Origin of the sequence: Candidatus Mesenet endosymbiont of Phosphuga atrata (assembly GCF_964020175.1) — a bacterium.
Classification (GTDB): Bacteria; Pseudomonadota; Alphaproteobacteria; order Rickettsiales; family Anaplasmataceae; genus Mesenet.
In genome coordinates this window covers 403,701-461,371 of record NZ_OZ026541.1, presented here as the reverse complement: position 1 = coordinate 461,371, position 57,671 = coordinate 403,701, and the positions used below count along the sequence as shown (strand labels likewise).

The following is a 57,671-nucleotide window of genomic DNA, read 5'->3' as shown; positions in this document are numbered from 1 at the left end:
ACTCAACTTTGAAACTAAGTACAAAAATAAATTAATTTTTTAATTGGCAAAGTATTTTCAATTTTATATCATTAACAAATCTGAGTTAGCTAGGTAGTTTATGGGTATTGTAGAAATTAAAGATGATAATAATTTTAGTGAAGTTATAAAAAACAATGATTTCGTTTTAGTTGACTTTTGGGCTGAATGGTGCGGGCCTTGCAAGGCGTTAATGCCTCATATAGAAAAACTAGCTGAAAGCCATAAGGAAAAAATAACAGTATGCAAGCTTAATATAGACAAGACACAAGAAGCTGCTTTATCTTACAATGTTAGGTCTATACCTACGCTAATCATATTCAAAAATGGAAAAGAAGTGGCAAGAAAAATTGGAGGTTGTGATTTTGAGACTCTTGTTGAGTGGGTTGATGGCAAAATAGAAGATTAGACAAGCTTAACTATATATGTTAATTTAAATAAAAATACGGGACTGTAGCTCAGGTGGTTAGAGCTATTCGCTCATAACGAAGGGGTCGTAGGTTCAAGTCCTACCAGTCCCACTGTGATTTATAAATGTTCTATATACAATGTCTTCCATTCTAGGTAACTTATTTCTATTAATAGCCTGCGTTTTAACCTCAACTTATATTTTCACACCTTTTTTTTCAATTCCTTCTCGAGCATTAAATGCTATTACTTTTTTATGTGTGACGTTTGCTTTATCGATCTTACTTTACTGTCACATTACCGACGATTTTTCTCTATATAACGTCTATTATAATTCTCATACAACAAAGCCACTACTGTATAAAATTTCTGGCATTTGGGGCAATATGGAAGGATCAATGTTACTTTGGTGTTGGGTTTTAGCTTTATATTTATTATTGCTAGAATTCTTTTTAAATAATGATGAATTTAAAAAAAAATCCCTCATAGTACAGAATCTCATCTGTTTTGGCTTTTTGTCATTTACTTTATTTAGTTTAGACCCATTTGCACAAATTCAGCCCACAGCTAGTAATGGTCTAGGTTTTAACCCTATTTTACAAGATATAGGCCTTGTAATTCATCCACCAATATTGTACTTAGGATATTTGGGATTTAGTGCAGCTTTTTCACTATCAATAGCTGGGCTTATAGTTAAGATAGAAGGAAATAAATGGGCAAATACCGTTCGCCCTTGGATACTTGCATCTTGGTCTTTTTTAACACTAGGAATTGGTCTTGGTAGTTGGTGGGCATACCGCGAGCTTGGCTGGGGAGGTTTTTGGTTTTGGGATCCTGTAGAGAACGTATCTTTAATGCCATGGCTGATTGCAACTGCACTTTTGCATTTGATCTTGATAGTGAAAAAATTCAACTTACTTAGGAATTTTGCAATTTTACTGTCAATTATGACTTTTATATCAAGCACTATGGGAACGTTCTTAGTACGTTCTGGTATTTTAATTTCAGTACATGCGTTTGCAAATGATTCCAAACAGGGTCTATATATACTAGCTTTGTTTTGCCTCATTGTAGCCAGTAGTTTGATAACTTTTATCTTATTTGCAAATAAAGTAAAAGAAAGCAATCATCAATTTCCGTTTATATCGCGTTTCACTTCAATGCTTTTAAACAATTTGCTTTTTATCACTGCTTTTACCGTTGTTTGCATTGGTACTTTATACCCTATAATACTTGAGTACTTAACTGGTGAAGTAATCTCAGTTGGTGCACCTTATTATAACTCACTGTTTAACAGTATTGCCTTAGGAGTTCTAATACTCACTATTATAGGCCCTTACCTTAGCTGGAATGGTGGTAAATTGATCTCAATATTTAGTAGATATAAGTTTTCATTTTTTTTAGCACTTTTAACCATCCCTTTTATCTTTAAAAAAGGGTTTATGGCTACTGCTGCCATAACACTTGCTGTTGCTTTATTTGTTTCTATTTTAGAGAGTTATAGTAGAAGAATAAAGTTGTTTTCGTTACCCCTTGTAGAATCAATCGCTCTGGCAAAAGGTGTTTCAAAAACCTATTATGCAATGATGATATCTCATATAGGTGTAGCAATTTTAGTGTTAGGAATAACCATAGCAGCAAATTGGCAAGAGGAAAATGAAAGCTATATGAGAATTGGGGAAAGCATTAATATAAATAAATATAAAATAAATCTAATTAATGCTGAATTTATAAAAGACAAAAATTTTAATGCAGTAAAAGGAAGCTTCATTATCCAAAATTTGAGCAATAAATTGCTTATACCTGAAAACAGATTTTACTCAATTGAGAAGCAAAAAAAAATTAAAAGTGATATTTATCATCATCCTCTATTTGATATATATGTCACTATCGGTGATATAGATAAAGATAAGGGCATTGCAACACGTGTATACTACAGACCAGGAGCCATAGCTATTTGGCTTGGATGCATAGCCATAGCTCTTGGTGCTGTAATTTCAGTATTTAGTATTTTAACTAAGTCAAAAAACTAAAATAGTATAAGTAAATAAACTCCTCTTAAAAATTGAATAACAGCTATTATAAAACCCCTTAAGAGGGCTAACTCTCTTTTGTTCATCTAAAACTAAATTTTGACTCTTACATCATCAAGACTTCTCCTTTTCTCTGCCTTTACCTTCATTATCCCCTCCTCTACCTTCATTATACTTAAAACTTTTCCATATGGAGGAACACTTTCACCACGATGAAACCTCATACCTCTCCCACTTTTTACTTCACTAGATTTTGGTTCTAAATTGCTAAGGTCTGCTATATTAGCTACTGATCCTGCTCCACTATTTTTATTAATAACAGTAACATCAGAATGCGTAGGTGATACAGTATGAATTGACTGACTGCTTCTATCTTTTTTAGTAGGTGAATTTGATTTACTGTTCCAGCCAGAATCAAATGAAGTATTATGAGCATCTAGAGTATTATAAGAATCTGATTCAAAACTAGTATCTAAACAACCAGGATTAGCAGGAGATTCTCCAAATGCTGAATCATTACTTTTAGTTGAACCTTTACGACTTGAAGACGCACTACTTCTTGGAAAATCACTGAACTTGCCAGGTATTGGTAGAAAATTTTGTCTACTACTTGAAGGAACGGTCTCATTTACTACTCTAAGCATTCTACTGGAACCCATTACATGAATAGGGCGAACAGTACCGTTACGCTGCTCAATAGCAAACTCTTGAGCCTTCTTAATAGAAGAGACATCACAAGGCACTTTATTCACAATAACATTTATATTGTGAAGGTTAAAATTGAATGATACTGTAATATTACCTTGACCCCTTTTTGTAACATTTATAAAATTATGAAAAATTTCATTAATTTTCTTACCTTCATATAAATTATATATCTCCTTTACATGCTCTTTATCTCTCATTTCATCAGAATCTTCCCCATAATAATCAAAACTTACAATATTGCCCTGAGCTTTTGCTGTGTTTACGCATCCAGCCCACATTTTCCTTACAAATTGTTCACAGTATGGACTCATTCCTTCTTTAGCACTTAGATCATGATAAAAAACGTTAAATAATGTAAGTAATTTTGTTGGATATTGTCTTAATATTTGAGTGGGAAAGTCTTTTATTGCTCTTTGTACTGCTTCGTCGGCTCTATGTTTATGGATGTATGTGCAATCACATAGAGTATCATTTTCATCTAATATAAGCCCATTTTCTATAGAAAAACTATACCTATTCAAAAGATCCTCTACTTCTCTTTTTCGTTTAGATGTATTACCGTCACCTCTAGGAAAGGCCCAACCAACAATATATCCCTTCCTTTTATCATCTTCATCCAAATCAATATCATTTGGAAGATTTGTCACATCTAGCTCAAATGATAAAAGCTGAAAAACAAACATATAGTATAAATTATTTATTACTTCTTTATTTAAAGGAACTTTAAACTTTCTACTGCGAGTGCTAAATTGACCTGGGCTCATGCAAAAAGGAAAGCTCTTGGCATCAAAGTTACTTTTTTCAAATGAAGTCCTAGCGCCTTTATACTTTGCAGTTACTTGCTCTAAATATTTCTGATACTCTTCTTGTTCACCATTAGGAAATAGTATACAAATCTGACCTTTACCTCGACAATTTCTTGTTTCTCTAAACTGAAAATTAGTGTAACTACCTGTTGTTGTTAAAAATTCTATATTTAAAGCTTGAACAAAAGCTTCTTTGCTTTTTGAACTCCATTGCATACTACCCCCTTCAGTATAACCATGGCTAAATTATATATCAAATATGATATATCTCAATCATATTTATTTTTCCCAAATTTTACTCCGATTTTGCTCTAATTGTCGAACATTAACTTCTTCCATCAATGAATTTGGTTGCTCTTTTGGCATTTGTAAATCTGTATCTTGATTTTTACTACCAGAAGAAAATATTCGACCTTTTTTTACCTCATCTTGATTTACTGGAATTTGCTTTTGGGTTTGACCACTTGCTTTTACAGCAGTAGGTAATTTTTGAGTAGTTGTTTCTTTATCACCACCCATTCCTAGTTCCATATGCTTCGCTGCATAGACATTTGCAAGTGCAAGAAGCGTATATAGTAGTTTTAAAAAGCCACTGTTATCTTTGGCAATGTTTTGTGATAGAGGAATGAGATTTAAATTGTTATTTTGTTCTTGAACAGGCATGAAAGATTTACCTTTAACATTTTCTATACCCTTATTATTTTGAGCAACATTACTAACTTGCCTTATAAACCTATCTGAGTTTAATAGACTGTCAACTTTTTGCCATTGTCCTTTTGTTGTTACTATTTCTTTTGCTTTATTTGCCATTTCAGCAACAGTTTGCATTGCACCAATTGTCAAAAGCCATTCCGTAGTTCTATTTAAACTTTGCTCCAGCGAAAGTTCAAAAAGCTTAGCTTTAAGTTCCATCAGGAATTCCAATTGTTTTTTAATTTGATGAATAACCTCTGGATCATTTTCACTACTTAACTGCTCCTCTAACGCTTTTATTTGCAGCTTTAGTATTTCTTCTGAAGTTAATTCTCTTTTGAAAAGCTTTTTTAGAATGGCATCAAGGAATGAAAACAGTAAATTTTTCCTTTTTTGTTTTTCTTTTGTAAGAACTAGCTCATCTTCTAGCTTTAAATCCAAATTTAAATTAAGCACTTCATTGAAAAAGTTTAGTAGCTTTAAAACTTTCTTCCAAAATACTTCACTAATACCTAGCTCTTTACTAAATTCTTTGTCTAATTCATTCTCTACTACATCTATTGAATCTAAAAGTTCATTTAAACCTGCCTCGGGCTCTAATCCTTTGAGGAGATTTTGTTTTAACAGATCATCACACTTTTGCTCTAGCTGACGAGTCAGATCTTCACTCTGTAGGTCCTCTAGCCTTATTTTACCCAAAAAGATGCTGTCTCCATCCTCCTGAGGTTGCGATATAATATTTTTACTTAGATAAATTTCGCCCATTAATCCCTACTTAAGTAAGTCAATAGAAAATATTTTAGCATATAAGGTTTAAAAGTCATAAAATATATAAAATAAATTATATACATTACTTTACAATTATCATTTTAAACTACTTATAATATCTCTAATTTTCGCGGCTTTTTCAAATTCCAAATTTTCTGCATACTCCAACATCTGTTTCCTTAGTGCTTCCTTGCTTCTCTGTTTACAGTTTACTTCCTCATTTTCTGTTACTCTATTTTGCAGAGAATTTAAAACGGATTTTACTACACTTACTGGCTTTATATTATGTAACTTATTATAATCTTCTTGTATTTTTCTCCTCCTTCTAGTTTCGTTCAGCGCTCTTTCCAATGATTTTGTTATCTTATTTGCATAAAGAACCACCCTACCGTTTACATTACGTGCTGCACGTCCAATAGTTTGAATAAGTGAAGTCTCACAGCGTAAAAATCCTTCTTTATCAGCATCGAGGATCCCAACTAATGCACATTCGGGAATATCAAGTCCCTCTCGCAACAAATTCACTCCCACTAAAACATGTATCTCGCCCATACGCAACTTATTTATAACTTCAATTCTTTCTAAAGTATTAACATCAGAGTGCAAATAATTAGCTTTAATGCCAATTTCACACATATAGTCAGCTAAGCTCTCTGCCATTTTTTTTGTCAAAGTTGTGATTAAAACACAGCATTCTTCCTTTATTACAGTCTGTGATTCATAAATAATATCATCTACTTGGTTTTCTGTAGGTTTAACAATACAAATTGGATCTAAAAGGCCTGTTGGCCTTATGACTTGTTCGGTAAATAATCCCTTCGTTTTTTCTAGTTCGTACTTCCCAGGTGTAGCTGAAATGTAAATAGTTTGCGGGCGCATATTTTCCCATTCTTTAAATTGAAGAGGCCTATTATCTAAAGCAGATGGAAGCCTAAAACCATGATCAACTAGATTTGATTTACGTGCACGATCACCACTATACATAGCACCTATTTGTGGGACTGTTACGTGACTTTCATCAATAAATAGAATTGCATTTTGTGGTAGATATTCAAACAGTGTTGGTGGCGGTTCACCAGCTTTTTTACCAGAAAGGTAACGCGAGTAATTTTCAATTCCTTTGCAACTTCCTGCTTCTCTAATCATTTCTATATCAAAATTTGTCCTTTGCTCTAGACGTTTAGCTTCAACTATTTTGTTTTGCGCATAGTAACATTCTACACACTCATTCATTTCCTTTTTAATCAAATCAATCGCCTGCAAAAGCGTTAGTCTTGGAGTTACATAGTGATTATTTGCAAAAATAGTGATCTTATCTAAATTACTAACGACTTTATTTGTCAGCACATCAATTTCAAAAATTTCCTCTATTTCATTACCAAAAAAAGATAAGCGCCATGCTCTGTTTTCGAGATGAGAAGGAAATATATCAACTGTATCGCCACGCACCCTGACCGTACCACGACTAAACTCATATTCTAAGCGCTTATATTGAAGTTCTGTTAACTTGTTTAGCAACGCTGGAATCTTTATCACATCACCTACATTTAAAGACACTATCATATGTAAATATGCTTCTGGAGAGCCAAGACCATAAATACAAGAAACACTAGCTACAACTATAACATCAGGCCTCTCAAGCAAAGAACGCGTAGCAGAGTGCCTAAGTAAATCTATCCTTTCATTTATAACTGAATCCTTTTCAATATAAGTGTCAGTTTGTGGTAAATAAGCTTCCGGCTGATAATAATCATAATAAGAAACAAAATACTCTACAGCGTTGCCCGGAAAAAACGCTTTCATTTCTTCATATAACTGTGCTGCCAAAGTTTTATTATGAGCAACAATAAGAGCTGGCCTCTGTGTTCTCTCTATAATATTTGCAGCAGTGAAAGTTTTACCTGAACCAGTAATGCCCAAAAGCACCTGATCTTTTTTGCCATTTTCAAGCCCTAAAGTTAGCTCGTCAATAGCTTTAGGTTGATCACCTGTAGGCTTAAAATTTGCAGAGATCTTAAAAGCATTCATAAGCTTAAGGTCAATTCAGATCATTATTCTGTATTACACTAAGGTTAATAATTGCCACATTTTTTTCATCAGGTTTTATGTTATCTATAACCATATCATCAGTAGTTGTGAGAAGATCAGGAGGAGAAATTATTGTCCGCTTTCCACCTTCCTGCATTTTAAGAACTCCAAGTTCAATAGCTAGTGGTACCTTACCATCACCAACTTTAAAACGTGCAAATTGGTTGTCAGTAAATAATTCACCATTATGCTTGTGCACTGAATAATTTACCTCTACCTCATCACCACACATTACTGGTACACCACTTGTATAATTTGCATCATCAAAAATCATTAAATTATCAACCGAAGACGGAGACTCAGTTTTAACAGAGAGAAGTTTTACATAGTAGGATTTTTTATCACTGATTTCTGTATTATCTACAGTATGGTTAATCAATATAACACGTTCCCCACCTTCTTTCATACCAATTATTCCTAAATCCAATTCTTTTTCCTCTCCTATCTCACGCTCAAAGGTAGGATTGATATTAAGATTCATAAACTTTTGCAAATATTGCTCCTTATTTATGATATTATCATAGTTTAAGAGCTTATACACCTGTAATGAAACCTTGCTTCCACATAGAGCTTTTTTACCATTACCATAGCTTATGTCATAAAAAGTGACTAAATCTTTAAGTTCTTTTTGTTTTTTTATTTTCTTCAAGTAATCAAGTAGCCCATGCTTTTCTATATAATAGTCAATTCTAGCCTCAAGAATAGGCTTTAGCAAAGAAAAAGCTATTGTCTGTATAATCCCATCATTTAAATTATTGATCTCATACCCTTTATCTGGCTTTTCTTCTGTCCTTCTTATATCGTTTTTATTTGTAAAATAAGAAACAGACAAATTAAGAGCAGTAATAAATAAAGTAATTACAGCTATTATCCATAACAACTTGAACGCAAATTTTTTCACTACAAATTTCCTATTAACTCTATCACAGAGTATAAATAGTTAGTTCTATTTGAAAATAAATTAAGATAACTAGCTGCATCATCAAGTAATTTTTTTATGCGTTCTTTCGTATTTCCCAAGCCTATTGAGCATACAATGTTATTCGTTTCATTTTTTTGTAAATAATCATTAATGTCATCTTTTGCTTGAAATGCAAGACCGATCTTTGTCCCGTAACTTGATAAAGCCCTGCATTCCTCATCTGACGCATTACCCATTATCGCTCCAATTTCACACGCAGCAGAAAAAAGTTTAGCAGTTTTTAGCAAATGCACGTCATGTATTTTATCAAAGTTGCTAGCAACCAAATCCAAAACCTGCCCTCCTACCATACCATTATATCCAATAGCGGTAGATAAAGTCTTAATTACTCTAATACATTTACTATTATCCTCTATAGAAGTAGATAGTACTTCAAATGCTAAAGTAAGAAGCGCATCTCCAGCAAGTATTGCAGTTGCTTCGTCAAATTCTTTATGGCATGCTGGCTGACCTCGACGAAGGTCACTATTATCCATACAGGGCAAATCGTCATGTATTAAGGAATAGACATGAATAAATTCAACTGCAGCTGCAACTTTTAAAATTTCTTTTATTCCAAAAACCCAAGAAGAGGCAAAAACAAGAAATGGCCGAAAATGCTTAGCAGGAGCAAGAACGCTATAACGCATAGCTAAATGCAATCTATTAGAACTTTCCTTAGGTAATATACTATCCATCTCCTGAATAAGCATACTACTAAAACCACCAATTATAATGTAAGACAACTACTTAATCCTTTTTTGAACAATATAACTTATTATTTAGTAAAGTCCTGCAAGTATTTGGACTTAATGTACTGTTAAAAAATTCCAAATTTTCTATAAATTAAATTTTCACAAATATTCTACTATTACTAAAGTTTTGTTCTTTACAAGGAATTAGAATAAAAGAAGCTTTTTTATTCTTTATTATATTTTTCTTAAGTTCTTTCCTTATCAATTGAACCAACGCCCCAGTATAGAAACATACATATTTCTGATTTTACACATCTTTTGAATTTTTACCCTATCTTACTCTATTTCTTAGATCTAACTCATTCCTAATATAAATTACTTATTTTTTATATTTTTAGTATTTTCAATTTATATATTCAAGTTATTATTGAATATTTTTAATTTATGTTTTAAAATTATAAAATATATAAACTAAACAAAAAAGGGGGGGATATGTTTAGCTGCTTTACTAAATGCTGTGCTAAAAAAAACTCAATTACTAATCATCCCGTAAAGAAAGTAAGCGATAATACTGTGCGAGAGATTCTACTCGAGCTGGCACATTATCGTGACCCCGAAAGATATAAAGCTTTTCCAAAAATTCTTGAGGATCTCAAAAGATTAGAGCAACTTGAAAAGCCTATCAATAATGATTGTACCCTGTATGTAAGTTCAGTATAGAGACTTTGACAAATTCAAATAGTAAAATTCATAGGTCCTTTTGATATACACTTTAGCACTTGATATCAAGAAATAATATTATTATATTTCTTATTAAGGTTTAAGGAAAGTTAATAATGACAGAAGATGACTCAAAAAATAATAATAATCAAATGAATGAAAAAGACATTAAGCAACCAGAGATCAAAGGTTTAAATAAGAAGGATTCTCATAGTAATCAAGTTCAAAGAAAGGAAGAAAATCTGAGTCAGAGTTTATCAGTATTAAAGGAACGTGTAAGTCATCTTGAAAATCAATTACGTTTAGCTATTGCTGATAAAGAAAATTTAAAGCGCATCATGGAAAGGGATGTTGATGAGAAAAGTAGTTATGCAATAACAAGTTTTGCTCGTGATCTTATCAGCTCTTGCGATAACTTAGAAAGAGCTTTAGCAAGTTTAGATAAAAACGACCCTGCTCATAATGGTGTTAGCATGACATGGAAAGAAATCGCAAATACATTACAAAAACATGGTATAGAAAGACTTGATCCATTGAACTTAATTTTCAACCCTAATTTGCATCAAACTGTATCTAAAGTTGTAGATGATACAAAAGAACCTGGGACCATCACTACAGTTTTGCAATGTGGTTATACAATTAAGAAAAGATTGCTACGTCCCGCAATGGTTGTCATTTCTGAAAAATCATCTGATACTCAGCCAGTATCTCAATGATAAGAGATATAGTATTCTCTGGTGTCCAACCAAGTGGTACTTTACATTTAGGTAACTATCTTGGCGCTCTTTGTAATTGGGCTGAGCTTCAGGATAAATATAATTGTCTCTTTTGTGTGGTTGATTTGCATGCAGTTACTGCTAATAAATATTCACCAAATAAATTTAAAGATAATGTACTAAAAACAGTAGCTACTTATATTGCATGTGGTATAGATCCTGAAAAATCTGCTATATTTAATCAGTCTGCTGTGTCACATCATGCTGAACTGTGTTGGTTACTGAGTTGTTATACTCCACTGGGGTGGCTCAGCCGTATGACACAATTTAAAAGTAAAGCAGGTAATGATAAATCAAAAGCTTCTTTAGGCTTATATAGTTACCCAGTGCTTATGGCTGCTGATATTTTGTTATATAAGGCTAAATACATTCCAGTTGGGGATGATCAAAAGCAACATATAGAGCTAACAAGAGATATAGCAAATGTTTTTAACAGCCATTATCAAATAAGTTATTTTACTCCACCTGAAGCTTTAATTTTACAAGATTCCGCAAGAATTATGAGTTTAAAAGATGGACTAAAAAAAATGAGTAAATCAGATGCTTCTGATTATTCACGTATCAACCTTGATGATAATAGTGATGCAATTACAGAAAAAATAAAAAAGGCAAAAACAGACTCTATCATAGGCTTTGAATTTTCGCTGCTGCAAGGTCGCCCTGAGGTGTATAACTTAGTTAATATTTATTCAATTCTGAGCAATATAAATATAGAAAAAACATATAAAAAGATAATTAATTATAACATGAAAAGCTTTAAAAAAGAACTAGCCGACTTAATAATAACTAGACTAAACCCAATACGTAATAAGATAAATGATTTATTGCAAGATAAGTCTTACCTTTATAGTATAATAGAATCTGGAACTGAAAGAGCACAAGAAATTTCAAGTAAAAACATAAAAGATATTAAGAAAATAATAGGTTTTCCTCAAATTTAAAGCATGCTATAAAGTTAGCCGCATTTTTTGTAAAAAATAAAGTTTTTTCTATTTTAGAATTTAACTCTATATTTCAACCTAATATCTTAAATTTAAGAGCTACTTTAAATCAACAATAGACATACTGTAATAGCTATTGAAAAAAGGAGATAGAATATTTTAGAGAGAAGTAAGAAATTCGATAGAATTAGTTCTTCAAAAATAATTTAAACTTTTAAAGTAGGAGTAGTCTCATAAAATATTATATCGAGTTAGATGTCTCACTCAAAGAAACTTTTATAAGTATCGTTGATGAGAAAGGAAAAGTTGTTAAGGAAGAAGTTGTTGCAAGAAAAAGTAAAGCAATAGCAGAGAACTTGCTAAGTCAAGGCAAAAAATAAGAATCCATAGGGATAGAAAGTTGTCAATATCAATGTGTAAAGAGTTAAGGGATTTTGGATTACCAGTGATTTGTGTAGATGCAAGGGGTATAGCTCAAATGATGAGGATTGGGTTGTACAGAGAAGTATTAGTAAAATCAGATAAATCTTGCCAAATCAACTTGGAAGCAGAAGACAGTTAACATGTAGCAAACAGCAGATTATTGGAACAATAAATTGAAGATATACGGTTGGTCGAGGATTAAAATTTGAAAGCTTTTCTTTAAAAATAGAAGAAATGATCTAGATGAAGTTAGCAAAAACTCAATTGAAGCATTAGTACATAGCTTAGAAACAATAGAAGAATCAATTTGATAAATTACTTTCAGAAAAGTGCAAAAAAGATAAAAATTATTAGCCCAGGGGTTGGTATTATAGTAGCAATGACATACAAAGCTGCAATACACATAGGTTTGAAACATCTTATACAGTTGGAGCATATATGGGATTGAGCCCAAGACAGTATGCTTCTGGGGAGATTGATCGACATGGAAGTATATCAAACAATGGAGTGCAGAAGTATGCTATATGAGGCTGCGCAATCCTTGCTGACAAGATGTAAGAGAAAATTTAAGTTAAAAAGCTGGGGATTAGCAAAAAAGAAAGGTATGAAGAAAGCAATTGTTGCTGTAGCGCGGAAGTTGTCAGTAATTATGCATAGGATGCTAATTGATAGAAAAGAATTTTGTTATCAATAAACACTAAAGGAATATAGGTATAATTTTATTGAAAGTAAAGATAGTAATGCCGATGGAAGCGATAAGCAAGAACAGAGGATGAAGCTAAGACTTCGTATTAGTTGTATTAAATAAGATTTGAACTGACACTTAGAACAAAAAATAAGAGAAATGAGTACAATGCAAAAAAAAATACTAAAACTAGGATTTTAGCAAGACAACTAGGAAATGTGTCACAAGCGTATGGGATATTCAAATTTTATCGCTTCAAGGAGTTATACGAAAATGGAGATGAGATAAGTAAGAAAGTTTGCAAACAGAGTTTCGGAAGACATAGAAAGATCTGTATAGCAACAGAATTTCCAGCATATAAAAAATGAGCTGAGAAAAAAATAATATCTGAAGGTGGATAGTTGAAACTTTCAAAAAAAGGCTTAAAGCACTAGAAGCAAAAATCATGCAAGATGGCTAACAGAATTACAGCTTTAGAAAAAGTGAAAGAACAAAGATAGTGAAATTGATACTCAGGTTAGGGAGTGTTCAACAAACTGAATCAAACAAGAAAAATATTAATATAAAACATGGAATGAACGAAAAAACATCGAATAAAAACAGTGGATTAGTAGACTATAAAGAGTTAGAAAACAACATATTATCGTCCATCCGAGAAACTAACTGGAAAAGGAGGAACTGCTAATCAAAAAGTTACTAGAGGCTAGTTTAGAAGGTGAAATACCTATCAAATGAAGATGAAGAAAATAATCGTAGGAATGGCAAAAGTTCAAAGACTATATATACAGATGCAGACTCATTTGAGCTTTCGAGATAGAGATGGAAGTTTTGAGCCACAAAAAAAAGACAGACATCCTGAACTTGAAGCAAAAATTCTTAGTATGTTTGCAAGAGTTATAAAATCGCATATCGAAGAAATTATAAGATATCAGCAGCAGCAATATTACAATTACCAATGAGTGGCGCAGTCGGTCATATTTACCCAATAATTTGTATGGTTTTTCAAAGTAAGCAAATTCGGCATAGATCAAAAAAAGAGGCTTTTATTTGGCAGAAAGCGAGGGTTTTGGTTAGGAGTATTGAATGATCTCAAAGTGTAGAATAATTGCCAGCATAGATGGGCTCAAAAGCTTTCCATAAACAACGTATTTCCCAACGCAGAAGTGCAATTGTGTATAATGCATCAGATAAACTAAAATATGTATCCAGCAAAATGAATGATTTGAAGAAAAGCTTCAAATAGAGAAATCGCTAAAAATTTGAGCTGGAAGAAAAATGGGAATGTAGTGGCAAAATAATTGGGAAACTGGCTATTTTAAGTACTCAGATCCTGTTAGGCGGATAGTTTACACTACCAATCCCATAGAGGGACTGCACAGGCAAATCAGGAAAAAACCAATTTACCAGTACAAATGCCTTGTACAAGCAATTATACTGTGCTATAAAAAAGATAGAGCAAAATTGGACTATACCAAATTGGGCTTTAACCATCTCTCAACTTGATATTTTCTTTCCTAATAGATTAAAAATTCAGTTGAGTTTTTGACACAGTTTGTTGAATACTCCCGAAAAACATTAAATCAGGATTCTGATAGTATATTTAAATTCTTCTGTCAGTTAATTCGTCACTGTCAGATTAAGTGATGTCTAGTACACTTTTGGTGAGTTTACCTTACATCCTTCATAATCAGCGTCATTACATATAAGCAATAATGCTACATCACTTTGTTTTTGCTCTATTGCATACAACAACATTTCTTTTAAAATATTTTGTTCTTCTTCTATTAACAATTCTACAGTAAATTTTTTTACCATATATTTTTTTACTTCTTTCTAGTTTTTACAACTTGGTTTCTCCAAAGGAATCAGATGCAGAGTAATGTAAATTTAATTTTTATGTAGTTAGGTGCTCGCCTTGAGCTTTAGTATTAGATCTATTTTATAGATATTTACAGGTGAAATAGCAGTAGAGAAGAGAAACATAAATTACATAGATGTTGTAAGTGGTAATATTACACCTTACATATTCTATGTCACCCACTATCCAACAGTATATCAAAAACAAGAATTCGAACAATTAAAAAAAAGATATTGGATCTATGGGCAATTTGCTGTCACTGTTGGTAATGTAAATTCTTCAGATGTACAGAAATATATTGCAGAGCAAGAAGTTCATAATAAACATTTAACATCTCTGAGTTTTAAAACTTGCTTTATAAGTGTTACCACCAGCTAAAGCTGGTGGTAGTTGATAAACTTTTGCAATATGTAGAAATGTTTTATATTATTAATTCCTGTACAAATCGAAATTTAACCTAAAGTGGAGGGTAATTAGCATAAATCCCAGATTTTCACTATAACCTTAAATTAAGATTTATAGTTTTACCCAAGAATAGTTTTTGGGAATTAAAGCTGAAGAAAATCTTAATTAAAGACTATATAATTAATAATGCCTTCCAACAGTACTATTTGCTACTTTTCTATCTTGTAAAACTTTTTCCGTGTGGTTTCTAGGAGGCAAGTACGGTTTTTCATTAGATTGATCTTGGCTCATGTAGTTTGAATTTATATCTCTTTTTTGTGAATTACTTTGCGATAACTTTAATATTTCTTGCTTTAGTTCAACACCCTTATAATTATCACCAAGATTTTTAATTTTCTCTTTGTCTAATTTCTTTATTTGCATTAAAGAAGTGTCAATTACATCCGTTTTTATTTTCTCGGTATCTATTGGTTTGTTGCTATAAATGGTAATCCCACTCTTGTCTTCTTCACTATTGGCGCTATGACCTTGCTTTTTTATTTTTGCCATTACTATTTCTTTAAATGCACTACAAATAGCATTGATTATGCTTTGACCACAATCTGCGAAAAAAGATTTGATCGTTTTGAATCCTTCTGCTAAAGAGATGGTGCTTTTTTCAGTATATACATCTTCTTTTCCATTTTTACCACTGATCGCTATATCATCATAAGCAGCTACTGCATTTAAATTCTTAGGTTTAGGAGGTACTGATGGAGGAGATAATATTTCTTCAGTATTTTGATATATAGGCTCTTCAGATGTAGTTTTAATATCTTGAAGGTTTTGGTATATAGGCTCCACCTCTCTTAAATTCTCATTAATTGATTCTTGTTTTAATTCGTCATTTTTGAGATTTTTATTTTTTATGTCATTTAACACAGTATTACTTGCTGCAATTACCTGACCTAATACATCTGTTATTATTCCCTCAATATCTATTGATTTACTTCCTTTGACAATAATCTCAGACTTTTTTTCTTCGCTGTTTTTTACACTATAATTTTGTTCCTTGATTGCTTCCATTACTGTCTCTTTAAAGAAATTTTGAGTACCACGTATTGTTTTTTTATCGTCATAATCGTTCTCAACAAAAAATGACCTGATCTCTTTCATTGGCTTTGCTAAAGAAATAGTACTCTTCTCAACCGTAGCATATACTGGTTCTTTCAGATTTAAATTTTCATAAATGGGTTCGTGTACTAAATTGGTATTGATAAATTCTTGTACTTTTTCTAGATAATTAATATCTCCTGTTGTTTTTCCGTTTTTGTTTTTATGAAACGCCTGTACCCCTTCAAATTTAATATTTTTTATATCTTCAAAATTAAATCCATTCTTTTCAAGCCACTCTTTCTCTATTGATGATGTCAATACATTAACTTTCCTAATATTTCCTATACTATCATCAACCAGCATGACAGTCTTCGGTAAATTACCATGTTTATTCTTGTATTCTACAATTGCTTTACAAATATGTAAGTTCTTGCCAGCTTTACTTTGCTGTTCTTTTATGTCTTCTGGTAATTTAACATCATAATCTTTTGGAAAACCACCAAATATAGAGACTTGCTCTTTTGGTAATTCCAAATAATCCTCTACTACTTTTTTTACAGCATTTGGATATCCTGTATATGAAGCAACGCTGATTTCTATTCCACCTGAAAGCACGGACTGTAACGCAGTTTTTAACTCTTTCTCATTCTTGATTCCATCTGTGTTCTCAAGAAAGTTACTTATGTCATCATTAGTTACCACATATTTTCCTGCATTTTTCTGCTTCCATGGTTGTGAATGTATATGATATAAAGAGAATGCCAATCTGGAGAGATTGAGGCTGTAGAGGCGGCCTTTAAAGTGGCAGATGTATAGGAAAAAAAGATCTGAATATATTGAATAGGATCTTTGGCGACCTACTGAATAGTTTTAGCTATTTTAGGCTCTTTTGCCTAGAGTAAGGGTTGATATCCTTATAGTTATATGCCTTAAAACATATAACCATAGCGCTTCCAATTATCAATTGGTAGTCCTCTCATGGTGGGAATCCGTGAAAAGGGCTAAAAACGCTCCCTCTCTCTGATGTTGTACACGTGCTTTCTCTCCAGATTGGCACTAAATCAACAATAGGTCGATTAAAAAATCAACACAATATATCTAAAATAAACAATAACTCAGAGGATTCTATGAAACAAATTTTAAATTTGAATTTAAATCAGCAAAAATTAGCAATTTTTATGACGTATGTATACAAGTATACTTATTATTGCTGCAGGAGTAATACCAGATATATTTTTTGCAACTCCCAGTGTTGCTGGACGAACTGCTTGTAATTTTTCATATACCTCATTGGATAATCCTTTAACCTTTGAGTAATCAAAATCGTCTGGTATTTTTGTATTTTCTTCTTCTTTGAGAAATCTTAAATCCTCTTCTTGCCTTGCTAAGTATGGTTTATATTTTGCTTCAATTTCAATTTGTGCGCGCACTTCTCTTGAAAAGTGTTCCAATTCTGGCCATATTTTTTGTAATTTATCAAAATTCATATCCGTATAACCAAGCAGTTCAAGTGCTGTTTTTTTTGTTCCATCTTTAGCAGTGAATGGTAGAAGATCAAAATAATTTATTTTTAGATTTTCTAATGTGTCAGTAAGCCTATTTATTAGTGCAAGTTTATCTTGTAAAACTAAATATCTCTTTTGTGATACAGCAGAGATGTTATACCCTTTTGGCGTTAATCTTATGTCAGCATTGTCTGATCTGATTGTCAGCCTATACTCTGCGCGTGAAGTAAATAGTCTATACGGCTCTTCAGTTCCTAAAGTAACTAAATCATCAATCATAACACCTATGTATGCATCACGGCGGCTAAGAACAAAATTGTCTTTATTACCAGATGCAGAAAGTGCAGCATTGATTCCCGCTATAATGCCCTGCCCTGCTGCTTCTTCATAACCAGTTGTTCCATTGATCTGGCCAGCAAAGTATAATCCTTTTATTTTTTTTGTCTCAAGCGTGTGATATAGCTCTCTTGGATCAACATAATCATATTCAACAGCGTAACCTGGCCTGAGCATAACTACTTCTTCTAAGCCTTTTATACTTCTTAGCATTGCCTGCTGCACTTCAGCTGGTGCAGATGTAGAAATGCCATTTGGGTATATGGTGCTACTACATAACCCTTCTGGTTCAAGGAATATCTGATGGCTGTTGCGTTCAGCAAATCTTTTTACTTTCTCCTCAATGGAAGGGCAATACCTAGGAGCTTTAATTGCACCTAAATCAGAATGAGATGCAGATTTATGTAAATTCTCTCTAATGATCTTATGAGTATTTTCGTTCGTAGCAGTAATGTAACATGACACTTGCTTTTGCTTTATTTCTTTAGATAAGTAAGAAAAAGGCGTAGGAGGATTATCCCCCTTTTGCTCTTGCAGAACAGATAAGTCTATAGTATTACCATCCAGCCTTGGAGGCGTACCAGTACGCAGTCTTCCTAAGCTAAATCCATATTTTTTTAACGTATCTGCAAGTGCCACTTCTTGTTTCTCACCAACTCTGCCAGCTGGTGTTTTTTCTGCACCAATATGAATTATCCCACGAAGAAAAGTGCCAGTAGTAAGTATTACCCTACCTGCAAGTATATGCTGACCACTGCTTATGACAACACCATTTACTACTTTTTCAATATTGACTAAAATATCTTGAACTGACTCCTCTAAAACAGTCAAATTATCGTAATTTAAAATTACTTCCTGCATTGCTTTTTTGTAGAGCTGCCTATCTGCTTGTGCACGTGGTCCCCAAACTGCTGCACCTTTACTTCTATTTAAAATAGTTGAATGAATACTAGCTTTATCTATAACAGTTGCCATGACCCCATCTAAAGCATCTATTTCTCTAACAACTGTTCCCTTTGCAATCCCTCCTATTGCTGGGTTGCACGACATCTCCCCTATAGTTGATGTCTTGTGAGTTATAAGTAAAGTTTTAGCACCAATGCGTGCAGCTGCCGTTGCAGCTTCACATCCTGCATGTCCACCCCCAATTACTATGACATCATACTGATACATTTGCAGTAAAAGTTAAAATTTAGTTAACATGGTACGTAAAATATTATAATTTTGCAAATTATTGTATAAAAATCACAGTTGATTTATATATTTTTTATTAGAAAATAGCTTGCATTCTTTGCTCTTTTTGTTATAAGACATGTGGCGAATGGGCTTTTTATGTCTGTTGTACAAAATATTAATTATAGGTTAGATCTCATGAAAAAAATATTATCTATTACAACAGCTCTTACATCTTTAGTTGCATTTTATGGAATAAATGTTTTAGCTGATCCTTTAGTTGAAATTGAACAAAAAAATGTGAATAAAGAAGTTGAGCAAAGTAAGCAAAAAAAAATTTCTCGCTCTGATGAAGAATCTGATTCTGAAGTTTCAAGAGTGAACAAAGCAAAAACAAAACTTGAAGAAAGAGAGAAACGTGTTTGTGACAAAGGTTGTGGATGCAAGCATGACTCGTCCTTCAAAGAAGGACCTCGTATTACAATTGGCGGGGGATTTGATACTCAATTCCACAAAACATCTGATGTAAAGGATTATGATGTCATTCCTGGTGATGATAAGTTTGCAGACTCAAACGCTTTGTTTGGGGATTTCAGCCATGGTCTTGTTGGTGATTATAGTAAAACTTCTGGATCATCAGTAGATACTACGCTTAATATCAGAGCGGAAAACACAAATTATGATTTAGGTTTGATATATGGTGCTGATATAAAATTAAACGTACCAATAACAAAGTCTGGTAGTATGCGCAGCCGTGGTGCACATATTTTTGCCAATACTGAATTTGGTGATATGAACGTTGGTTTCATGGAAGGTGCAGAAAGCATAATGCGTGTTGATGCATCAAGAATTGCAGCTGGTGATGGTGGTGCAGATAGCGACTGGTTTAAAAAAGCTAATCTTGAAGGAAATAAAGGTAATTTTCCTTTTTATGTAACTCCACATCTTTACAGTGAATCACTTTTCAGTGAAAGCAACTGGCTTTCTTTCCGTGATTCGGTTAAGTACAATAAAAGTTTTATTGACACGCAACCATTTAGAATCTCTTATTTTTCACCAGCTTTCATGGGGCTTAAAGTTGGAGTAAGTTACTCACCAAACTACGATAGTGACTTGTTCGCAACTGGCGGTATGCAGAAAGTTAAATATCTTGAGCCAAATAATAAAATTGGAGAAGACTTTAATTCTGATATGGATCTAAGGCTTAAAGCAATGGCAGGTGAAGCAGCTGCAAAGATAAAGTATAAGAAGATTGATCAAGCTACGATAGACAAGATAATAAAAGTTGGTGCAGTAGATGCCGCAATACAGGCTGGTGTTGTTGATGATACTAAAAGAGATACGCTTATTGTGGCTATAGCTACAGAAATAGTTAAGGTATCTCATGTTCCAGATGTTGTAGATAATGATATTAAAGCAGCTATCCGTGAAATTGTTGGTTTAGAGGTAGCTGCAGATGTACACGATGATGTAGTAAATGCAGCTAAAGTTACGTGTCCTATTAAGAATGACATTATTGCTGCTGTTAAAGCTGATAAGAGCGTTCCTGATCATAGCACCACTGACGCGAATGATATGGCAAATAAAATTATTGCATCAGCAGCTAAAAAGATGGAAGCAGCACAACTAAACGTAGTAGATCTTGCAGCTGAAATGAAAAAGCATGCTGATATTACGTCTAAAGTGAAGTTTGGTACTGCTAAAGAGTTCTACACGTTGCTTGCAACTAGTGGTAACTACGTTGGCCCTAATTATGAAAATATAGTTAGCGGTGGTATATCTTATGACTATGACTTTGACGACTTTAAAGTTAAAGTTTCAGCAACTGGTGAGAGAGGGCAAGTAAAAGAAATTAAAGGTGATCGTTACGGCATGTATGGTAAGTACAATGACTTAATGGCTTTTAATTTAGGTCTTTCGGCAGAATACTTTGGTTTCAAATTTGCTGCTTCTTATGCTAACTTGGGTAAATCTGGTCAGCCAAAAGAAATCTGCGAAAGAGATAAAACAGATTTAAAGAAGTATAATTGTGATGGTAAGAAGATTGATAAGCTACAGAAAGACACTTATTATTGGACTGCTGGCGCTGGATATGAATTTGGTAGTGCATATGTAAGTGCAACTTACTTTAAGAGTAAGTCAGCTGAAGCTAATGAGCTTTCTGATATCGTCATTGGTGCTGAGTATAACTTAGCTCTAAACGGTAGTAAGAATCCTTTAGTTCCATATGTCACATGGCATCACTTTGATACTAATGAAAAAGATTTGCCTTCTGATAAGAAGAACAACAAAGGAGATATCTTCCTTGTTGGTGTTAAGCACAACTTCTAAATTACAAACTAGTTACTTGTAGCAATACAGGTAACTAGTCTTTTTATATCTTTTTGAGATTATTTTCTTTTTTTTAAATTCTTTAAATTTTAGAACTATTTAAAATATTCCTGTAGAGGTTTTACTTCTAAACTTTTATTTTTTAAACTCTGTATAGCAAGAGCTAAAGCCTTTGCACCAGGGATTGTAGTATTATATGGTATTTTATGTAGTACTGCTGTTTTTCTAATATCTGCGCTTTCTGATATTGATTTTTTTCCTTCTGAAGTATTTATCACTAAATCTATCTCTTTATCTAAAAGCATATCGACAATATGAGGCCTACCTTCTCTAACTTTATTTACCACCTTGGTTTCTATATCTTTTGTACTTAAGTATAAAGCAGTACCTTTAGTTGCATAAATCTTAAAACCTAAGTTTTGAAACATTTTAGCAATAGGTACAATCAATTCTTTATCACTTTCCTTTACTGAAATAAACACTTTGCCGTGTGTTGGTAATCTATGATTTGCTGCCAGATGTGCCTTGGCAAAAGCAATTTCGAATGATGAATCAATACCCATAACTTCACCTGTTGATTTCATCTCTGGACCAAGCAAGGCGTCAACACCGGCAAAACGTGAGAAAGGAAATACAGCTTCTTTTACGGCAACATGGTTTAATTTTTTTTCTTTTTCAATTTCTTTTATATCTTCAAGTTTTGCTCCGAGCATTATTTTAGTTGCAATTTTTGCAATAGGAATTCCAGTTGCCTTAGAAATAAACGGCACTGTTCTACTCGCTCTTGGATTAGCCTCCAGCACATAGATCTCATTGTTATAAATGGCATATTGTATATTGATAAGCCCTTTCACCTTTAAAGCTAAAGCTAATTTGATAGTTTGTTGCTTTATTTCGTGAGTTAAATGATCGTCTAGTGTATAAGGAGGTATAGAACATGCAGAATCACCAGAATGTATCCCAGCTTCTTCTATATGCTCCATAATCCCAGCAATATAAACTTGTTTGCCATCGCAGAGAGCATCAACATCAACTTCAATGGCATTAGTCAAAAACTCATCAATAAGCAGTGGTCCATAACTTAAAACTTTTGAGTAACTTTCAAGATATTTTTTAAGATCTGTCGTATCATGTAAAATTGACATAGATTGCCCACCTAAAACATAGGAAGGCCTAATCATAATAGGGAATCCAAGCTTACTTGCCCTATACATAACTTCATCTTCTGTGGAACAGATGTTACTCATTGGTTGTTTTAATTTAAGATTTTCAATCAATTCTTTAAACCTCATCCTATCTTCAGCAAGATCTATAGAATCAAATGATGTTCCTAATATTTTTATGCCACGCTTATTAAGAATTTTAGCCAATTTCAGTGGAGTTTGCCCGCCAAGTTGCACAATAACTCCTATCAATTCACCATTTTCTTTTTCCTTTTCCAGTATTTCAATAACATCTTCTGCTACTAATGGAGAAAAATAAAGACGATCAGAGATGTCATAGTCAGTTGAAACAGTTTCTGGGTTACAATTAATCATTATAGTTTCATAATCCATCTCTTTTGCTGCCCAAGCTGCATGTACGCAAGCATAATCAAATTCAATACCTTGACCAATTCTATTTGGACCACTTCCAAGTATTACAACTTTTCGCTTATCCGAAGGGTTCGCTTCACATTCAGTTTGCTCTATGGCATTGCCCTCATAGCAGCCATACATATAATTTGTGCTAACTTCAAACTCCGCTGCACAAGTGTCTATGTGCTTATAAACTTGTCTTATACCTAGCTGTTTCCTTATGCTTTCAATATCCTCCACCCTTTGTTTGCTTAGCTTAGCCAATCTATTGTCAGAAAATCCCATTTTCTTTAGTTGTAAAATTGCAGCTTTAGTTTTAGGAAATCCATTTTTTTTGACTTCATCTTCAGCCTGAATTATCTCCTCAATTTGCTTTAAAAACCACAGGTCATAGCCTGTGATTTCATTAATCTCATCAATACTAATATTATGGCGAATTGCATCGGCAATGATTAGCAACCTCTCTGGAAGTGGTTTTGCAAGTAGAGATTTTATATAATCAATATCAGAATTTTGAGGCAATACTTCATCTAAACCAATATAATCATTTTCTAGCGAGCGCAGGGCTTTTTGTAAAGATTCAGAAAAACAGCGCCCAACTGACATAACCTCACCAACAGACTTCATTGAAGTTGAAAGTTCTTTACTTACCCCAGGAAACTTATCAAAATCAAAGCGTGGTATTTTGGTTACGATATAATCCATTGCTGGCTCAAAAGCAGCAGGTATAACCGGTGCAACATCGTTACGTATCTCATCGAGTGTGTAACCTATAGCTAATTTTGTTGCAATCTTTGCTATGGGGAAACCTGTGGCTTTGGAAGCAATTGCTGAGGAACGTGAAACTCTGGGATTCATTTCAATTACAAGTAAGCTGCCGTCTTCTTTGGGATTAACGGCAAATTGCACATTAGCACCACCTGCACTTACTCCTATTTCTCTCAGAACTGCAATTGATGCCTCTCTCATTTTTTGATATTCCGCATCACGTAAAGTGAGTGCTGGAGCTACTGTGATACTATCTCCCGTATGCACACCCATAGGATCTATGTTTTCTATGGAGCAGACAACTATACAATTATCTTTAGAATCTCTAATAACCTCCATTTCATACTCTTTCCAACCAACTACTGACTCATCTATTTGTATCTCACCAATTGGAGAAGCCTCTAGCGCTTCATTAGCTTTTTTTAGAAATTCCTCTTTATTGTAGGCTATCCCACTTCCTGTACCTGCTAAAGTAAAAGAGGATCTAATGATTGCTGGTAGCCCTATATAATCCAGTGCATCTCCTATTTGCTCTATATTTTTAATTATTATGCTTTTGGGATATTTGAGCCCTATATTATCCATAGCAGCACAAAATAAACTTCTATTTTCAGCCTTTTTTATTGCCTCTTCATTGACGCCTAAAAGCTCAATGTTGTACCTACTTAATACACCACTAGCTCCTAGCTCCATGGCGCAATTTAGAGCAGTTTGCCCACCCATAGTTGGTAATATTGCGTTTGGCTTTTCTTTTACGATAATTTTTTTTATAATTTCAGGTGTTACTGGTTCAATATAGGTAGCATCAGATAGTTCTGGATCTGTCATAACTGTTGCCGGGTTAGAGTTAACAAGAATAACTCTATAACCTTCGCTTTTGAGCACCTTGCAAGCTTGAGTTCCAGAATAATCAAATTCACATGCCTGTCCTATAATAATTGGGCCTGCCCCTATTAGTAAAATAGATTCTATATCTGTGCGCTTTGGCATAATTATTTACTTTCTTCATTATTTATTAAAGTATATAGACTTTTAGGAAAAAGAAATGATAAAATTTAAAGTAACCAAACAATCGAGTAAAGCGAGAATTGGCGAAATTCACACTCCTCATGGCACTATTTACACCCCAGCTTTTATATTCTGTGCAACCAAAGCTGCAATTAAAGCTGTAGATACAGAAAGAGTTGCAAGTTGCAATACACAGATCATTTTATCTAACACTTATCATCTTATGCTACAGCCAGGAGAAGATAAAGTAGCAAAGCTTGGTGGGCTACATAAATTTATGAACTGGAGCAAACCAATGCTTACTGATTCTGGTGGTTATCAAATATTTAGTTTAGGTCACGGCTCAGTTGCCGAGGAGATTAAGGGGGTAAGAAATAATACTAAAAGGACATTGATTAAAATCACTGAAGATGGAGCAGTTTTTCGCTCTTATATTAATGGTCAAGAGTACTTACTTACGCCAGAAAGATCAATACAGATACAACAAAAATTAGGAGCAGATTTAATTGTTGTTTTGGATGAATGCACTCCATTTCACGTCAGTCGAGAATATACAGAAAAGTCAATGAAGATGAGTCACAGGTGGGCTGAAAGGTCTTTGGTTGAATTTCAGAAGAATGATAGTGGCAAACAAGCTCTTTATGGTATTATCCAAGGAGGAGTTTATGAAGATTTGCGCATAGAGAGTTGTGAATTTGCAAATAGTATGCCATTTTTCGGTCAAGCAATAGGAGGGTCTTTAGGTAGTAGCAAAGAACAAATGCATGACATTGTTGCATTTACAACCAGCAAATTAGCTGAAGATAGGCCGACCCACTTACTTGGTATTGGTGGTATAGAAGATATATTTCATGGAGTAGAACTTGGCATTGATACCTTCGATTGCGTTCATCCAACGCGTCTAGCAAGGCATGGTAGTGCACTAGTTAAAGCAGAGAATAGAAATTCTTTTTCTTCTAAGCGTAAAGAGCATATCAATTTGCGCAATCAAAGATTTAAATTAGATAAAGATCCTATTGAAAGCGATTGTCAGTGTTTTACGTGCCTGAGCCACTCAAGAGCATATATTCATCATCTTTTAAAAGCAAAGGAGCTCCTTGCCTGTAGCTTAATTACAACACATAATATTTATTTTATGAATAGTTTGATGTCATCAATTAGAAAAGCAATTATTAACAATACTTTAAAAGATGAGAGAAAAAATTGGGTTTAAAAATTAATATAAATATTTTATTATAAAATATAATATATCATAATTATTATTATTTTGTAATATAATTGAATACATATTTAGAGAGGAGTGTTTCATGTCAGGTACAAAGTCAAGTGGGGGACAATCTTCTAAAGGTTTTCTTCACTGGCTGAAAAACACTTGGCTAGGCAAACTTTGGAATTGGATTGTGAGCTGTTTTAGACCAGAACAAGAAGAAACAGAGCCTGGTTCAGCTTCAAAAAAGGAAGTAGTAGTAGCAAGTGATGATAATGAATCTAAGTCTCCTGAGGTAGGACAAGAAAAGGATAGAGAATCAAGCCAAAGTAGAGAAAAAGTTCGTGAAGATGTGCAAAAAGAGGATAGTGACTTACCACAAACTCCAATTAATTCTAAACCACCTACAATGTCACGATCTTCATCAAAAGCTTCTCTAAGTAAATATAATAATCTAGAGCCTGATAGTGAACAAGTAATTAATGGTCAATTGGAGTTTGATGACTGTGAGATCAGTCAGACTTCATTTTGCCAAAAAGCTCAAGAACCTTCATCACAACTGGAGCGAAAACCTGATAGCAGCGACACAAAAGGAGAAAAGGGTAATAGAAAAAGGAAGAATGATTCTGAAACAAATGATATACCCTATAAGATTAGTAAAAAAGAAGATCGGATAAAGAAGAAAGCACATAGAAATCAAACTCCTAACCCAAACCTATCAGGCTCTAGTTCTTCATCAACTTTATCAAATAGTCAAAAGCATTGATTTAATTTTAAAAGCTAAAGTATGTTGGACATTAGTGGTTACATTATTCAATTGAAACTTTATATTAAGTAATACATACTTAATATATGTTACTTTTTTATTACTTATGGTAGACTATAGCAAAATATTTGCTAATAAAATAAAAGATATAAAAGATGAGGGGCGTTATCGTCAATTCATAGGGTTTATATCTTCGCCAGATCAGCTTCCTTACAAAATAGATTGTGAACACAAAAAAAATGTTGTTGTTTGGTGCAGTAACAATTATCTAGGGATGGGACAGAATGAAAAAGTTATCGCTGCAGTTAAGAATTCCTCTACTAATATAGGAGCGGGAGGAACAAGAAATATCTCAGGTACTACAAAGGAAGTTGTAGAATTAGAAGAATCTTTGGCTGATCTGCATCAGAAAGAAACTGCTTTAACTTTTGCCTGTGGTTATTTAGCTAATCAGACTACCTTAAGTACTTTACTTTCAATTATTCCCGAAGTGGTGGTCTTTTCTGATGAAAAAAACCATTACTCTATGATAGAGGGAATGAAAGTTGGTAAAAGCCCAAAATATATATTTAAACATAATGATGTAGATGATCTTAGGTCCAAACTAAATCTTGTTAGCAAAGAAGTACCAAAAATAATAGCGTTTGAATCTATCTATTCCATGGATGGAAACATTGCACCTATTAAGCAGATATGTGACCTTGCTGAGGAATATAATGCCCTTACTTATTTGGATGAAGTGCATGCAGTTGGGATGTACGGCAAGCGTGGTGGTGGCATAGCTGAGGAGCATAATCTTATGGATAGAGTGACTGTAATTCAAGGTACCCTTTCTAAAGCGTTTGGAGTGATGGGTGGATATATTGCATCTTCAAAAGATTTAATTGATGTTGTTAGAAGCTTTGCTCCTGGATTTATCTTTACTACTGCACTATCACCTATCTTAGCAGCTGCAGCAAGAGCAAGTGTTGAGCATTTAAAATTCAGCAGTACTGAAAGAAAAAAACAGAAAGAGATGGTAAAAAAAGTCAAATCTTCTTTTACAAAAGCTGGGATAAAATTTGCACCTAATGAAACTCACATTATTCCGGTAATTATAGGAGACCCAGTATTGTGTGAAAGAGCATCCAAAATGCTATTTAATGAATATAACATTTATGTACAACATATAAACTACCCTACAGTTCCAAGAGGCACAGAACGGTTTAGAATCACTCCAACTCCATACCATAATGATAGTATGGTTGAACACCTCACTAGTTCACTTGTGAAAGTCTTTGAAGAATTATCGATACCACTACAGCTTAAAAATTTGCATGTAGAATATAATTAATACTGATTTTGTATTCTTTTTTAAGTGTGAAAGAATAAAGATTTGTATCTAGAGTAAAAACCTTCTTTGGAAATTTAGTATGCTTAAATAAAGAGAGGAAGATCGTACCAGATAATCAAGTAAAAATAACACTCTCAGCATTATCTGTAGGCCTTTCAATGATCTTACCGATAGTGCTAACTGTTTCTCCACTTTTAATTAAGCTATCACAAACATCAGCTATATTATCTTGTGCTATCACTAGCACCATCCCTATGCCACAGTTGAATGTTTTTAACATTTCTTCTTTTTCTACTTTACCTTCTTTGCTGAGCCAAGTAAAAATTTCTGGCCATTGCCAAGAATCTATCTCTGCTGCTGAATGATTTGGCAGAATTCTCGGTATATTATCTATTAATCCTCCTCCTGTGATATGAGCAATGCCCTTGATTTGAGACATGATAGGTAGCAGAGTGTTTACATAAATCTTTGTTGGCTCAAGCAGAACCTCCCCCCATGACTTTCCATGCCAAGGAGATAGATCACTATAATTTATGTTGCAGTTTTTGATTATGTTTCGGACTAAAGAAAATCCATTAGAGTGAATTCCGCTGGAGTGCACACCAATTATAGCGTCACCTGCAGTTATGTTTTGCGGCAAAATTTTGTCCTTATCTACTACTCCAACTGCAAATCCTGCTAAGTCATATGCACCTTTTTTATACATGCTAGGCATTTCAGCTGTCTCTCCACCAATTAACGCCACTTTTGCTTCTTTACAGCCAATACCAATACCATTTATTACAGATAATACTATCTCTTCATTGAGACTACCTGCTGAAAAATAATCAAGGAAAAACAAAGGTTCTGCTCCTTGGGCTAGTATATCATTCACACACATAGCTACCAGATCAATACCAATAGTGTCATGTTTACCAATCTCTTCAGCTATAAGCAATTTTGTACCAACACCATCGGTGGAAGAAACTAGTACAGGATTTTTATATTTTTTACATAAAATAGCAAAATCAAATAGTGCAGCAAAAGATCCTATACCACCAATTACTTCATCTCTAAAGGTTGACTTTGCAATTGGTTTAATTTTTTTTACTAACTGATTACCCAGTTCAACATTCACTCCAGATTCTAGGTAAGTCCGCATAAAATTATTAAAATAGTATTAACTGATTGTAATGAAAATATAAGCAAGAATCAATGAGGAATTGACAATTATACAACTAGCTCCTACATCTTAGGAATGGATCAAGACATCTTATTATCTGTTATTGAGCTTATAACTGCACGTTTATTTCATGACTTTGCCAGTCCAATGAATGGTATAATAAACAGTGTAGAGTTTTTTGAAAGTGACAGTGTAGAAGAAGAATCCTTATCCATTCTACGAGATGGTTCCAATTCACTGCTACATAAGTTTAAAATAATGCGGCAAGCATACAGTTTTTCAGAAAGTAACTCAAGTTTTGCAGAAACAAAAAATAATATTATAAATTACCTATCTTATAAAAAAATTGCAGTTGAGTGGGGTATAGAAAATTTAGATGTAGAAGATGAAGGTTTAATTAGCAAAATAAACAAAGTAATTGCTAATATAGTAATACTTATAAACTATAAAATAACAAGCGGTAGTACAGTTTTATTAACAGTAAAAAGAGCAGATAGCAAAATAGCAATGGCTGTAGAGATAATTAAACAAAGTGAGAATATAAATTCAATACTTAAAACAGCCTTGGAGAATGTAAACAATAATCAATTAGATACAAAAAATATAAACGCCTATTTCCTACATTTGTTACTCAAAAGTTACAACGCTAATATTAAATATGATAATGATGATGCTGTAAATATTGTATTTCCTCGCACATATTGATTACAATTTTAGCATGATATGAAAAATTATACCTTTTAATATATAAACATTTTAATTGACTTTATTTATATATTAAGTTAAGCATTTACTTTCTTCCCAATAAAAAGGTAATATATGTTAGATATTAAAAATATTAGTGAAATTGATCAATTAGCTATTATCACATCAGAAGAAGATGTTAAAATTTGTCTTTCAAATCTTGAAAATTTAGATACTGATTCTACGTATGAAGAGAAGGATCAGTTTTGTCGTATGATTTGCACAGAAGATAAAAATGCTGAGATTTGCTCTATACTTATAGAAAGCGACAATCAAATTATATAGCTTAATACAACTCCTAAGAAATATTTTATGTTTTTTAGGAGTTTTGTGAAATTTTAAAAACTAATCTCTAAGTAGATATAGAAGGGATTCTCGTATTTCATAAGCTAAAGTTTTCATTTATATGCAAATAAAACAACTAAGTTACGATGAGCTAATTGCGTGGCTGCGTCTTATCCGTACTGTAAACATTGGTCCTGTAACTTTTTTTGCTTTTTTAAAAGTATACAAAACACCAAAGAATGTATTAGAACATTTACCAACTCTTATAAGTAACTCTGGTGCAAATAACAAAATATCAAAAATATGTGCAGTAGAAGAAGCAGAAAAGGAGTTAGAAAATGCAAAAGCAATAGGAGCTAAAGTTATAGCAGTATGCGAACCTGATTATCCAGAAAGTCTAAGAAAAATTGCTGACTTTCCTCCTGTTATTACAGTGCTTGGAGATATTTCTTTACTTAAGAAAAATATAATTGCAATTGTTGGTGGGCGTAATTCCTCTATAAATGGTAGGAATTTTGTAAATAAGCTAGCGTATGATTTAAGTCAAGCTGGATTTATCACAATTTCTGGTCTGGCAAGTGGCATTGACACTGCAGTAAATAGTATAATATTTCAAAATCATCCAACCATTGCAGTTACAGCTGCTGGTATTGACGTTGTTTATCCTAAGGAGAACTTGCATCTATATAACAAAATAGCAGAGAACGGTGGTTTAATAATTACTGAACTACCTTTTTCGACTAAACCAAAACCACAGTATTTCCCACAAAGAAACCGCATTATATCTGGATTATCCCTTGGTGTTGTTTTAATTGAGGCATCTAAGCGTTCTGGTTCTTTGATAACTGCAAATTTTGCTTTAGAGCAAAACAAGGAGGTCTTTGCAGTTCCAGGATCTCCTTTGGATCCACGTTGTGGCGGAAGTAACAATTTAATTAAAAAAGGTGCCAAGCTTGTAGAATCTGTCGATGACATAATAGATGGTATTCATTTTAGTTGCACCATTCAAAACAGCTTATTTGACGATGCCACTAATTATGGTAATGATGAGTATGCTGATGTTACAGATACAGAAGTGCAAAAAGCAAAAGCCATTGTTTTAAGTTGCATCGATTCTATGCCAACTGATATAGATGAAATCATTGCGGTAAGTGGGGTGCGCACTGAAATAGTATTAGTAGCACTATTGGAGCTAGAGCTAGCACAAAAAATAGAACGTTATCCAGGCAACAAAGTTGCTTTAGTGTTTGATTGTAAGTAATGCTAAATCCTAATTCAAGAAGTCAAGACTCTAAGCAAGATCTAATATGTATGATTAATAAAGGTTATTACAATAAAGATGTAAGATTAAATAAAAATTGAGATAGTTTGTAGACCTTATTACAATCATAAAAAATAAACACACCAATGAATGGATTCTAAGGTTAAGTTACGTCTGAATTGGATAGAGTTATGTAAAGAATTGGGCCATGCAGGAAAGAATATTATGGTATTGCGCGATTTACCTTACGTAAATGGTACAAACGTTATAAAGAGTTAGGTAAAAAGGGGTTAGTAGATCTCAGTAGTAGGCATAAAACTTCACCCTTACAAAAGGTCAAGGAGTCAGATAAGCAGCTCATTCTTCATCTGAGACAAACTAGAAAATTAGGGGTATTCAAACTGAACTAAAACGTTTACATGATCTTTCTTTTTCATTGGCTACCATACATAAAATTTTCAAAAAATGTGGTGTCAGTCTTTTGAATGTTAAACGTCACTATCGCAAACGGATTAGGTGTTATAACTGTAAAGTACCAGGAGAGCGTGTGCAGATGGATGTATGCAAAATAGCATCAGGACTTTATCAATACACTGCTATAGATGATTGTACACGTTATAAAGTCATTGCACTATACTCAAGACGTACTGCAAAAAATACTTTAAATTTCCTTGAACAACTAGAGACCCCCTGAGAAAGTGAGGAAACAGGTATGAAAAGAGAGAGAAAGATATAAAATAGCAGTTTTGGCAGAAGTTATGAAAAAGTGGCAAATATATATTCCGTCAATTTGCTGATAGCAGAATGCGAAAAAATAGTCGAAATAGTTAGTGGGAAAAAGTTAAAAAACAGGCGACGGAATCACATTAAAACGCTAGAAGACAAAATTTTATGTGTGTTAATATACTACCGAACGTATATAATGCATCCATTTTTGGGCTATTTGTTTAATTTACACAATTCAAATATTTGCTAAAAAAAATGGGTTAGCGAAAAAAATCAAGATCACAAAACCAGAAAAAATATTTTGGTAGATGTGACAGACACAGCAGCCAAAAGATAGCAAAAAGAGAAAGAAAACATAAAAACCGAAATGAAGAAAACGGACAAGGTTTCAAAATCTCATCGTGTTTAAGATACGAAAACAGTTCTACCAGTAGATAGCATAAAATATGCTGATTCTAGGGTTGGCAAAAATTGCAGAAAGTATAAAAAATACCGTAAAAAACCCCGGAGCAAAAGGATCATAGCTTGCGTCGTTTAGGTGGAAAATAAGACTCAAAGATATTTAAAATTATGTCACATGTAATTTTCAGAAAATATGAGGTTTAATATTATTTCTGGAACTTGAAGCATGGTTTTTTTGCTTTGGCCTAACTCATACCTCGTTACTAGTATACCGTTTCTCAGGGGATCTAGAGTAATAAATTTTAATACTTTAGACATGAAAGAATATGATTTCAGCTTTAAACATCCAACTCTCGAAAATACCAGTATTTCAAATTACTATAAAAATCTATATTCTATACCAGAAGATAAAAGAATTAATTTTGCAGTTGAAATTGATCTAATGCGGATTCTTATTTTACTTAAAGCAGGTGATGCGCTAATTGAATCGGGAAAAGCAAAGCCAGAACTGAAAGTAAAGCAGCAATCTATTTTGATTTTGATATATTGCCTAATAAAGAAGGTAAGAAAATTGGTAAGGTAAAAATTCCTGAAGATATTTTAGTATCTTTTTCTCAAAAAATGTTCGATCAAAATGTAATAGAAAACTCAATGATAGCTGTAAGTGAACCAAATAATGATGTGTTATTACGTGTCCATAATGATCTAGAATTTGTAATGGAAGGAAAAAAGGTAAGCAGTATTAGCTATGAACAAATATACCGTATCACTAAAAATGCACTAATTACTTCTAATACCAATAAGTATCTTACAGAAAATGAGGAGTATAAGATAGATAAAATGATACACTTGCTTATCAATACACTTGGCTTTGAATATAGTAGCATCTCGTCTGATTTTGAGCATAATAATACATTAAAAGAGCTTGAAGAAAATGTTATAGTGGATTCTGACCGTAGTTGGGATTCTTCCGTGTATGAATGTAAAGATTTAAACATTGTTACAACTCCATTAGAGCACACAACCGTACAGGAAGTAACAATTGATAATAAGAGTATAAAATTATAAATAAGAAAGGCTGCTATTTAAGCAGCCCGTAATTTTTAAATTTAAAGCACTTTACTAAAAATGCTATTGATACGATCTGAAAAAGCACTGGTGTCGCCTATTTCCTCACCTTCAATAATACAAGCTTGGTTAAATAGCAAGTGTATAATGTCCTCGAGTATAGAGCCTTCACCATCTTTAATATAAGACTTAATAATTCCTTTGATTACAGGATGCTTAACATTAATTTCCAAAATTTTTGCACTTTTATAACTCAGTTGCTTTTGCTCACGTAAAAAACGTTCCATTCTAATATCCATACCACTTTCACCGGCTGCAAGACATACAGGGCTGCTAGTTAACTTCTTTGAGACCTTAACACTGCTAACTGAGTCTCCTAATACTTTAGTAAAATACTTAATTAACGAATCTACCTCTTCTTCACTACTCTCATCTGAAGATTCATCTTTTTTACCTTCATCACTTTCTTGCACAGAGAATTTTTCTAAGTCCGTATCAACACGAGTTATAGATTTTAATTTATACTTTTGATATTCAGTCACAACGTTAGTCCAGAAATCATCAACTGGATCAACAAGCAGTAGTACTTCAAGCCCCCTACTAATAAACCCCTCAAGTTGTGGACTCTTTTTTATTGTTTCTATATTATTGCCAGTAAGGTAATATATATTATCCTGATCTGACTTCATTCTCTTTATGTAATCTTCAATACTAACTAGCGTATTATTATCATTCGCTGCTGTACTATAAAAACGGCATACAGAAAATAGCCTTTCTTTTCCATCTGTATCCATTGCTTCGCATAGACCCTCTTTTAAAACAGCACCAAAATTATCCCAAAATTTTGCATAATCACTTAAATCTTCCTCTGCTCTTTCTTTAAGAGCAGATATTACCTTTTTTACTAAGGACTGCCTTATCGTTCCAACAACTTTATTGTTCTGTAGTGTTTCTCTACTAATATTTAAAGGTAAATCTGGTGAATCAACAACACCTTTTAAAAAACGCAAATATCGTGGTATGATCTCTACATTATCTTCGGTAATGAAGACTTTATTGACATATAATTTAATAGAACAACGTCTGTCTGGGTGAAATAAATCAAAAGGTTTTATTGAGGGAATATAGAGTAAATTCGTAAACTCTATTGTACCCTCATTTTTATTATGTAATATCATCCATGGTTCACCACCAACATGGGCTACGCTGCGGAAAAATTCATTATGTTCTTCCGTAGTAATATCGCTTTTAGCTCTAGTCCAAATTGCAGATTTGCTATTTAATTTCTCACTATTACCTTTTTCATCTATGAACTCAATAGGGAAAGCAATATGATCAGAGTAAGTTGTTATAATATGTTCTACACGAAATTTGTCTAAAAATTCGTGTTCTTCAGGACGAAGCAGAAGAGTTATTTCTGTTCCTCTTAATAGTTCTTCATCTAAACTTCCTATTGTAAACTCACCATCACCTTTTGATTTCCATAGCCAAGATTCTTTCTCTCCAGCTTTTCTTGATTTGACAACAACTTCCGATGCAACCATAAATGCTGAATAGAATCCTACACCGAATTTTCCTATTAGCTCCACTGCTTGACTAGAATCTTTATTGTTTTTTACTGCATCTAAGAATTTCTGCGTACCAGAACTAGCAATTGTGCCTAGATTCTCTACTAAGTCTTGCTTATTCATCCCTATGCCATTGTCAATGATACAAAGCTTATGATTTTCTTTATCAATTTTAATTGTAATCTTAAGTTCATCCTGTGAATCGCTTAGATCTGGGTTAATTATAGAGCTAACACGTAGTTTTTCACATGCATCAGAAGCATTAGATATGAGCTCACGTAAGAAAATATCTTTGTTTGTATAGAGCGAATGTATGACTATATTTAATACTTTCCCTACTTCAGCATCAAACTTTAATTTTTCTTCTATGCTATTCATTGACTGCACCAAAAATTCCTATTATTTAGGATTTAATCATCACTTTAGCTCTTTTCAAGTGTACATACTTAAAATCAGTGAAATTTTGCATTAGCATGCAATTTATATTATTATGCTCTACTATAGTAGAAATTCATTACTTTATCATTGCACAGATTTATAATTTAACTGCCAAAACATGCTAAAAACTAGCTATAGCAAACTTTAACTTGGTATCTACTCCTTCAAAAGGTGACTTTATTTATTAATTTCTGATATAATATTTTATTACCTTGACAAAGCTGCATCAACACATCTCACATCATGTACCGAACTTAAATTAATATTGTTACTTGGCGAAGTTGGCAAATCTGCAGTAGATGACTGTTTTTTGATATCTTTTCCCATACTTAAATAGTTTATTATCTGCTCAATTAAATTTTTGATTTTTAAAATCAGCTTTTCCATCATCTTTAGTATTGATTGTTCATCATTACACAATATTTTTTTAATCTTCTTCGAATTCTTTATGGCTTTTTGTATATCTTCATTTTCCAATACTTTATCAAATACATCTTTTATATTTATAGACTGAGTATTAAAGTTACCAAACAAGTTCTTAATCAAACTATAATCTTTTTTATCTACTGCAGTTTGAAGCGCACTTGTTACACTATTTTCCAGTTCATTAAGTAGCAAATAAATAGCTTCCATTTTTGTTATAAAATCTTCAGGATCCTTGCAAGAATCTGCTTGTGCTAATTTGTTTATATTATCTTTCGTTGCTTGGAATTTTAAGTAAATATCTTTTACTATATACCATTCTTTCATTAGCTTAATTATTTTTACTGAATTAAGACGTCCTGTTTGTTGTCTCTTATACTCTTTTCTTACATCACCGCATTCTAATGCAGTAATGAACACTTTTTTCATCTCCACAGAATTAGTTTTATTAAACCTATCATATAGATAATTAACAGTCTCATATGCTTCCATTGATATCGCAGTAGACAAAACATTTACTAGATTAGTTGTTAATCCTTCTAACACTTCTTGCTTAGTGAAAATATTAGATGATAAGTTAGGTTTATCCAAACTTGTAATTAGATCATCATTATCCGACTCACTACTACCAAAACCTGAGTCAGGTGATTCATCACTGTCTAAACTATTCAAAGATTCTTGTGATCCTGTCAGTTGTTTAGTTTGTTCAATCTTATTTTGTATATCCTGCTCTGCTCTACGCAAAAATATTTCTATGAACTCCACATTATTACGTGTAGCAGCAGTTTCTAGTAATCCATACATTGGGTGGCTATAATCACCTCGCAAGCATTTCACATAAATTTGCTCTATATCTTGTGGTGCTAAAATTTTATCTAGTAATCTTTTTTCTTTCACTGCACCTGCAGCTATAGTAAAAAAATCAATCTTTTTATATTCTAATTTTACCTTTAAGTCTTTTAACTGACTTAATAAAGTCTGATCTTTTAATATTGTTTTTATGATTTCTTCGTTTAAAGACAATGCTAACAAAGCATCTAGATTTTTTTTAATTAAAGAATCATCTTCAATAAGCCAGGCACTATACAGACATAGAGAAAGTGGGGAAATATTATCGCAATTTCCTATTTGCTTTCCTATCTTATCATTCAGAATATCATAATTATTCTCATCTATTGCTTGCTTTAATGAATTAATTAGTAATTCGCTCATCTTTTCCCCCAATACCCTAAACGATAATACAAAATGTTTAATGCACTATTAAGTAGTCTATGCTTTTTTTTACATATGTTATTTAAAACATAAAGTTTTCTTTATAATATTTAGATAAAAATACTTTGACAATTAGTGTATAATACTAATATGTTAAACCAATTTAAGAAATAAATATTGTACATATGGTAAAAAATTTAGAGGAAAAGTTTAGCTTATATAACAATGCACAAACTATTGTTGGTACGGCTTTTAAAAGCATTAAGGATATATTTACTCTTAACTTTGGCAATGCACTCAAAAGGTGGTTTGTAGATAAAAAGCTAAATACATTAACTGTAGAAAAAAAGAATCTTTTATTAACGCAAGAAGTAAGAAAGATAATTGTATCACAAAAATATCAAGGTATAGATATCACTGATGCCGATAATGATCTAGATGGGTTTCTAGAAGAGAAATTAGAAGAAAAAATTGAAAAAGATGTAGCGAGTTTATTCTTTAATATTGAGTTAAAATTAGAGGAGTCGACAGAATTCGATAAGTTTGTAGAAGTTGCTAGCGAATTGCTAAGAAAAAACCAAGAAAAGAAAAAAGAAATAATAGAAAGTGCAAAGGTGTTAGAAAACATATCATACCCACTTACTGAAAAATATTTTCTATGTCGTTATTTAGCAAAAGCAATAATCTATAAGTCAAAGAAAGAAAATACTGCACAGGAAAATGGACTTTTACTAGAAAGATCAGAATATGAAAGTGAAAAAAGTCTTTGTTTAAGCTTTTCAAAAGAAATTGATACACTTAAATCTTGTCAGAAGGAATTCAATAAAATAATACAGAAAGCAGAGGAGCAATTTAGTTCTAAGCATAAATATGTCAGTGCTTTATTAAAAGCATCAAATGCTGTGAACAGGCACTCAGGAAAAATAGCAGCAGTATATGTTGCTTATGTAGCTGCGATGACTGGAATCAGATATGAATGTGAGGATGAAAAAGATAAATGGTGGTATGAATACATTGCTGCACCTAGCACTGCTCTTGCTTTACTGCAAATTTTTTCCTCTTTTCCACAAATATTATTTTCAAATACAAAAGCAAGAGAAATTAATAATTATACATTAGAAAATTTCCAAAGTAATGATATACAATTTATAGATCAAAATATTCCTGCATTTTCACATGATATGCTATCAAAAGTAACAAGTGGAATCAGATGGTTAAGTAATATGATGCTGCAACCTATTGACCTAATTCAAAATGATACTAAGGATTTAGTATTGGGTTTAACTGCTCTGCGTCTTCTTATTCCTGCTAGCATCATAGAAGAACAAGGCAAGGTTGCACATTTTGTAAAATGTGAGCTGAGAAACTTTTTTTATGAAAATATAGCAGCAGCTCTAGTAGAGGGTGATAAGAAACCTAATAATAAACATATTAATCGTTTCTTTTATTTGTTACATGAACAAATGGGAGGGGATGCAAAAAGCAAACTCGAGGAAGCATATAAAAAACTAACTGGAAAGCAAAATGTAGATTTTAACAAAATTATTTCTGCTAAAGAGAAAAGGCAAATGTCAAGTTATAAGAGATGGCTAAGAATAACCTACTATAGTACAGCCATTGCATTACTTCTTGAATATCAATGTTTTATGCTCATACAGCAGTGAAGTTTATGCGTTTTGGTTCTTTAATACTATCTAGTAAATATGCTAATAAAATTGTAGAGTATTGTACAGGCAATAAGCTGACTGATGACACATATTTTAACGACTTTTTCTATAATGACGTAGCAAGAATAGTGCTAGCTACTGCTCCCTTGATAATGTATGAATCTACTGGTGACGTAAAAATATTGAGCATAGCAACAGCAATTGATGTGTTAACTACTGTAAGGTCTGATATGAAGTGTGGAGATGCAATAAGCGTGGCTAATGATTTTAGTACGAAAAAAGCAACAAATGAGAATTTGAGGCTACAGAATTCCAATCTACAAGGAGTTGTTGTGGAGCAGCAAAACCTATCTTCACAACAAAGTCATGAGCACAAATAGAAATATCATTAGAGGGTACTCTACAGTTTAGAAAAAGGACTATTGACTTTACTTCTTTTTTTATATAAACCTAGAATTTACGCCGGCTTAGCTCAATTGGTAGAGCAACTGACTTGTAATCAGTAGGTTGTCAGTTCAAGTCCGACAGCCGGCACTTTTTATTTTTTTCAAATATAAAGATGTCTTTTTTAATAATTGCCAATTGGAAAATGAACGGTTCACGTTCATCGTTTACAAATTTTATACGGAATTTAAACGAGCGTTTCCAAAGCACAAAAATTGAGCTAGTTATATGCCCACCATTTACTGCGCTGCCAGACAATACTGAGCTAACGCCTCATATCAAAATAGGTGCACAAAACTGTCACTATGAAGAAAAAGGTGCTTATACTGGAGAGATAAGTGCCAAAATGTTATCTGACCTAGGTTGTAGTTATGTAATACTGGGGCATTCTGAAAGAAAGTTACTATGTGGAGAAACAGACGACAAAATAAGATCCAAAGCCTATGCTGCTTTAGCAGCTGGGCTTCATCCGATTATTTGCATAGGAGAAACACTACTTGAGAGAGAAAAAGAAAAAACTGAAGAAATCTTATTGAAGCAATGCAGAGATTGCTTACCACACGAAGAAGAATACAGAGGTAAATATACAGTAGCTTATGAGCCAGTTTGGGCAATAGGGCAAAAGTCCATATCTGATATTTCTTTAATTACTGAAACCATAGAGATAATTCAACCTAACGTTAAGTCGCAAATTATATATGGTGGTTCTGTCAATTTAATAAATGTTGAAGAATTAGTCTGTACAAATAAACTGTCAGGATTCTTAATTGGCAGTGCTAGCTTGAATTTTAATGAATTCTTTGATATTATAAAAAAAGTTGAAAGTCTTTTATAATATTAAACAGAAGCGAAATTGAGAAAATACATAAAACATTTTATACTACTATTTACTTTTATAGCTTTAATGTGCACCACTCATGTACATGCAAAAGAAAGTAAAAAAAAATTCTTAAATATAGGCACTGGTTCAATCACAGGCATTTATTATCCTATTGGTAGCACAATATGCAGACTTCTTGCACAAGATAGTAATAAAGGAAAAGTAATATGTTCAGTTGCCTCCACCACGGGAGGTGCATACAATATAAACTCAATGCGTAATGATGATTTTGACATCGGTATTGCCCAATCAGATTGGGAATATATCGCTTATCATGGCAGTGGAGTTTCAAAGCTAAAACCAATGCATGATTTAAGGCTCCTTTTTTCAATGCATAAAGAATACTTTACTCTTGTAGCTAGAAAAGGCTCTAACATTAATACAGTTAACGATATAAAGGGCAGAAGAGTAAATATAGGCGCACCAGGAACTGGAGTTAGGAGCATGATGACAGCATTTATGGATGTAAATAATTGGACAAAAAAAGACTTTGCTGTAGCGTCAGAGCTTAAAACATCTGAACAAGCACAGGCATTATGTGATAATAAGATAGATGTAATGGCAGATGTAATTGGGCATCCAAATGGCACTATGCAGGAAGTAACGTATTCTTGTGATACTATATTTATCCCTATAGATGATGAAAATATAGAGAGATTACAAGAGAAATATCCTTATTATAAATCTGGAGTAATTCCAGGTAATATATACAGAGGGAATCCACAAAGCACAAAGACTATCGCTGTTTACGCATCTTTGCTGACGAAATCTAATCTCGATGAGAATATAGCATATGAATTAGTAAAAAACTTAATGAATAATTTAGATGAATTAAGAAATATAAGTGGAGCATTGAGTAATCTACAAAAGGAAGATATGATAAAGGAAAATTTTGCACCACTACATGATGGAGCAAAAAAATATTATCAAGAAATAGGATTACTTAAATAGATGGATAAAATCGTTTTAGCCATAGAAACAAGCTGTGATGAAACTGCAGTAGCTGTGATAAAAAGTAATAAGCAAGTTTTATCACATGAAATTCTATCACAACAAGAACACAAAGTATATGGCGGTGTTTTTCCAGAAATGGCATCACGAGCTCATATGGATAATCTTGAGCATTTAGTAAAACAAGCAATGAAAGATATAAAATTTCATGACTTAGATGCAGTTGCAGCTACTGCAGGCCCAGGACTTATAGGGGGGTTAATAGTTGGGCTTATGATGGCTAAAGGAATAGCAAATGCTGCAGATAAACCTTTTATTGCTATTAATCATCTGGAAGCTCATGCACTTGTCGTCCGACTACTGCATACAGTGGACTTCCCTTTCTTACTTCTGATAGTATCGGGAGGGCATTGTCAATTTTTAGTTGCTCAAGATGTTGGAAAATATACTCAACTTGGAACAACTCTTGATGATTCACTTGGAGAGACGTTTGATAAAGTGGCAAGAGTTTTAGGTCTTCAGTACCCTGGAGGCCCTATAGTTGAAAGTAAAGCTTTAAAAGGAGATGGAAAAAAGTTTAATTTTCCCAGAGCACTCAAAAAACGCCCTGGTTGTGATTTCTCATTCTCTGGAATCAAAACATCAGTGAGAAATTTAGTGCATAAAATTGAAATAAATGAGGAAAACGTATGTGATATATGTGCTTCTTTTCAGGAATGTATAAGTGACATATTAATAGATAGAATTAATAATGCTTGTAGTATGCTAGAATCACTTAAGATACAAAATTTCGTTGTAACTGGCGGAGTTGCAGCCAATAACTTTCTTAGAAGTAGAATAGAAGAGTGTGCTCTGCAAAATAATTTAAACATATTTTTTCCTCCCAATAATTTATGTACTGACAACGCTGTTATGGTTGGATGGGCTGGGATTGAACGTTTGCAAAAGAATTTTATAAACTCACTTGACTTTCCACCAAAAGCAAAATGGCCACTGGAGAGCTTGCAGAATGCATGAGGAAATAAGAATTATTAAATCATTTGCAAGAAGATCAACTCTAAAAGAAAGCGATAAAGAGCTATTGGATAAATATGTGGTTAATAATAGTGAAGAATGGATAGAAAAAACAATTTTTCAAAAGAGGGTTTGGTTAGATATTGGTTTTGGTAGTGGTAAAAATACCGCTTTCCAAGCAGTAGGAAATCAAGATGTTATAATAATAGGCTGTGAACCTTATCTTAAGGGAGTATCTTCTTTATTAAAAAAAATAGAGCAAAACAATATAAAAAATATTCTAATATGGCCAGATGATGTCAAAAAAATAATAGTCAATATTGCCGATTGTATCTTGGAGAAAATATTCATACTCTTTCCCGATCCATGGCAAAAGAGAGCACACAATAAAAGAAGGTTAATCAATGCTGAATTCTTAAAACTTTTAGCGAAAAAGATGATATCAAAAGGTGAAGTAATTATATCTACTGACTACCCTGAATATGCAAAGTGGATGCAAAAAGAAATTGAAAAAAGCAGTGCGTTTACTTATACCAAAATCAATGAAAATGAAGTTGAAAACTACGCTAAAACAAAATATCATAAAAAAGCAATAAAAGAACAAGTAATATTTTTTAAGTTAGTCTATGATTGTCAAATATAGAGGTCCACAGAAACTCAGATCAATTGTAGAGAGTTGTGCTTCTAAGTGCATAAAAAAGGAAGTGAGCAAAATTGAAATTCGCCTTCTGCTAAACTGGAGGAATATTGTTGGCAGTGAAATATCTAAAGCTAGTGAGCCAGAGAAGGTTGTATTTTACCAAAACTCAAACTCTGGCATACTTCATTTACTTGTAACAAACAGCAGTATGGCCTTGCAAATTCAACATCTTAGTTTGCTTATAATAGAAAAAATTACTGTTTTTTTTGGTTATAAAGCGGTTTATGATATTAAAATTAAGCAAAGACCAGCTTATTTGTTTTAAAAATTACTTTTAAAACTTATCCACACTACACATATGTACCATTGTTTATAAAAACTTTAAGATTTCTTTTTGAAAAATTTCTGTCTTAATGTTAAGTTACTATTTGACAAAAGTCATCAATTGCTTTTTGATTGCTTTCAATCATTATCTGTGCTTCCTGCTTTAAGTTTTGAATGTTTTGTGGAGTAACATCATCTAATGCATGAGATGCAATTTTTAGCTGAGATTGTATTCTAATATATCTATTATTCATAATTTCATTTAATTGATAATCTGTCGAATCTGATTCACTGCTATACAGTATATTTAACAGATGCTTAACCCAAGTTACCTTGCCAAATTCCTCTGAGCTTGCATATGTTATAGGATCTTTTGTCATACCAGTACCGATAGATAAAATAACTATATTATCATTAGGAAATAGTTTTTTGCTATCAGCATATGCACAAGTAGCTGGATTATTAGCAAATACCCCCCCATCTACTAACACTCTGTCTATCTCATCAATTTTAAGGGATTTAGGTATAAAATAAGATGGTGCAGCTGTAGTTGCTCTTAAGGCATCTTGTAACTTTATAAAATTACTATCTTCTTTCCAACTTTTAAAAAGGAATGGACAGCAATTATATATATCGTAACTAGTTAGTAATAGATTATTTGTCACATTAGCAATGGTACTATCACCAAAATACTGATCAAGCATATATTCAATATTTTTATTTGAATATTCTGCATCATCAACCCAACTAATTAACTTTTTAATAGGTGAAGAATCAAAGATATAAGATCCATATTCTTGATAAAGATTAACACAATCGTTAGCATAGTATTGAGACTTACCTTCTTCAGTTTTTTTACAGAGCGCAGCTGCAATAATACCCCCTGTAGAAGTTCCTGCCATTAAATTAAAGATTTGGGAGATAGTTTTTTTTGTTCTCCGCTCTATTTCTGCAAGAACAATAGCTGGTATGATACCCCTAATTCCGCCACCATCAATTGATAAAACGTATTTTGTCATATATTTATGTTCAGTAATTATTTAAGTTCTAATTTTAAATTAAATATTTGAATTATTCACTTATTTTTTGATGAGATAAGTTATTTTTCTTAAGTAGATTTGCTATGATATTATTGATTGTGTCCTACCTTTTAAATTAAAAGCTTTTATGGTAAATTTAACAATTTTATCCTAAGTAAATTTTTTACAGTGCGTTATAAGATAATAGTAGAGTACGATGGTAGTAATTTTAGTGGCTGGCAACGTCAAAAACATTCTTCAAATTCCATACAACAAATACTTGAAGGTGCTATAAAAAACTTTTCAAATGAAGAAGTAACAGTTCATTGTGGTGGTAGAACTGACGCTGGTGTACATGCTTTAGGTCAAGTAGTGCACTTTGATTTAAAAAAAGAACATAAATTGTATGTAGTGAGAAATGCAATTAATTATCACTTAAGACCATTACCTATTTGTGTATTAAGTGCAGAAACTACAGATGATGAATTTCATGCACGCTTCTTTGCGAAAAAAAGGCATTATTTATACAGAATAGTCAATCGCTACTCTCCATTAACTATTGACCACAATCGCGCATGGCAAGTATGTCAAAAATTAGATGTAAATAAAATGAATAAAGCTGCTGAATACCTAATAGGAAAACATGATTTTTCTAGCTTTCGCGCGAAAGACTGCCAGGCAAAAAATCCAATAAAGACGATCGATAATATAGAAATATTACAAGATAATTATAATATTAACATAGCAATATCAGCACGTTCTTTTTTGCATAATCAGGTTAGAATAATCGCTGGTACTCTTGTAGAATGCGGAAGGAATCGCTTATTACCAGAGGAAATCTTAAGCATTTTAAAACAATGTAAAAGAAGTGCAGCTGGTACTACAGCACCACCATATGGATTGTATTTAATGAGAATAGATTATTAAAATTGAATTCAACAAGAAATCAACATATCTTAAACTGAATGTGCTTTACCTTTTCTTTGTTCTAACGTTAATGTTAATTGTTCCATAAATGGTACATTATTTAGGTTAGACTGCATATTAACTATTTTATTTTGAGATGTATTACAAAATTTCTCCTGCTTAATTCTACTTTGCTCTTGCATAGGTAACGATAAAGGAAGCTTTGGTCCTTTAAAGTTTACCAGACCTCCAATAGGCGGAGGTGGTGGTGGCATAGAAGAATTATTATCATTAGAAATTACAGGTTCCTGTTTAGTTTTTGGCTCTATTGGCAAAATTGAGATATCCTTAGAACTAGAAATAAATGATAAAACATCTCCCTTGCAAGCTTGCTCCTTCTCTTGCTCTTTATTTTTACTACTAAGTAAGGAAGTATTTTTACTGTTAGATTCAAAAGAGTTCTTTAGTTTATTTTCAAGTTCTTGTTTAATTTTCGAAAAATTAGGATTATCACTAAGTTTTTTAGGTTGCGTAGCGATATCCGCTTTCTTTGGCTCCTCAGCATCGCAAAATACTATAGGCTTAACATTCCCATGAGATAGATTAATTTTTAACGATTCGCCCTCCTTAGGTAATTCTAATTTTTGAACTGATGACTCTATACTGACATTAGGCTGACTACTCAAATCAGCAATATTTTGATTAGATCTAGATTGTGCAAGAATCTGTTCAGATTGAATATATGGAAGTTGTAACTTTGTTGATATGGGATGCTCTTCTGACTTATTTAAAATGTTTTGAGTTTGTTCTTCTTGCACATAATGACTAAAATAAAATATAGATTTAACACTTTTATTTGTATAGTACTCACCACTAAGGTTTTTCTTAAAAAGCGATGATAATAACTCCATCAACGTTTCAATATTCTTAATTATTCTTATCCCCATACTCCCCCATTACTGTATTTTCAAAAACTACTTAAACCAATAAAATATTATTAGTTCATCAATTTTTTACATCTAAATTATGCAGGTTGACGAGTTTTTCTCCTTGCTCTTTTTACAAAATTATTTTTATTTACTGTTGAAACATTATCTAACCATGCTTTAACATAATCATCAATAATCTTATTAATTTCTCCTATATTATCGTGAAAAAAGTGATCTGCACCATCTATAACGTGATATTGCATGTATTCGCTATTCATTGAACTGATTAATTTTTCTGCTAACTGCGATACCATTACTTCTTCAGAAATATTATCTCGATCTCCTTGTATTATCAATCCAGGAACAGGGCAAGGAAAAAGAAATGAAAAATCATATTGATTAGCAGAGGGTGCAATACTGATAAATCTCTCTACTTCTGGACGACGCATCATAAGTTGCATAGCAACCCATGCACCAAATGAAAAACCAGCAACCCAAAAAGGTACTGTACTGACATTATTATCTTGCAACCAATCCATTGCTGACGCTGCATCACTCAGCTCATCTATACCTCTATTGAACATGCTTGCCTGCTTTCCTATATCTCTAAAATTAATCTTGAGTACAGAGAGACCATTATTAGCAAAAGTATCAAAAAGACTACAAACTACCTTATTATTCATATTTCCACCATATCGAGGATGAGACGGTAGAACTAGAGCTAAAGGAGCATTAACATCCTTACTTTGATGATATATTCCTTCTATTCTTCTAGTTGAACTATCACCAATTGGAGCTGAGCTATTAAAAAAAACTTCAACCATTTAATTAAACTCGAAAAAACCCACTTGACAAGTGGTCTATTATTTTATATAGATTATTATATTTATTAATTATAAATTAACTAAGTCAGTTATGCAATAGATTTTTAATAAGATGTTGATCACAGCAAAGTTAAGGTATGCAATTATGGTTATGGTTCATTTAGCGAGTAATACTTCTGCGCCTATAAAATTATCTAATATATCTGATTTTCAGTCTGTACCAGAAAGATATTCAGAACATGTGATTTCAGCATTGCGAAAAAGTGGCTTAGTTTCTGCTGCAAGAGGTCCAGGGGGTGGGTATTACCTAAATTGCTCACCTGAATCAGTAAAGACAAGTGACATACTAGATGCAATAGGGGAAGAAATAAAAATAACAAGATGTGATAATGATGGTATAGGATGTCTAAAAGACCAAGCTCAATGCAAAACTCATGCTTTATGGAACGATCTTGGTAATTATGTGAAAGATTATTTTGGCAAAATATCTTTAAGTGATGTACTTAACGAAAACTTTGACATAAGCAGCAGATCATCATTTGATTCTAATGAACACACGTATGCTGACTATAACTCAACAGCTCCAATTAGTAACTCTGTTAAAGAAAATACATCTTATATATTATCATACGAAACATTAAATCCTTCTTCAGTACATCAAGCTGGGCAAAAAGTGCGCAAAATTCTACAAGATGCAAGAGATGATATCCGTAGCTTTATCTCTGCTACTGATAATAAGGAAATAGTCTTTACTTCTTCTGCAACTGAAGCAAATAATTTAGTTATGAAGGGAATGAAGGAATACATTCAAGTTATTTCTGCAGTAGAACACCCATCAATTATGAGATCTGCAGATAACCCTTATATTATACCTGTTGATTATGATGGCATTGTCAATCTTTTAGAATTAGAAAAGACGTTATACAAACTGGAAGGGAAGAAGGTACTAGTTTCAGTTATGATGGCAAATAATGAGACAGGAGTAATTCAACCAATTAAAAAAATAGCACAAATTTCTCATAAATTTGGTGCAATTTGCCACACAGATGCTGCGCAAGCATGTGGAAAGATTGATGTAAATATGGAAGATTTAGGAGTAGATTTGCTAACTTTATCAGCTCATAAGATGGGTGGGCTTGCTGGTGCTGGTGCTTTAGTCTTTGATAAAAAGCTACAAATAAAGCCAATTATTACCGGTGGTGGGCAAGAAAAAGGACTTAGAGCTGGTACTGAAAATGTTGTTGCAATTGCCAGTTTTTCTTCTGCAATTAAGCAGATTACAGAGCTTTTAGGCAAGGCAAATAAAATTGAAGAATTACGTGATCGACTTGAATCCGAAATATTAAAAATCGCAGACAATGCAATTATTTTTGGCAAGGATAGTGATAGATTGCCCAATACTAGCTGTATTTGCATGCCTGGTGTTAAAAGTGATGTGCAACTTATGACTTTTGATATGAATAACATTGCAGTAAGTAGTGGAGCTGCATGTTCTTCAGGTAGAATTGAGCCTTCTTATGTTTTACTCGCAATGGGTGCAACAAAAGAGCAAGCAGAGTGTTCAATTAGAATAAGTATAGGATGGTATACAACAGACGATGATATAGAAAAAATAGTTAATTGTTGGTATAATATTTATAAAAATAATACTAGATTAGTTTAAAATTTATGAATGCAAAGGCCATTAATATGAAACAGAATGATAAGTTAGTAAACATATACCTTGATTATCAAGCTACAACTAAGTTAGATCCTCGTGTACTTGAAGCAATGATACCTTATTTTAACCAGTTTAGTAATCCTCATTCTCGCAGTCACGCTTTCGGCTGGAATGCGGAAGAAGCTGTAGAGGTAGCTCGCAAACAAATTGCTGATCTTATTAATGCTCAAGATAAAGAGGTAATATTTACCTCTGGTGCAACTGAATCCAATAATATGGCAGTTAAAGGGGTTGCAAGGTTCTACAAAAATAAAGGTAATCACATAATAACTGTCTGTACGGAACACAAATGCGTGTTAGATTCTTGTCGACATTTAGAAGATGAAGGTTTTGCAGTTACATACTTACCTGTACAAACAAACGGGATAATAAATTTATCTGAATTAGAAAAAGCAATTACTGATAAAACTATCTTAGTTTCAGTGATGATGGCAAATAATGAGATAGGTGTAATCCAACCTATAAAAGAAATAGGTGAGATTTGTCGTGAGCATAATGTGTTCTTTCACACTGATGCAGCTCAGGCTTTCGGTAAGATACCAATAGATGTACATGATATGAATATTGATCTGATGAGTATTTCTAGTCATAAGGTTTACGGTCCTATGGGGATTGGTGCTTTATATGTACGCAGGAAAGACCCGCGTGTAAGGCTTACTCCACTAATTAGTGGTGGTGGACAAGAAAGAGGAATGCGCTCAGGCACGGTACCAACACCACTTGCTGTTGGTTTTGGTGAAGCAGCTCGTATTGCTAAGGAAGAAATGAAGGAAGAAGAGGAAAGGATAAAAAATCTTAGGGATATTCTATATAATAGAGTAACTAATGGATTGGATAAGGTAGCTAAAAAATCACAATACGTAGTACTCAATGGAGATTATGAAAAACGCATTCCTGGAAACTTAAACATAAGCTTTCCTTGTGTTGAAGGTGAGTCAATCATTATGGCAATAAAGGAGCTGGCAGTCAGTTCTGGATCTGCGTGCACTTCTGAATCTCTTGAGCCTTCTTATGTTATAAGAGCGTTAAACAATGGCCACGATCTAGAGCATTCTTCAATTAGATTTGGCATAGGAAGGTTCACAACAGAGGAAGAGATAAGATATGCTGCAGATTTAGTAGTAGAGAAAATAGGCAAGCTACTTGATATGAGCCCTTTATGGGAGATGGTGCAAGAAGGTGTGGATTTGAAATCTGTACAGTGGGATGCACATTAAATTTTTATGAGGTGTTTATGAGTTATAATAAGCGTGTTTTAGATCATTATGAAAATCCAAGAAATGTTGGGTCTTTAGATAAAGATGATCCAAATGTTGGTACGGGGTTAGTTGGAGCACCATCATGTGGTGATGTTATGAAATTACAAATAAAAGTAGGTAAAGATGGTGTGATTGAAGACGCTAAATTTAAAACTTTTGGTTGTGGTTCTGCTATTGCTTCAAGCTCTTTGCTTACAGAACTGATAAAAGGTAAAACTGTCAAAGAAGCCACTGAAGTCAAAAACACTGATATTGTGCAAGAATTATCTTTGCCTCCAGTTAAAATACACTGTTCAGTGTTGGCGGAAGATGCTATTCAAGCTGCCATTAAAGACTATCAGAACAAACAAGAGCAGACAGAAGATACCAATGCTTCAGCATAAATATTATTTCATGTTAGTGACCAATGAGTTTTGCAAACAGAAAAAATCCTATCACTATAACTGATAAAGCGCTCGATAGGATAAAATATTTATTAGATGGTAAAGGGCAGGAAGTGATTGGCATTAGAATAATTATCAAGCAAAAGGGGTGTTTTGGTTTGAAATATAATATTGAATATGCTTATGAAATTCGCCCTTTTGAATCAACTATTGAGGTTATGCATAGTGGTGAAAAGGTCAAGATTCTCATAGATCCAAAGGCCATCATGTTTATATTAGGATCAGAGATGGATTTTGTAGAAGATAAGTTTTCATCAGGCTTTGTCTTTAAAAACCCAAATGAGAAAGGTAGGTGTGGTTGCGGAGAAAGTTTTTATGTCTGATTATTTTGCTCTATTTAACATACAACCTAAGTTTGATGTAGATTTAGATTTGTTAGAAAAAAAGTATATTGAACTCAGTAAAACTTTTCACCCTGATAATTGTATCTTAGATCATGAAAAATCTGTAGCTGTGAAAGATACTATCAACATCAATAAAGCTTATCAAACATTAAAATCGCCTTTAAAGAGAGCTGAATATTTGCTTTCCTTACTTAACGTTGCAAAAAATTGCAAAGTAGATCCTGAGATTCTTGAAGAATCGATGCAAATTAGGGAATCTATATTTAGTGGTGATGATAAGCAGATTTTAACTAAAACTATTGAAGATAAGACAAAAGAATGTATTAGGAATTTAAAGAATTTCTTTGCCAATAAGGATTTAAATAAAGCAGCAGAACAATTGCATAGGCTTAAATATTTAAATAAATCATACGAAGAGGTAAAGTGGAATTAATTCAAATATCAGATCCTCATGCACCTATGGCCTTCGGCATAGATTTTGGCACTACTAATTCTCTAATTGCTGAAGTTGATAAGGATAATAATGTGCATATCTTTAAAGATGAGCGTGGTGAAGAATTGCTGCGCTCAGCAGTCTCTTATTATGATGGTGCAATTGAGGTTGGATCTAAGTTAGATGCTAATGCTATTTATTCTATAAAGCGTCTATTGGGTAAAGGACCTGATGATGTAAAAGAAATTATCGGTAAAATTTGCTTTAATTATGAAATTAGTAGTCACGGCGGTACTGTTAAAATTGATCTTGGTGATGGTAAATACCTTTCTCCAGTTGAAATAGCTGCTGATATAATAAAAGCATTATGCAGAAGAGTTAAGAATACAAAAGGCTATAAGGTAAGCAAAGCAGTTATCACTGTACCTGCATATTTTGATGATGCGGCAAGAAATGCAGTAAAATTTGCAGCACAACTTGCAGGGATAGAAGTATTAAGATTAATTAATGAACCAACCGCTGCTGCGCTTGCATATGGCGTTGATAAACAAAATGAAGGAGAAATATACGCTGTCTATGATTTAGGTGGTGGTACATTTGATATATCAATATTAAAACTCCACAAAGAAAAAGTATTTCAAGTACTTGCTGTGGGTGGCGATGTATGCTTAGGTGGGGATGATTTTGACGCTTTACTTGTTGAGTATATACTTGGTATGTATAACCATATTAAACTAAATACTGCTCAAAAAAATAGGCTTATTACTGAAGCGCGTGCTGCAAAAGAATTTTTAAGCATGCATGAAAAAGGAGTTTTTAGTTTTAATGTAGATGAAAATTCATTTAAATGTGAAATTACAAAAAGTGAATTTGAAGCTTTAATATCAGGTTTGGTTGATAAAACTATGAATATTATCATAGATACGATACGAGATGCTAACTTAAGTATTGAAGATATCAAAGGAGTAATACTAGTTGGTGGTTCAACTAAAGTCCCATTGGTACAAAACACTCTTGCTAAAGTATTCCCTAATAAATTATTAAATGATGTTAATCCAGAAAAAGCAGTAGTTGTTGGTGCCGCAAGACAAGCTCACTATCTTACCTCTAATTCTCAAAATAAAGGACTTTTAATTGACGTTTTGCCTTTATCCTTAGGGATAGAAACTATGGGAGGAATAGTTGAAAAAATTATACAAAGAAACACTCCGCTACCAGCTTCGGAAATACAGGAATTTACAACTTATGTTGATGGGCAAGCAGCAATGACAATACACGTTCTTCAGGGTGAGCGTGAGATGGTTGAGCAAAATAAATCTTTAGCAAAATTTGAATTAAAGGGAATCCCACCACTTCCAGCTGGCAGAGCAAAAGTTAAAGTTGAATTCAAAGTTGATACCGATGGTATATTACATGTCACAGCAGTAGAATCCACCACAGGTATTAAACAAGAAGTTACTGTCAATTCAAATTTTGGTTTAACCCAAAAAGAAATAGAGGATATGGTAACTGCATCGGTGGAAAATTTCAGTGATGATATAGAAAAAAGATCTCTAGCTGAAGCTAAAATAAATAATAAGCATTTTATTGAAATAATTGATGCAGCAATGAAAAATTATGAAATAAAAGATCATGAATTGCAAAAAGCTTTAGATTATGCAAAGGAAACATTACTAGAATCAAACTTAAATGAAATTAATAACGCTATTGCTCATTTAAAAGCTGAAACTCCTAAGTTATTGCAAAAAGTAACAGATAAAAATTTACATAATGCAATAATTGATTATCAATTAAAAGATACTGAGAGATAAAGGATATTATGCCAACTGTAACATTCATTTTACCAGATGGAAGCAAAAAAACTTATGATGCATACGAAGGTGAGACATTACTAAGCCTAGCGCATAGAAGCGACCCTGATTTACTAGAAGGTGCATGCGAAGGGTCGCTTGCTTGTTCTACCTGTCATGTTATTGTTGAAAAAGATTTTTATGATACTGTTGAAGAAACTAACTCAATATCTGATGAAGAAAATGATATGTTGGATTTAGCATTTGGCCTCACTGAAACTTCAAGACTCGGCTGCCAAGTCAAAGTTACTAAAGAAATCGATGGCTTATGTGTAAGGATTCCAAGCAGCACACGTAATATATCAGTGGATAAAAAATAAGAATGCGTAAAATTTTTTGTGCCATAGCCGTCATAATCTTATTATTTTTTACTACTTATAGTGGATTATGGCTTTATGCCACTAGTAAAACTAAAAATATGCTGCAAAAGATCTCATCTTATGCAAAAGCTTATGAGATTGAGCTTACTTATGGCAATATTGTCACCTATGGTTTTCCTTTTGGTATAAATTTAGATATAAAAAACCCTGAAATTACCATACCCCAGTCAACTTCTATCAAGTTAGACTCTTTGCTGCTTAAGTATAAACTATTCAGTAAGTGGTTATCCTTATCTATTCCTAACAATATTATAGATATTACCATATCGGACAATCAAGAAAACTATAGTGTAGTTTGTAATACTCACAAATTAGCTCTTACCTCAAAATTAAATAAGTTGCCCTTTTTACTACAGATTAAAGATGAGCTCAGTGTTGTAGATTGCGTTAATCTGTTAAGGTACGAAGATCATGGATTAAGCTGCATAACTTTAAGTAGCAATAGTGAAACTAGTACAAAATCCAGCCAAGAAAACCATCTACAACTGATATTTGATAAAAAATCTGATGAGCATATAAAGCTCAGCGTTAATTCTCACATTAGCGAACATACTGATATAAAAGATCAGATTAGCCCAGAAATTAACGCAAATTTTGATGTTGAAATTTTAAGTAATAAGTCGAATGTTAAGTTAAACTTAGACATAGAAAAGTTCTCAATCAGTGGCAATGATTTTACTATTAATGCAAAAGGGAAGTTACACGACTTTATCATTGCAGTGTTATCATACTCATTCAAAGGTGAAATCAGTATTGATATGTTAAATTATAAAGAAAGCATATACTTTCTAGCCAGCCAATATTTACCCTCAAACAATGCTCAAATCATAAATAATATTCAAGAGCTAGTTTTGAATGTTGCACAAAAGATTAGTGAAGATAACATAAAAGTTATATTAAGCTATAATAATGATGATAAAGCAGTGTATATTGGCAATATGCGGCTTGACGCATTCATAGATAAAATACAAAAGATATGTAATAACGAAAAAGAAGATATAGAAACTAATAAATATGAGAATATTGACAATTAGTTTTTTAATGTTAATTCCCTTTTTTGTTGTCCATGCTTTTGTTTTAGATGAAAAACTAAGCGATCATAAGTTGGAAGAACGCGCTACTGATTTATTTAAAATTGTAAAATGCCCTATCTGTGCCGGAGAGTCTTTATACGAATCTCAATCACAGTTAGCTTACGATATGCGTAAAGCCATACGTGAGAGAATTAAAAGTGGTGACAGTGATGAGGAAATAATCTCAGATTTAAGACATGTTTATGGTGATAAGATAATCAGCATACCGCCCTTCAATTACATGTTATGGATTTTACCAATGTTGATTTTCTTTGTTGGTATTTCAATCATTTCAACATTTTATTATAGGAAAATAAATACATAAATTATTAGTAATATATTATTAAATTTTTAAAATTTAATTACAACTTAAGCACTATAATAAAGTTTAAGGGGGAAGCTATAGACCTCCCTAAGGAATGAAGAAAGAAGGATTGGAAAGAGTAGAGAAGAGGTTTAAATAGTAATTTTGATGGAGGGCAATAAGTTATGAAGAAAGAAATCGTATATTTTCAGGCAATTGACCGATTTAACAGTTGCTGAGTTTGAAAAAGTAGTAGAAAAAAGAAATGTCACGGAAGAAAATCGCATATTGAGACATTAGAAGACAAAATTTTGTGCACTCTAATTTATTATAATCTTTTCTAGGCCATGTGAACAAAATTTGTTGAGGTAGAAAAAAGCGGTAGTTTACTGTAATTAGCCAAAAGAAAACTACCATATATAAAAGAAAATAATTGGAAGCAAATTTTTGCATTCTTGAGAAGCATAAAGGGAATCCACAGCAAAAGTGAGGAAAAGTTAAGAATAGACCCCTTTCAAAATTCATATAGAAAGTTCCCAATTATAAATTCCCGCTATTAAATTGAATCAAAACGTTTGGGAGTATTCAACAAACTGTGTCAAAAACTCAACTGAATTTTTAATCTATTAGGAAAGAAAACATCAAAAAGCCAAATTTGGTATAGTCCAATTTTGCTCTATCTTTTTTATAGCACAGAAGGCATTTGTACTGGTAAATTGGTTTTAGTGAATTATTCTCATTTGCCCATGAAAATTGGATTGGTAGTAGCCGCCTAATTGGATCTGAATACTTTAAATAGCCAGTTTCCCAATTATTTTGCCATGATTTCACTACCATGGGAATTCCCACTTTTCTTCAAATCATTCATTTTGCTGGATACATATTTTACTTATCTCCATATATTTCTACGTTGGTTGTTTATGGCTGTAGAAAAATACACAATTTGAGATCATTCATAACCAGCAAAATAAAAGCCTCTTTTTTTGATCTATGCCGAATTTGCTTACTTTGAAAAACCATACAAATTATTGGGTAAATATGACCGACTGCGCCACTCATTGGTAATAATTTATCGGTAATATTGCTGCTGCTTATGGTCGTTTCGATATTTATAACTTTGCAAACATTTCAAGTTCAGGGTGTAAATTAATTTGTCTTTTTTTTGTGGCTCAAGTCTCTATCTTCAAATGAGTCTGAATCTGTATTTTGAACTTTTCTATGATTCCATTCTCATTTATTTTCTTTCTAAACTTGCTTCTATTGATCAGACTTTGCCAGTCTCTGATCGGCGATAATATATTAACTCTTTATTAATCCACTGTTTTTATTCGATGTTTTTTCATTCATTCCATGTTTCATATTAATATTTTTCTTGTTTGACACAGTTTGTTGAACGTTCTCAAAAAATTCTTTTTAACATTTTTAATTTTTCTTTTTTAATTGGGTGATTATGAGATGAGATAGAAGAATCTAATTTGAGTTTGAATTCAAGAATTTTTGATTATTTGTAAAAAATATCTAAACTCTATCAATTTCTAGAAATCGATTTAATTATACTCTATTATTATATCCTTTGAAGTAATTTGATAAATTCATATATTAAGTTAAATATTTAGAATTAACTGTAATAAAGCCATGGGTTAAGTCACACGTCCATACAGTTGCTTTGCTTTGGCCTTGACTTAGATCAATTTCAACCTCAATGTTACTTCCTTTCATATATTCTGTAACTAGATGTTCATCATACTTTATACTTAATTCACCATTTTCTACTATCTGAACGTTACCGATTTTTATTGCAATCTTATTCTTATCAAACTTTATTCCAGCTTTACCAAGAGCCATAACTATTCTACCCCAATTAGCATCTCCACCAGCAATTGCAGTTTTTACAAGCGGAGAATTTGCAACTGAAAGAGCTAGTTGTTTTGCCGATAAAATAGATGATGTACCCTTTACTGTTATTGTGATAAATTTGCTTGCACCTTCGCCATCTTTAACAATAAGATGTGCCATTTCTATTAACATTTCTCTGAGTGTTAGCTTAAAACTGCTAAATTTTGGATCATCAAATGAGTCTACTTGCTCATTATTTGCACAACCTGTTGCAAAGATAAGTAAAGTATCGCTAGTTGAAGTATCACCTTCAACTGTTATGCTGTTAAATGATATAGGTACATATTCATCTAACATCTTTTGTAGAACTTCAGTTGAAATATTAGCATCAGTAACCACATAAGATAGCATTGTTGCCATATTGGGTGCAATCATACCTGAGCCTTTACATATTCCATTTATGGTTACTTCAACTCCACCTATTTCTGTTTTTCTGGTTGTCATTTTATGATATGTATCAGTCGTCATAATGGAAATAGCTGCATCTTCCCATGAGTTTGCACTTAAATTTTTTGCAGCTCTCTCTATTGCAGCTTTCATTTTATCTACTGGGAGGGGTTTGCCGATTACTCCTGTTGAAGAAAAATATACTTCTTCTCCCTTGCATTGAAATAGATCAGTACATAAGTTAACTATCTCTTCTACTGCCTTATATCCCGCACTGCCATTGGCAACATTAGCATTACCTGAGTTTACAATAAGTACCCTAGCTTTACCAAAAGGCAGGATCTTTCGGCAATGTTCAATGTTACTACTTGCAGCATATGACGTAGTAAAAACGCCAGCAACAGAAGTACCTTGAGTAAATTCCATAACTAGCATATCATTTTTACCAGAGCTTCTAATTCCTGCTTTTGCTACAGCCATTTTGATACCTTTAATTTTAGGCATCTCTGGAAAATTTTTAGGATAAAAAGGAGATTTCGGTATTTTCATAAAATTATAACATATAGATTGTTTCAGTATAATACAAATCACACTTTTTGTTGAATATTAA

The 57,671-nt window shown here is 32.8% G+C and carries 51 protein-coding genes, 2 tRNA genes and 3 pseudogenes (1 of these 56 only partly in view); 40 read left to right on the top strand and 16 right to left on the bottom strand.

The features are described from left to right. From AACL09_RS02240 to AACL09_RS02225, 4 genes are all read left to right on the top strand, one after another. Positions 1 to 43, top strand: the end of a protein-coding gene (locus AACL09_RS02240) for a multidrug effflux MFS transporter (protein ID WP_339048595.1). Its footprint begins 1,178 nt before the window's first position; 43 of the gene's 1,221 nt are visible here — the last part of the coding sequence; its start codon lies beyond the left edge, outside the window; it ends in the stop codon at positions 41 to 43. A gap of 57 nt (positions 44 to 100) precedes the next feature. Continuing rightward, a complete protein-coding gene (gene trxA / locus AACL09_RS02235; protein WP_339048593.1) occupies positions 101 to 427 on the top strand; it encodes a thioredoxin in 327 nt (108 codons plus the stop codon). A 38-nt stretch (positions 428 to 465) separates the two neighbouring features. After that, positions 466 to 539 (top strand) — tRNA-Ile (locus tag AACL09_RS02230). Positions 540 to 566: 27 nt separating this feature from the next. Further along, the gene (locus tag AACL09_RS02225) at positions 567 to 2,459 is read left to right on the top strand and encodes a heme lyase CcmF/NrfE family subunit (RefSeq protein ID WP_339048591.1); all 1,893 of its coding nucleotides are present in this window, start codon (positions 567 to 569) and stop codon (positions 2,457 to 2,459) included. Positions 2,460 to 2,551: 92 nt separating this feature from the next. Here the strand turns inward: AACL09_RS02225 and AACL09_RS02220 are convergent, their stop codons facing one another. The 5 genes from AACL09_RS02220 to AACL09_RS02200 form a co-directional block, all read right to left on the bottom strand. Beyond that, positions 2,552 to 4,189 carry a hypothetical protein gene (locus tag AACL09_RS02220; RefSeq protein ID WP_339048589.1) on the bottom strand — a complete coding sequence of 546 codons (1,638 nt, stop codon included), beginning with the start codon at positions 4,187 to 4,189 and terminating at the stop codon, positions 2,552 to 2,554. A gap of 63 nt (positions 4,190 to 4,252) precedes the next feature. After that, positions 4,253 to 5,431, bottom strand: a complete 1,179-nt coding sequence (locus AACL09_RS02215) for a hypothetical protein (RefSeq protein WP_339048587.1) — start codon at positions 5,429 to 5,431, stop codon at positions 4,253 to 4,255. A gap of 99 nt (positions 5,432 to 5,530) precedes the next feature. Continuing rightward, positions 5,531 to 7,462, bottom strand: a complete 1,932-nt coding sequence (gene uvrB, locus AACL09_RS02210; protein WP_339048584.1) for an excinuclease ABC subunit UvrB — start codon at positions 7,460 to 7,462, stop codon at positions 5,531 to 5,533. A 10-nt stretch (positions 7,463 to 7,472) separates the two neighbouring features. Then, positions 7,473 to 8,423: an FKBP-type peptidyl-prolyl cis-trans isomerase gene (locus AACL09_RS02205; RefSeq protein ID WP_339048582.1), complete on the bottom strand. Its 951-nt coding sequence runs from the start codon at positions 8,421 to 8,423 to the stop codon at positions 7,473 to 7,475. Then, positions 8,423 to 9,196 (bottom strand): polyprenyl synthetase family protein, encoded by a 774-nt coding sequence (locus AACL09_RS02200; protein WP_339048983.1) that lies wholly within the window; start codon positions 9,194 to 9,196, stop codon positions 8,423 to 8,425. Before AACL09_RS02200 ends, AACL09_RS02205 begins: the two co-directional genes overlap by 1 nt. Positions 9,197 to 9,670: 474 nt before the next feature. On the opposite strand from AACL09_RS02200, the gene AACL09_RS02195 reads away from it, so the two are divergent. The 6 genes and pseudogenes from AACL09_RS02195 to AACL09_RS02170 all read left to right on the top strand — a co-directional run bounded on the left by AACL09_RS02195 (position 9,671) and on the right by AACL09_RS02170 (position 14,269). After that, positions 9,671 to 9,898, top strand: a complete 228-nt coding sequence (locus AACL09_RS02195) for a hypothetical protein (protein WP_339048580.1) — start codon at positions 9,671 to 9,673, stop codon at positions 9,896 to 9,898. A 116-nt stretch (positions 9,899 to 10,014) separates the two neighbouring features. Beyond that, positions 10,015 to 10,614, top strand: coding sequence for a nucleotide exchange factor GrpE (locus AACL09_RS02190; RefSeq protein WP_339048578.1), 600 nt, complete (start codon positions 10,015 to 10,017; stop codon positions 10,612 to 10,614). Next, positions 10,614 to 11,615: a tryptophan--tRNA ligase gene (trpS, locus tag AACL09_RS02185; protein ID WP_339048981.1), complete on the top strand. Its 1,002-nt coding sequence runs from the start codon at positions 10,614 to 10,616 to the stop codon at positions 11,613 to 11,615. Before AACL09_RS02190 ends, trpS begins: the two co-directional genes overlap by 1 nt. Before the next feature lie 412 nt (positions 11,616 to 12,027). Then, positions 12,028 to 12,177 carry a hypothetical protein gene (locus AACL09_RS02180; protein ID WP_339047789.1) on the top strand — a complete coding sequence of 50 codons (150 nt, stop codon included), beginning with the start codon at positions 12,028 to 12,030 and terminating at the stop codon, positions 12,175 to 12,177. Between the two features lie 345 nt (positions 12,178 to 12,522). Then, complete coding sequence (locus AACL09_RS02175; RefSeq protein ID WP_339047287.1) at positions 12,523 to 12,732, top strand: hypothetical protein; 210 nt, start codon at positions 12,523 to 12,525, stop codon at positions 12,730 to 12,732. 565 nt (positions 12,733 to 13,297) lie between these two features. After that, positions 13,298 to 14,269, top strand: a pseudogene (locus AACL09_RS02170) (transposase). A gap of 101 nt (positions 14,270 to 14,370) precedes the next feature. On the opposite strand, the gene AACL09_RS02165 reads toward AACL09_RS02170, so the two are convergent. From AACL09_RS02165 to mnmG, 3 genes are all read right to left on the bottom strand, one after another. Beyond that, positions 14,371 to 14,538, bottom strand: coding sequence for a hypothetical protein (locus tag AACL09_RS02165; RefSeq protein ID WP_339047212.1), 168 nt, complete (start codon positions 14,536 to 14,538; stop codon positions 14,371 to 14,373). Between the two features lie 628 nt (positions 14,539 to 15,166). Further along, positions 15,167 to 16,783, bottom strand: coding sequence for a hypothetical protein (locus AACL09_RS02160; RefSeq protein ID WP_339048576.1), 1,617 nt, complete (start codon positions 16,781 to 16,783; stop codon positions 15,167 to 15,169). 464 nt (positions 16,784 to 17,247) lie between these two features. Next, positions 17,248 to 19,095 carry a tRNA uridine-5-carboxymethylaminomethyl(34) synthesis enzyme MnmG gene (gene mnmG / locus AACL09_RS02155; protein WP_339048573.1) on the bottom strand — a complete coding sequence of 616 codons (1,848 nt, stop codon included), beginning with the start codon at positions 19,093 to 19,095 and terminating at the stop codon, positions 17,248 to 17,250. A 159-nt stretch (positions 19,096 to 19,254) separates the two neighbouring features. On the opposite strand from mnmG, the gene AACL09_RS02150 reads away from it, so the two are divergent. Beyond that, the gene (locus tag AACL09_RS02150) at positions 19,255 to 21,426 is read left to right on the top strand and encodes a porin (protein WP_339048571.1); all 2,172 of its coding nucleotides are present in this window, start codon (positions 19,255 to 19,257) and stop codon (positions 21,424 to 21,426) included. A gap of 95 nt (positions 21,427 to 21,521) precedes the next feature. Here AACL09_RS02150 and carB read toward each other — a convergent pair whose 3' ends face one another. Next, on the bottom strand, positions 21,522 to 24,761 hold the full coding sequence (carB, locus tag AACL09_RS02145; protein WP_339048570.1) for a carbamoyl-phosphate synthase large subunit: 3,240 nt from the start codon (positions 24,759 to 24,761) through the stop codon (positions 21,522 to 21,524). 55 nt (positions 24,762 to 24,816) lie between these two features. Between carB and tgt the strand changes: the two genes are divergently transcribed. From tgt to hemA, 3 genes are all read left to right on the top strand, one after another. Then, complete coding sequence (gene tgt / locus AACL09_RS02140) at positions 24,817 to 25,992, top strand: tRNA guanosine(34) transglycosylase Tgt (protein ID WP_339048567.1); 1,176 nt, start codon at positions 24,817 to 24,819, stop codon at positions 25,990 to 25,992. A gap of 94 nt (positions 25,993 to 26,086) precedes the next feature. After that, positions 26,087 to 26,752 carry a hypothetical protein gene (locus tag AACL09_RS02135; RefSeq protein WP_339048565.1) on the top strand — a complete coding sequence of 222 codons (666 nt, stop codon included), beginning with the start codon at positions 26,087 to 26,089 and terminating at the stop codon, positions 26,750 to 26,752. A gap of 106 nt (positions 26,753 to 26,858) precedes the next feature. Beyond that, positions 26,859 to 28,085, top strand: a complete 1,227-nt coding sequence (gene hemA / locus AACL09_RS02130; RefSeq protein ID WP_339048563.1) for a 5-aminolevulinate synthase — start codon at positions 26,859 to 26,861, stop codon at positions 28,083 to 28,085. A 115-nt stretch (positions 28,086 to 28,200) separates the two neighbouring features. Here the strand turns inward: hemA and purM are convergent, their stop codons facing one another. Next, positions 28,201 to 29,226: a phosphoribosylformylglycinamidine cyclo-ligase gene (purM, locus tag AACL09_RS02125; RefSeq protein ID WP_339048561.1), complete on the bottom strand. Its 1,026-nt coding sequence runs from the start codon at positions 29,224 to 29,226 to the stop codon at positions 28,201 to 28,203. 96 nt (positions 29,227 to 29,322) lie between these two features. Between purM and AACL09_RS02120 the strand changes: the two genes are divergently transcribed. The 7 genes and pseudogenes from AACL09_RS02120 to AACL09_RS02090 all read left to right on the top strand — a co-directional run bounded on the left by AACL09_RS02120 (position 29,323) and on the right by AACL09_RS02090 (position 33,733). After that, complete coding sequence (locus tag AACL09_RS02120; RefSeq protein ID WP_339048560.1) at positions 29,323 to 29,952, top strand: histidine phosphotransferase family protein; 630 nt, start codon at positions 29,323 to 29,325, stop codon at positions 29,950 to 29,952. A gap of 114 nt (positions 29,953 to 30,066) precedes the next feature. After that, positions 30,067 to 30,276, top strand: coding sequence for a hypothetical protein (locus AACL09_RS02115; RefSeq protein ID WP_339048558.1), 210 nt, complete (start codon positions 30,067 to 30,069; stop codon positions 30,274 to 30,276). A gap of 121 nt (positions 30,277 to 30,397) precedes the next feature. Then, a complete protein-coding gene (gene dprA, locus AACL09_RS02110) occupies positions 30,398 to 31,537 on the top strand; it encodes a DNA-processing protein DprA (RefSeq protein WP_339048556.1) in 1,140 nt (379 codons plus the stop codon). Between the two features lie 481 nt (positions 31,538 to 32,018). Next, the gene (locus AACL09_RS02100; RefSeq protein ID WP_339048554.1) at positions 32,019 to 32,231 is read left to right on the top strand and encodes a hypothetical protein; all 213 of its coding nucleotides are present in this window, start codon (positions 32,019 to 32,021) and stop codon (positions 32,229 to 32,231) included. A gap of 144 nt (positions 32,232 to 32,375) precedes the next feature. Beyond that, a pseudogene (locus tag AACL09_RS06350) lies at positions 32,376 to 32,510 on the top strand (transposase family protein); the annotation flags it as partial. Positions 32,511 to 32,981: 471 nt separating this feature from the next. Next, entirely contained in the window at positions 32,982 to 33,248 is a 267-nt protein-coding gene (locus tag AACL09_RS02095) for a hypothetical protein (RefSeq protein WP_339048552.1), read from the top strand. Next, the gene (locus AACL09_RS02090; RefSeq protein WP_339048550.1) at positions 33,212 to 33,733 is read left to right on the top strand and encodes a hypothetical protein; all 522 of its coding nucleotides are present in this window, start codon (positions 33,212 to 33,214) and stop codon (positions 33,731 to 33,733) included. Before AACL09_RS02095 ends, AACL09_RS02090 begins: the two co-directional genes overlap by 37 nt. A 41-nt stretch (positions 33,734 to 33,774) precedes the next feature. Here the strand turns inward: AACL09_RS02090 and htpG are convergent, their stop codons facing one another. Next, positions 33,775 to 35,679 (bottom strand): molecular chaperone HtpG, encoded by a 1,905-nt coding sequence (gene htpG / locus AACL09_RS02085; protein WP_410519809.1) that lies wholly within the window; start codon positions 35,677 to 35,679, stop codon positions 33,775 to 33,777. A gap of 267 nt (positions 35,680 to 35,946) precedes the next feature. After that, on the bottom strand, positions 35,947 to 37,374 hold the full coding sequence (locus AACL09_RS02080; RefSeq protein WP_339048546.1) for a hypothetical protein: 1,428 nt from the start codon (positions 37,372 to 37,374) through the stop codon (positions 35,947 to 35,949). A gap of 185 nt (positions 37,375 to 37,559) precedes the next feature. Between AACL09_RS02080 and AACL09_RS02075 the strand changes: the two genes are divergently transcribed. The 8 genes from AACL09_RS02075 (at position 37,560) to AACL09_RS02040 (ending at position 43,295) form a co-directional block, all read left to right on the top strand. Continuing rightward, positions 37,560 to 39,038 (top strand): hypothetical protein, encoded by a 1,479-nt coding sequence (locus AACL09_RS02075; RefSeq protein WP_339048544.1) that lies wholly within the window; start codon positions 37,560 to 37,562, stop codon positions 39,036 to 39,038. Further along, positions 39,014 to 39,421 (top strand): hypothetical protein, encoded by a 408-nt coding sequence (locus AACL09_RS02070; RefSeq protein WP_339048542.1) that lies wholly within the window; start codon positions 39,014 to 39,016, stop codon positions 39,419 to 39,421. The genes AACL09_RS02075 and AACL09_RS02070 overlap by 25 nt, the downstream gene beginning before the upstream one ends. Positions 39,422 to 39,502: 81 nt before the next feature. After that, positions 39,503 to 39,575 (top strand) — tRNA-Thr (locus AACL09_RS02065). 25 nt (positions 39,576 to 39,600) lie between these two features. Then, entirely contained in the window at positions 39,601 to 40,320 is a 720-nt protein-coding gene (locus AACL09_RS02060; RefSeq protein WP_339048539.1) for a triosephosphate isomerase, read from the top strand. A gap of 18 nt (positions 40,321 to 40,338) precedes the next feature. Beyond that, positions 40,339 to 41,316 carry a TAXI family TRAP transporter solute-binding subunit gene (locus AACL09_RS02055; RefSeq protein WP_339048537.1) on the top strand — a complete coding sequence of 326 codons (978 nt, stop codon included), beginning with the start codon at positions 40,339 to 40,341 and terminating at the stop codon, positions 41,314 to 41,316. Further along, positions 41,317 to 42,333, top strand: coding sequence for a tRNA (adenosine(37)-N6)-threonylcarbamoyltransferase complex transferase subunit TsaD (gene tsaD, locus AACL09_RS02050; RefSeq protein ID WP_339048535.1), 1,017 nt, complete (start codon positions 41,317 to 41,319; stop codon positions 42,331 to 42,333). After that, positions 42,326 to 42,973 carry a tRNA (guanosine(46)-N7)-methyltransferase TrmB gene (trmB, locus tag AACL09_RS02045; protein ID WP_339048534.1) on the top strand — a complete coding sequence of 216 codons (648 nt, stop codon included), beginning with the start codon at positions 42,326 to 42,328 and terminating at the stop codon, positions 42,971 to 42,973. Before tsaD ends, trmB begins: the two co-directional genes overlap by 8 nt. A gap of 61 nt (positions 42,974 to 43,034) precedes the next feature. Beyond that, a complete protein-coding gene (locus AACL09_RS02040; protein ID WP_339048532.1) occupies positions 43,035 to 43,295 on the top strand; it encodes a DUF721 domain-containing protein in 261 nt (86 codons plus the stop codon). Positions 43,296 to 43,386: 91 nt separating this feature from the next. Here AACL09_RS02040 and AACL09_RS02035 read toward each other — a convergent pair whose 3' ends face one another. Then, complete coding sequence (locus AACL09_RS02035) at positions 43,387 to 44,313, bottom strand: patatin-like phospholipase family protein (protein WP_339048530.1); 927 nt, start codon at positions 44,311 to 44,313, stop codon at positions 43,387 to 43,389. Between the two features lie 189 nt (positions 44,314 to 44,502). On the opposite strand from AACL09_RS02035, the gene truA reads away from it, so the two are divergent. Continuing rightward, positions 44,503 to 45,240 carry a tRNA pseudouridine(38-40) synthase TruA gene (gene truA / locus AACL09_RS02030; RefSeq protein WP_339048527.1) on the top strand — a complete coding sequence of 246 codons (738 nt, stop codon included), beginning with the start codon at positions 44,503 to 44,505 and terminating at the stop codon, positions 45,238 to 45,240. 29 nt (positions 45,241 to 45,269) lie between these two features. On the opposite strand, the gene AACL09_RS02025 is transcribed toward truA, so the two are convergent. Then, positions 45,270 to 46,166 (bottom strand): hypothetical protein, encoded by an 897-nt coding sequence (locus AACL09_RS02025; protein WP_339048525.1) that lies wholly within the window; start codon positions 46,164 to 46,166, stop codon positions 45,270 to 45,272. A 77-nt stretch (positions 46,167 to 46,243) separates the two neighbouring features. Then, positions 46,244 to 46,972, bottom strand: a complete 729-nt coding sequence (locus AACL09_RS02020) for an alpha/beta hydrolase (protein ID WP_339048523.1) — start codon at positions 46,970 to 46,972, stop codon at positions 46,244 to 46,246. 112 nt (positions 46,973 to 47,084) lie between these two features. Between AACL09_RS02020 and AACL09_RS02015 the strand changes: the two are divergent. The 10 genes and pseudogenes from AACL09_RS02015 to AACL09_RS01970 form a co-directional block, all read left to right on the top strand. Continuing rightward, positions 47,085 to 47,420: pseudogene (locus AACL09_RS02015) on the top strand (RrF2 family transcriptional regulator); the annotation flags it as partial. Positions 47,421 to 47,492: 72 nt separating this feature from the next. Then, positions 47,493 to 48,635, top strand: a complete 1,143-nt coding sequence (locus tag AACL09_RS02010) for a cysteine desulfurase family protein (protein WP_339048977.1) — start codon at positions 47,493 to 47,495, stop codon at positions 48,633 to 48,635. Positions 48,636 to 48,661: 26 nt separating this feature from the next. Next, entirely contained in the window at positions 48,662 to 49,909 is a 1,248-nt protein-coding gene (locus tag AACL09_RS02005) for an IscS subfamily cysteine desulfurase (protein ID WP_339048975.1), read from the top strand. A 17-nt stretch (positions 49,910 to 49,926) separates the two neighbouring features. Beyond that, a complete protein-coding gene (gene iscU / locus AACL09_RS02000; protein ID WP_339048521.1) occupies positions 49,927 to 50,334 on the top strand; it encodes a Fe-S cluster assembly scaffold IscU in 408 nt (135 codons plus the stop codon). Between the two features lie 23 nt (positions 50,335 to 50,357). Next, positions 50,358 to 50,717 carry an iron-sulfur cluster assembly accessory protein gene (locus AACL09_RS01995; protein ID WP_339048519.1) on the top strand — a complete coding sequence of 120 codons (360 nt, stop codon included), beginning with the start codon at positions 50,358 to 50,360 and terminating at the stop codon, positions 50,715 to 50,717. After that, on the top strand, positions 50,710 to 51,171 hold the full coding sequence (hscB, locus tag AACL09_RS01990; protein WP_339048517.1) for a Fe-S protein assembly co-chaperone HscB: 462 nt from the start codon (positions 50,710 to 50,712) through the stop codon (positions 51,169 to 51,171). Before AACL09_RS01995 ends, hscB begins: the two co-directional genes overlap by 8 nt. Beyond that, the gene (hscA, locus tag AACL09_RS01985) at positions 51,162 to 52,982 is read left to right on the top strand and encodes a Fe-S protein assembly chaperone HscA (RefSeq protein ID WP_339048515.1); all 1,821 of its coding nucleotides are present in this window, start codon (positions 51,162 to 51,164) and stop codon (positions 52,980 to 52,982) included. The genes hscB and hscA overlap by 10 nt, the downstream gene beginning before the upstream one ends. 8 nt (positions 52,983 to 52,990) lie before the next feature. Next, positions 52,991 to 53,341, top strand: a complete 351-nt coding sequence (locus tag AACL09_RS01980) for a ferredoxin family 2Fe-2S iron-sulfur cluster binding protein (RefSeq protein WP_339048513.1) — start codon at positions 52,991 to 52,993, stop codon at positions 53,339 to 53,341. Between the two features lie 2 nt (positions 53,342 to 53,343). Next, positions 53,344 to 54,435, top strand: coding sequence for a hypothetical protein (locus tag AACL09_RS01975; protein ID WP_339048511.1), 1,092 nt, complete (start codon positions 53,344 to 53,346; stop codon positions 54,433 to 54,435). Positions 54,436 to 54,442: 7 nt separating this feature from the next. Then, on the top strand, positions 54,443 to 54,799 hold the full coding sequence (locus tag AACL09_RS01970; protein WP_339048508.1) for a cytochrome c-type biogenesis protein: 357 nt from the start codon (positions 54,443 to 54,445) through the stop codon (positions 54,797 to 54,799). Between the two features lie 1,578 nt (positions 54,800 to 56,377). On the opposite strand, the gene argJ is transcribed toward AACL09_RS01970, so the two are convergent. Further along, the gene (gene argJ / locus AACL09_RS01965; protein ID WP_339048506.1) at positions 56,378 to 57,610 is read right to left on the bottom strand and encodes a bifunctional glutamate N-acetyltransferase/amino-acid acetyltransferase ArgJ; all 1,233 of its coding nucleotides are present in this window, start codon (positions 57,608 to 57,610) and stop codon (positions 56,378 to 56,380) included. Positions 57,611 to 57,671: the final 61 nt, after the last annotated feature.

What these genes read in the sequence shown, in the direction of transcription:
- AACL09_RS02080 (WP_339048546.1), bottom strand. Translation starts at nt 37,374, where the DNA reads ATGAGCGAATTACTAATTAATTCATTAAAGCAAGCAATAGATGAGAAT.
- AACL09_RS02070 (WP_339048542.1), top strand. Translation starts at nt 39,014, where the DNA reads ATGTTTTATGCTCATACAGCAGTGAAGTTTATGCGTTTTGGTTCTTTA.
- mnmG (WP_339048573.1), bottom strand. Translation starts at nt 19,095, where the DNA reads ATGTATCAGTATGATGTCATAGTAATTGGGGGTGGACATGCAGGATGT.
- AACL09_RS01995 (WP_339048519.1), top strand. Translation starts at nt 50,358, where the DNA reads ATGAGTTTTGCAAACAGAAAAAATCCTATCACTATAACTGATAAAGCG.
- AACL09_RS01970 (WP_339048508.1), top strand. Translation starts at nt 54,443, where the DNA reads ATGTTAATTCCCTTTTTTGTTGTCCATGCTTTTGTTTTAGATGAAAAA.
- argJ (WP_339048506.1), bottom strand. Translation starts at nt 57,610, where the DNA reads ATGAAAATACCGAAATCTCCTTTTTATCCTAAAAATTTTCCAGAGATG.
- AACL09_RS02020 (WP_339048523.1), bottom strand. Translation starts at nt 46,972, where the DNA reads ATGGTTGAAGTTTTTTTTAATAGCTCAGCTCCAATTGGTGATAGTTCA.
- AACL09_RS02180 (WP_339047789.1), top strand. Translation starts at nt 12,028, where the DNA reads ATGTGTAAAGAGTTAAGGGATTTTGGATTACCAGTGATTTGTGTAGAT.
- AACL09_RS02025 (WP_339048525.1), bottom strand. Translation starts at nt 46,166, where the DNA reads ATGGGGATAAGAATAATTAAGAATATTGAAACGTTGATGGAGTTATTA.
- AACL09_RS02060 (WP_339048539.1), top strand. Translation starts at nt 39,601, where the DNA reads ATGTCTTTTTTAATAATTGCCAATTGGAAAATGAACGGTTCACGTTCA.
- AACL09_RS02005 (WP_339048975.1), top strand. Translation starts at nt 48,662, where the DNA reads ATGAAACAGAATGATAAGTTAGTAAACATATACCTTGATTATCAAGCT.
- AACL09_RS02150 (WP_339048571.1), top strand. Translation starts at nt 19,255, where the DNA reads ATGTCTGTTGTACAAAATATTAATTATAGGTTAGATCTCATGAAAAAA.
- AACL09_RS01980 (WP_339048513.1), top strand. Translation starts at nt 52,991, where the DNA reads ATGCCAACTGTAACATTCATTTTACCAGATGGAAGCAAAAAAACTTAT.
- AACL09_RS02175 (WP_339047287.1), top strand. Translation starts at nt 12,523, where the DNA reads ATGGAAGTATATCAAACAATGGAGTGCAGAAGTATGCTATATGAGGCT.
- dprA (WP_339048556.1), top strand. Translation starts at nt 30,398, where the DNA reads ATGCAAATAAAACAACTAAGTTACGATGAGCTAATTGCGTGGCTGCGT.
- purM (WP_339048561.1), bottom strand. Translation starts at nt 29,226, where the DNA reads ATGCGGACTTACCTAGAATCTGGAGTGAATGTTGAACTGGGTAATCAG.
- AACL09_RS02190 (WP_339048578.1), top strand. Translation starts at nt 10,015, where the DNA reads ATGACAGAAGATGACTCAAAAAATAATAATAATCAAATGAATGAAAAA.
- iscU (WP_339048521.1), top strand. Translation starts at nt 49,927, where the DNA reads ATGAGTTATAATAAGCGTGTTTTAGATCATTATGAAAATCCAAGAAAT.
- AACL09_RS02220 (WP_339048589.1), bottom strand. Translation starts at nt 4,189, where the DNA reads ATGCAATGGAGTTCAAAAAGCAAAGAAGCTTTTGTTCAAGCTTTAAAT.
- trmB (WP_339048534.1), top strand. Translation starts at nt 42,326, where the DNA reads ATGCATGAGGAAATAAGAATTATTAAATCATTTGCAAGAAGATCAACT.
- uvrB (WP_339048584.1), bottom strand. Translation starts at nt 7,462, where the DNA reads ATGAATGCTTTTAAGATCTCTGCAAATTTTAAGCCTACAGGTGATCAA.
- AACL09_RS02215 (WP_339048587.1), bottom strand. Translation starts at nt 5,431, where the DNA reads ATGGGCGAAATTTATCTAAGTAAAAATATTATATCGCAACCTCAGGAG.
- AACL09_RS02115 (WP_339048558.1), top strand. Translation starts at nt 30,067, where the DNA reads ATGTTAGATATTAAAAATATTAGTGAAATTGATCAATTAGCTATTATC.
- tgt (WP_339048567.1), top strand. Translation starts at nt 24,817, where the DNA reads ATGATAAAATTTAAAGTAACCAAACAATCGAGTAAAGCGAGAATTGGC.
- AACL09_RS02095 (WP_339048552.1), top strand. Translation starts at nt 32,982, where the DNA reads ATGAAAGAATATGATTTCAGCTTTAAACATCCAACTCTCGAAAATACC.
- AACL09_RS02120 (WP_339048560.1), top strand. Translation starts at nt 29,323, where the DNA reads ATGGATCAAGACATCTTATTATCTGTTATTGAGCTTATAACTGCACGT.
- AACL09_RS02035 (WP_339048530.1), bottom strand. Translation starts at nt 44,313, where the DNA reads ATGACAAAATACGTTTTATCAATTGATGGTGGCGGAATTAGGGGTATC.
- AACL09_RS02165 (WP_339047212.1), bottom strand. Translation starts at nt 14,538, where the DNA reads ATGGTAAAAAAATTTACTGTAGAATTGTTAATAGAAGAAGAACAAAAT.
- tsaD (WP_339048535.1), top strand. Translation starts at nt 41,317, where the DNA reads ATGGATAAAATCGTTTTAGCCATAGAAACAAGCTGTGATGAAACTGCA.
- AACL09_RS02075 (WP_339048544.1), top strand. Translation starts at nt 37,560, where the DNA reads ATGGTAAAAAATTTAGAGGAAAAGTTTAGCTTATATAACAATGCACAA.
- trxA (WP_339048593.1), top strand. Translation starts at nt 101, where the DNA reads ATGGGTATTGTAGAAATTAAAGATGATAATAATTTTAGTGAAGTTATA.
- carB (WP_339048570.1), bottom strand. Translation starts at nt 24,761, where the DNA reads ATGCCAAAGCGCACAGATATAGAATCTATTTTACTAATAGGGGCAGGC.
- AACL09_RS01975 (WP_339048511.1), top strand. Translation starts at nt 53,344, where the DNA reads ATGCGTAAAATTTTTTGTGCCATAGCCGTCATAATCTTATTATTTTTT.
- AACL09_RS02200 (WP_339048983.1), bottom strand. Translation starts at nt 9,196, where the DNA reads ATGCTTATTCAGGAGATGGATAGTATATTACCTAAGGAAAGTTCTAAT.
- hscB (WP_339048517.1), top strand. Translation starts at nt 50,710, where the DNA reads ATGTCTGATTATTTTGCTCTATTTAACATACAACCTAAGTTTGATGTA.
- htpG (WP_410519809.1), bottom strand. Translation starts at nt 35,679, where the DNA reads ATGAATAGCATAGAAGAAAAATTAAAGTTTGATGCTGAAGTAGGGAAA.
- AACL09_RS02195 (WP_339048580.1), top strand. Translation starts at nt 9,671, where the DNA reads ATGTTTAGCTGCTTTACTAAATGCTGTGCTAAAAAAAACTCAATTACT.
- AACL09_RS02225 (WP_339048591.1), top strand. Translation starts at nt 567, where the DNA reads ATGTCTTCCATTCTAGGTAACTTATTTCTATTAATAGCCTGCGTTTTA.
- hemA (WP_339048563.1), top strand. Translation starts at nt 26,859, where the DNA reads ATGGTAGACTATAGCAAAATATTTGCTAATAAAATAAAAGATATAAAA.
- AACL09_RS02135 (WP_339048565.1), top strand. Translation starts at nt 26,087, where the DNA reads ATGTCAGGTACAAAGTCAAGTGGGGGACAATCTTCTAAAGGTTTTCTT.